The organism is Streptomyces sp. NPDC040622, assembly GCF_055593965.1.
The window spans coordinates 57,672-115,342 of record NZ_JBVIXD010000004.1; the positions used below are offsets into that span (position 1 = coordinate 57,672).

Annotated in this window: 45 protein-coding genes, 1 tRNA gene and 1 pseudogene (1 of these 47 only partly in view); 23 read left to right on the top strand and 24 right to left on the bottom strand. The window is 72.2% G+C overall.

Translation table 11 applies throughout. The features are described 5' to 3' along the window. Positions 1–296, bottom strand: partial view of a cytochrome P450 gene (locus tag ACZ592_RS12305; RefSeq protein WP_471581463.1) — the 5' portion only. It extends 790 nt beyond the left edge of the window; only the first 296 of its 1,086 coding nucleotides appear in the window; it begins with the start codon at positions 294–296; its stop codon lies off the left edge, out of view. 516 nt (positions 297–812) lie between these two features. On the opposite strand from ACZ592_RS12305, the gene ACZ592_RS12310 reads away from it, so the two are divergent. The 9 genes from ACZ592_RS12310 to ACZ592_RS12350 all read left to right on the top strand — a co-directional run bounded on the left by ACZ592_RS12310 (position 813) and on the right by ACZ592_RS12350 (position 20,153). Next, complete coding sequence (locus ACZ592_RS12310) at positions 813–2,081, top strand: cupin domain-containing protein (RefSeq protein ID WP_471581464.1); 1,269 nt, start codon at positions 813–815, stop codon at positions 2,079–2,081. 71 nt (positions 2,082–2,152) lie between these two features. Beyond that, the gene (locus ACZ592_RS12315) at positions 2,153–2,383 is read left to right on the top strand and encodes an MbtH family protein (RefSeq protein ID WP_471581465.1); all 231 of its coding nucleotides are present in this window, start codon (positions 2,153–2,155) and stop codon (positions 2,381–2,383) included. Further along, positions 2,380–5,517, top strand: a complete 3,138-nt coding sequence (locus ACZ592_RS12320) for a type I polyketide synthase (RefSeq protein ID WP_471581466.1) — start codon at positions 2,380–2,382, stop codon at positions 5,515–5,517. Before ACZ592_RS12315 ends, ACZ592_RS12320 begins: the two co-directional genes overlap by 4 nt. A gap of 74 nt (positions 5,518–5,591) precedes the next feature. After that, entirely contained in the window at positions 5,592–8,609 is a 3,018-nt protein-coding gene (locus ACZ592_RS12325; protein WP_471581467.1) for a thioester reductase domain-containing protein, read from the top strand. Continuing rightward, on the top strand, positions 8,606–14,404 hold the full coding sequence (locus ACZ592_RS12330) for an amino acid adenylation domain-containing protein (protein WP_471581468.1): 5,799 nt from the start codon (positions 8,606–8,608) through the stop codon (positions 14,402–14,404). Before ACZ592_RS12325 ends, ACZ592_RS12330 begins: the two co-directional genes overlap by 4 nt. Further along, on the top strand, positions 14,401–15,897 hold the full coding sequence (locus ACZ592_RS12335) for an amino acid adenylation domain-containing protein (RefSeq protein ID WP_471581469.1): 1,497 nt from the start codon (positions 14,401–14,403) through the stop codon (positions 15,895–15,897). Before ACZ592_RS12330 ends, ACZ592_RS12335 begins: the two co-directional genes overlap by 4 nt. 224 nt (positions 15,898–16,121) lie before the next feature. Further along, the gene (locus ACZ592_RS12340; protein ID WP_471581470.1) at positions 16,122–17,696 is read left to right on the top strand and encodes an MFS transporter; all 1,575 of its coding nucleotides are present in this window, start codon (positions 16,122–16,124) and stop codon (positions 17,694–17,696) included. A 101-nt stretch (positions 17,697–17,797) separates the two neighbouring features. Next, entirely contained in the window at positions 17,798–18,853 is a 1,056-nt protein-coding gene (locus ACZ592_RS12345) for an NAD-dependent epimerase/dehydratase family protein (RefSeq protein WP_471581471.1), read from the top strand. Positions 18,854–18,980: 127 nt separating this feature from the next. Next, entirely contained in the window at positions 18,981–20,153 is a 1,173-nt protein-coding gene (locus ACZ592_RS12350; protein WP_471581472.1) for an acyltransferase family protein, read from the top strand. Positions 20,154–20,235: 82 nt separating this feature from the next. Here ACZ592_RS12350 and ACZ592_RS12355 read toward each other — a convergent pair whose 3' ends face one another. From ACZ592_RS12355 to ACZ592_RS12415, 13 genes are all read right to left on the bottom strand, one after another. Further along, positions 20,236–21,171 carry a cation diffusion facilitator family transporter gene (locus ACZ592_RS12355; RefSeq protein ID WP_471581473.1) on the bottom strand — a complete coding sequence of 312 codons (936 nt, stop codon included), beginning with the start codon at positions 21,169–21,171 and terminating at the stop codon, positions 20,236–20,238. Between the two features lie 327 nt (positions 21,172–21,498). After that, entirely contained in the window at positions 21,499–22,185 is a 687-nt protein-coding gene (locus ACZ592_RS12360; protein WP_471581474.1) for an MOSC domain-containing protein, read from the bottom strand. A gap of 70 nt (positions 22,186–22,255) precedes the next feature. Then, a complete protein-coding gene (locus ACZ592_RS12365; RefSeq protein WP_471581475.1) occupies positions 22,256–22,771 on the bottom strand; it encodes a hypothetical protein in 516 nt (171 codons plus the stop codon). A 103-nt stretch (positions 22,772–22,874) separates the two neighbouring features. Beyond that, positions 22,875–23,696: a DUF1295 domain-containing protein gene (locus ACZ592_RS12370; protein WP_471581476.1), complete on the bottom strand. Its 822-nt coding sequence runs from the start codon at positions 23,694–23,696 to the stop codon at positions 22,875–22,877. Then, positions 23,693–24,976 carry a class I SAM-dependent methyltransferase gene (locus ACZ592_RS12375; RefSeq protein ID WP_471581477.1) on the bottom strand — a complete coding sequence of 428 codons (1,284 nt, stop codon included), beginning with the start codon at positions 24,974–24,976 and terminating at the stop codon, positions 23,693–23,695. The genes ACZ592_RS12370 and ACZ592_RS12375 overlap by 4 nt, the downstream gene beginning before the upstream one ends. Further along, entirely contained in the window at positions 24,973–26,274 is a 1,302-nt protein-coding gene (locus ACZ592_RS12380) for a class I SAM-dependent methyltransferase (RefSeq protein ID WP_471581478.1), read from the bottom strand. The genes ACZ592_RS12375 and ACZ592_RS12380 overlap by 4 nt, the downstream gene beginning before the upstream one ends. Further along, positions 26,271–27,026, bottom strand: a complete 756-nt coding sequence (locus ACZ592_RS12385; protein WP_471581479.1) for a DUF1365 domain-containing protein — start codon at positions 27,024–27,026, stop codon at positions 26,271–26,273. The genes ACZ592_RS12380 and ACZ592_RS12385 overlap by 4 nt, the downstream gene beginning before the upstream one ends. Continuing rightward, a complete protein-coding gene (locus ACZ592_RS12390) occupies positions 27,023–28,288 on the bottom strand; it encodes an NAD(P)/FAD-dependent oxidoreductase (protein WP_471581480.1) in 1,266 nt (421 codons plus the stop codon). The genes ACZ592_RS12385 and ACZ592_RS12390 overlap by 4 nt, the downstream gene beginning before the upstream one ends. Before the next feature lie 171 nt (positions 28,289–28,459). Then, positions 28,460–29,668 carry a metallophosphoesterase gene (locus ACZ592_RS12395; RefSeq protein WP_471581481.1) on the bottom strand — a complete coding sequence of 403 codons (1,209 nt, stop codon included), beginning with the start codon at positions 29,666–29,668 and terminating at the stop codon, positions 28,460–28,462. Between the two features lie 87 nt (positions 29,669–29,755). Beyond that, positions 29,756–31,648: an ABC transporter ATP-binding protein gene (locus ACZ592_RS12400; RefSeq protein ID WP_471581482.1), complete on the bottom strand. Its 1,893-nt coding sequence runs from the start codon at positions 31,646–31,648 to the stop codon at positions 29,756–29,758. Between the two features lie 139 nt (positions 31,649–31,787). Continuing rightward, a complete protein-coding gene (locus tag ACZ592_RS12405) occupies positions 31,788–32,645 on the bottom strand; it encodes a GNAT family N-acetyltransferase (protein WP_471581483.1) in 858 nt (285 codons plus the stop codon). Between the two features lie 75 nt (positions 32,646–32,720). Then, on the bottom strand, positions 32,721–33,992 hold the full coding sequence (locus ACZ592_RS12410) for a CynX/NimT family MFS transporter (protein WP_471581484.1): 1,272 nt from the start codon (positions 33,990–33,992) through the stop codon (positions 32,721–32,723). After that, positions 33,985–34,725: a FadR/GntR family transcriptional regulator gene (locus ACZ592_RS12415; protein WP_471581485.1), complete on the bottom strand. Its 741-nt coding sequence runs from the start codon at positions 34,723–34,725 to the stop codon at positions 33,985–33,987. The genes ACZ592_RS12410 and ACZ592_RS12415 overlap by 8 nt, the downstream gene beginning before the upstream one ends. Positions 34,726–34,898: 173 nt before the next feature. Here ACZ592_RS12415 and ACZ592_RS12420 point away from each other — a divergent pair, with 173 nt between their 5' ends. Together ACZ592_RS12420 and ACZ592_RS12425 are read left to right on the top strand one after the other, a co-directional pair. Next, positions 34,899–35,909 (top strand): LacI family DNA-binding transcriptional regulator, encoded by a 1,011-nt coding sequence (locus ACZ592_RS12420; RefSeq protein ID WP_471581486.1) that lies wholly within the window; start codon positions 34,899–34,901, stop codon positions 35,907–35,909. A gap of 268 nt (positions 35,910–36,177) precedes the next feature. Then, positions 36,178–37,068: a glycoside hydrolase family 19 protein gene (locus tag ACZ592_RS12425; RefSeq protein WP_471581487.1), complete on the top strand. Its 891-nt coding sequence runs from the start codon at positions 36,178–36,180 to the stop codon at positions 37,066–37,068. Positions 37,069–37,147: 79 nt separating this feature from the next. Here ACZ592_RS12425 and ACZ592_RS12430 read toward each other — a convergent pair whose 3' ends face one another. Continuing rightward, positions 37,148–37,585: a nitroreductase/quinone reductase family protein gene (locus ACZ592_RS12430; protein ID WP_471581488.1), complete on the bottom strand. Its 438-nt coding sequence runs from the start codon at positions 37,583–37,585 to the stop codon at positions 37,148–37,150. Positions 37,586–37,637: 52 nt separating this feature from the next. Then, positions 37,638–38,198 (bottom strand): TetR/AcrR family transcriptional regulator, encoded by a 561-nt coding sequence (locus ACZ592_RS12435; RefSeq protein WP_471581489.1) that lies wholly within the window; start codon positions 38,196–38,198, stop codon positions 37,638–37,640. A 225-nt stretch (positions 38,199–38,423) separates the two neighbouring features. Here ACZ592_RS12435 and ACZ592_RS12440 point away from each other — a divergent pair, with 225 nt between their 5' ends. The 3 genes from ACZ592_RS12440 to ACZ592_RS12450 all read left to right on the top strand — a co-directional run bounded on the left by ACZ592_RS12440 (position 38,424) and on the right by ACZ592_RS12450 (position 40,788). Then, the gene (locus tag ACZ592_RS12440) at positions 38,424–38,897 is read left to right on the top strand and encodes a nuclear transport factor 2 family protein (RefSeq protein WP_471581490.1); all 474 of its coding nucleotides are present in this window, start codon (positions 38,424–38,426) and stop codon (positions 38,895–38,897) included. 229 nt (positions 38,898–39,126) lie between these two features. Then, positions 39,127–39,315, top strand: a complete 189-nt coding sequence (locus tag ACZ592_RS12445) for a DUF6479 family protein (RefSeq protein ID WP_471581491.1) — start codon at positions 39,127–39,129, stop codon at positions 39,313–39,315. A 75-nt stretch (positions 39,316–39,390) separates the two neighbouring features. After that, on the top strand, positions 39,391–40,788 hold the full coding sequence (locus tag ACZ592_RS12450; protein ID WP_471581492.1) for an NADP-dependent succinic semialdehyde dehydrogenase: 1,398 nt from the start codon (positions 39,391–39,393) through the stop codon (positions 40,786–40,788). A 116-nt stretch (positions 40,789–40,904) separates the two neighbouring features. Here ACZ592_RS12450 and ACZ592_RS12455 read toward each other — a convergent pair whose 3' ends face one another. Continuing rightward, positions 40,905–41,132 (bottom strand): DUF5133 domain-containing protein, encoded by a 228-nt coding sequence (locus ACZ592_RS12455; protein WP_471581493.1) that lies wholly within the window; start codon positions 41,130–41,132, stop codon positions 40,905–40,907. Positions 41,133–41,281: 149 nt separating this feature from the next. Between ACZ592_RS12455 and ACZ592_RS12460 the strand changes: the two genes are divergently transcribed. Further along, positions 41,282–41,803, top strand: coding sequence for a DUF6328 family protein (locus ACZ592_RS12460; RefSeq protein WP_471581494.1), 522 nt, complete (start codon positions 41,282–41,284; stop codon positions 41,801–41,803). A gap of 102 nt (positions 41,804–41,905) precedes the next feature. Here the strand turns inward: ACZ592_RS12460 and ACZ592_RS12465 are convergent, their stop codons facing one another. Next, entirely contained in the window at positions 41,906–42,325 is a 420-nt protein-coding gene (locus ACZ592_RS12465) for a hypothetical protein (protein ID WP_471581495.1), read from the bottom strand. A 97-nt stretch (positions 42,326–42,422) separates the two neighbouring features. After that, the gene (locus tag ACZ592_RS12470) at positions 42,423–43,388 is read right to left on the bottom strand and encodes an LLM class F420-dependent oxidoreductase (RefSeq protein WP_471581496.1); all 966 of its coding nucleotides are present in this window, start codon (positions 43,386–43,388) and stop codon (positions 42,423–42,425) included. A 124-nt stretch (positions 43,389–43,512) separates the two neighbouring features. Between ACZ592_RS12470 and ACZ592_RS12475 the strand changes: the two genes are divergently transcribed. From ACZ592_RS12475 to ACZ592_RS12485, 3 genes are all read left to right on the top strand, one after another. Then, entirely contained in the window at positions 43,513–44,649 is a 1,137-nt protein-coding gene (locus ACZ592_RS12475) for a glutamate--cysteine ligase 2 (protein ID WP_471581497.1), read from the top strand. A gap of 315 nt (positions 44,650–44,964) precedes the next feature. Then, on the top strand, positions 44,965–46,488 hold the full coding sequence (locus tag ACZ592_RS12480; RefSeq protein ID WP_471581498.1) for a glycosyl hydrolase family 18 protein: 1,524 nt from the start codon (positions 44,965–44,967) through the stop codon (positions 46,486–46,488). 537 nt (positions 46,489–47,025) lie between these two features. Further along, positions 47,026–47,271: a helix-turn-helix domain-containing protein gene (locus ACZ592_RS12485; protein ID WP_471581499.1), complete on the top strand. Its 246-nt coding sequence runs from the start codon at positions 47,026–47,028 to the stop codon at positions 47,269–47,271. On the opposite strand, the gene ACZ592_RS12490 is transcribed toward ACZ592_RS12485, so the two are convergent. After that, positions 47,235–48,155, bottom strand: coding sequence for an NAD-dependent epimerase/dehydratase family protein (locus ACZ592_RS12490; RefSeq protein WP_471581500.1), 921 nt, complete (start codon positions 48,153–48,155; stop codon positions 47,235–47,237). The two genes, ACZ592_RS12485 and ACZ592_RS12490, sit on opposite strands and share 37 nt — an antisense overlap. A gap of 399 nt (positions 48,156–48,554) precedes the next feature. Here ACZ592_RS12490 and ACZ592_RS12495 point away from each other — a divergent pair, with 399 nt between their 5' ends. Both ACZ592_RS12495 and ACZ592_RS12500 read left to right on the top strand, forming a co-directional pair. Continuing rightward, complete coding sequence (locus ACZ592_RS12495) at positions 48,555–49,133, top strand: TetR/AcrR family transcriptional regulator (protein WP_471581501.1); 579 nt, start codon at positions 48,555–48,557, stop codon at positions 49,131–49,133. 333 nt (positions 49,134–49,466) lie between these two features. Further along, positions 49,467–50,177 carry a type 1 glutamine amidotransferase domain-containing protein gene (locus ACZ592_RS12500; protein WP_471581502.1) on the top strand — a complete coding sequence of 237 codons (711 nt, stop codon included), beginning with the start codon at positions 49,467–49,469 and terminating at the stop codon, positions 50,175–50,177. Positions 50,178–50,298: 121 nt separating this feature from the next. Here the strand turns inward: ACZ592_RS12500 and ACZ592_RS12505 are convergent. Then, a tRNA-Pro gene (locus tag ACZ592_RS12505) sits at positions 50,299–50,372 on the bottom strand. 108 nt (positions 50,373–50,480) lie between these two features. Between ACZ592_RS12505 and ACZ592_RS12510 the strand changes: the two genes are divergently transcribed. Beyond that, the gene (locus ACZ592_RS12510; protein ID WP_471581503.1) at positions 50,481–51,020 is read left to right on the top strand and encodes a DUF309 domain-containing protein; all 540 of its coding nucleotides are present in this window, start codon (positions 50,481–50,483) and stop codon (positions 51,018–51,020) included. Between the two features lie 119 nt (positions 51,021–51,139). Further along, positions 51,140–53,221 (top strand): MDR family MFS transporter, encoded by a 2,082-nt coding sequence (locus ACZ592_RS12515; RefSeq protein WP_471581504.1) that lies wholly within the window; start codon positions 51,140–51,142, stop codon positions 53,219–53,221. Positions 53,222–53,275: 54 nt separating this feature from the next. Here ACZ592_RS12515 and ACZ592_RS12520 read toward each other — a convergent pair whose 3' ends face one another. The 3 genes from ACZ592_RS12520 to ACZ592_RS12530 form a co-directional block, all read right to left on the bottom strand. Further along, on the bottom strand, positions 53,276–54,067 hold the full coding sequence (locus ACZ592_RS12520; protein WP_471581505.1) for a sulfite exporter TauE/SafE family protein: 792 nt from the start codon (positions 54,065–54,067) through the stop codon (positions 53,276–53,278). 8 nt (positions 54,068–54,075) lie between these two features. After that, the gene (locus tag ACZ592_RS12525; protein WP_471581506.1) at positions 54,076–55,593 is read right to left on the bottom strand and encodes a long-chain-fatty-acid--CoA ligase; all 1,518 of its coding nucleotides are present in this window, start codon (positions 55,591–55,593) and stop codon (positions 54,076–54,078) included. Positions 55,594–55,726: 133 nt separating this feature from the next. Next, entirely contained in the window at positions 55,727–56,914 is a 1,188-nt protein-coding gene (locus tag ACZ592_RS12530; protein WP_471581507.1) for a thiolase family protein, read from the bottom strand. 536 nt (positions 56,915–57,450) lie between these two features. On the opposite strand from ACZ592_RS12530, the pseudogene ACZ592_RS12535 reads away from it, so the two are divergent. After that, positions 57,451–57,576, top strand: a pseudogene (locus ACZ592_RS12535) (type I glyceraldehyde-3-phosphate dehydrogenase); the annotation flags it as partial. Positions 57,577–57,671 lie beyond the last annotated feature (95 nt).

Here is a 57,671-nt window from a genome sequence, read left to right on the forward strand (position 1 = left end):
GGCAGCGGGTTGAAGAACCCGGTCACCATGTCCACCTCGGCCCGGCCCGCCATGGCGTCGAGGAGCCCCGCGGTGATCTCGGTGATCTTGCTCTCGAGTGCGAGGACGGCCCGCGGGGTGAGTGCCTGGCCGACCAGCTTGCGCAGCTTGCCGTGGCGCGGAGGGTCGGTGACGCTCAGGTGCCCTTCCAGGAGATTCGGGACCGGGCGGCCCTCGGGTGTGGTCTCCCCCGTTCCCCCGCCGGCCGGGGCCAGTCTGCCGAAGTCCGATGAGAACGTCCGCGGGTCCTTCAGCATCTGCTGGGTCTCCGCGAAACCGAATACCTGACAGGAGCGAGTCGCCTCGTCCCAGAGCACTCGGTTCTCCCGACGGTTTCGGGCCAGCCACTCACGCAATACGCGCCCGCCTTCCTCACTTCCGGGCGGAGGGCCGGTCACGGTCTCGGTCATCGTTCCACTCCCCATTCGCGGCCGTGGTCGGGTACACAGATCGGCCCGCCCCGCCACCATAACCACGGGGGCGGCCGCTTGCCCAGGTTCCTCAACTGAGGGTCGTAGACAGGGTTTCCACCCCTGGTTGGACGACTCCCTTCACCACCCGTTGTTAGCTTCATATCCGCTCGAGGCCGCGTGCGAACAGTGCGCCACCATCGGCGCCGAAGAAAGGGAAAGAAACTCATGTCCCCTGTTTCGCGTATCAAGAGCGCCCCGGACGATCCCAATGGAATCGTCCGGCGATACGCAGCGAATTCACCTTTCCGCAGTGCGACGGCGGAAGAACTGGTCAACGACGACAATCCGTTCAGGCGTCCCGTGCGCCCGCACGACCTGGGTTTCCTCGACTACGGGACACCGCTGACCGCCGACCGGGCGCTGCGGCTGAGCGCCCTCCTCGGTCACCGGATGCTGCGCACGGTGCACGACGCCGACCTGCTCTTCGTGCCGGCCGGCGGTGCCGGTCACCCGAGCGCCGACGACGCCGAGGCGTTCCGCTCGGTGGACAACCGCGTCCTGGCGCTGCAGGCCGGTCAGGTCCTCGAGAACCACCTGTTCCACTGGCTGGGCGAGGAGCACACACCGCTGGAGGGCGGCCCCGATGCCCTCACCCGTCATGTGCAGGGCGTCCTGGAGGAGCGGCGGGCCCGCCCGGGCCGGGCTCTGGAGGTGGCACGGTCCTGCCGTGACCGCGCCGAGGCGGCGACGTACGCCCTGGTGCAGCTGACGGCGGCGCGCCCCGCGGCCCAGAGCGCCGTGAGCCGTGGCCTCCTCGGCGACTACGGCACCGCGCACCCGGCGCTGCGCGGGCTGCTCCTGGACGACCTCCGCGACCGCGCGGACCGCACGCCGCACTTCTCCGCGCTGCTGGCCGGTGCGGGTCTTTCCGCCGAGCCGTACGCCTACTGGCAGTTCCTGCTCGGCTCGTCGCTCGCCGGCGCCAACCACCTGCACTCGGTGGCGCGCGACCACGCGCGTCTCGGCGAGTTCCTGGGCGCCTGGGTCCACCACCGCCTCGACGAGGCCGTCACGGCGGCCGCGTACGGCGAGGTGTTCCAGGAGGCGTTCGGCGACGAAGGCGCCGGGTACTTCGGCGGTGCGCCCGAGCTGACCGGCGAGGGCCTGGCCGACCTGACCGGCTCACTCGTCGGCCCGCTCGTCGAGCGGTTCGGCGCCGACGCGGCGCTCTCCTTCCACCGGGGCTTCGAGGATGCGCGGCGGCTCGCCGCGGTGTCCGACGAGGACCTCGCCGTGCAACTGGACTGGGGCGACCGGCTCGACGAGTACAAGGTCAAGGCGGAGAAGCTCGACGCGCTGATCTCGGAGAGCGGCATCGAGGTCGACCTGGAGACGTTCGTGGAGTCCCATGAGGAGACCTCCACCACCCACGTGCACGACGACCACCGGCTGGTCGTCGTGGAGATCGGGCAGATGCACTTCTGGAACAACGTGGGCCGGATGATCCCCATGGAAGAGGGCGACAAGCTGCTCATCCCCGCCGAGCGGCTGCACGGCTCGATGGTCCGGTCGGGCACCTGCACCTACCACCAGCCCGTCATCTCCGAGGAACTGCTCGGCCAGGTCTGAGCCGGCCGCATCCGCCCCGCCCAGCACGCCGCTCCCAGGGCTGCCGCCCGGTACTTCACGAAGGACTCCCGGTGACACTTCCGGCAACAGACGAGCAGGACGGCAGCGCGTACCGCGTCGTCGTCAACGACGAGGAGCAGTACGCGCTGTGGCCCGCCGACCGGGCCGACCCGCCCGGCTGGAGCCACGAAGGCACCACGGGGTCCCGCGTGCGGTGCCTGCGCCGCATCGAAGAGGTGTGGACGGACATGCGCCCCGCCTCGCTGCGGCGCCTGATGGACGGGCGGGGGACGGCGCGGTGACCGCGGACACGAACCACGGCCCCCGGGAGCACGAAGGACAGGGCGTGCCCGCCGACGACCGGATCGCGGTCGTCGGCTTCTCCGGCCGCTACCCGGGAGCGTCCTCGCCCCAGGAGTTCTGGCGGCTGCTGCGCGACGGCAAGGAGGCGCACACCGAGTTCACCGAGGAGCAGCTGCGCGCGTCCGGGGTGCCGGACGCGCTCCTGGACGACCCCCGTCTGGTGCGCCGCCGCCCGGTCCTGGACGGCGTGGAGTACTTCGACGCCGCGTTCTTCGGCTGCACTCCGCGCGAGGCCGAGCTGATGGATCCCCAGCAGCGGCTGTTCCTGGAGTGCTCCTTCGAGGCGCTCCAGGGGGCCGGGTACGATCCGGCGGCCTTCGAGGGGTCCATCGGGGTGTTCGGCGGCGGCGGACCGACCTCGTACTGGCAGCGTCATCTGTCGGCGGACCCGGCCTATCTGCGGGATGTCGGCGAGTTCCAGGCGCTGCTGGGCAACGAGAAGGACTTCCTCGCCCCACGGGTCTCCTACCGTCTCGACCTGCGCGGACCGAGCATGAGCGTCCTCACGGGCTGTTCGTCGTCCCTGGTGGCGGTGCACCTGGCGGTGCAGAGCCTGCTGGGCGGCGAGAGCGACCTGGCCCTCGCGGGCGGCGTGACCGTGTACTTCCCGCAACGGGCCGGGTACGTGCACAACGAAGGCGGCGTCAACTCGCCCGACGGGCGCTGCCGGGCGTTCGCCGCCGACGCGAACGGCACCGTGCCGGGTGACGGCGCCGGCGTGGTGGCCCTCAAGCGCCTCACGGACGCGGTGGCGGACGGCGACCAGATCCTCGGTGTGCTCCTCGGCACGGCCGTCAACAACGACGGCGCGCACAAGGTGGGCTTCACGGCGCCGAGCGTCGGCGGTCAGGCCGAGGTCATCGCCGAGGCCCTGGCCGTCGCAGGCGCCGAGGCCGAGTCGATCTCCTACGTGGAGGCCCACGGCACGGGGACACCGCTGGGCGACCGGGTCGAGGTCGCCGCGCTGACCGAGGCGTTCGGCACGGAGAAGCTCGGCTACTGCACCCTCGGCTCCCTGAAGCCGAACATCGGCCACACGGACACCGCGGCCGGCGTGCTCGGCCTGATCAAGGTGCTGCTCGCGCTGCGTCACGAGGAGATCCCGCCGGTCGTCAACTGTGCGGTGCCGCACCCCGACATCGACTTCCCGAACACGCCCTTCCGCGTCAGCTCCCTGCCCACTCCGTGGCCCCGGGGCTCCGAGGCGCGCCGGGCGGGCATCAGTTCCTTCAGCGTGGGCGGCACCAACGCCCACATCGTCGTGGAGGAACCGCCGCTCCCGCTCACCTCCTCCGTCGAGTCCCGCCCCCGGCTGCTGGCGCTCTCCGCCCTCGGCGACGCTCCGCTGCAGCGTTCCGGTGCGGCGCTCGCGGACGCCCTGCGTGCCGGGGCGGCACCGGAGCTGGCCGACGTCGCGCACACCCTGCGGGTCGGCCGGCAGGACTTCCCCCACCGGATGGCGCTGGTGTGCCGGGACCGTGCGGAGGCGGTGGCCGCCCTGGACGGCACGGGCATCACCCCCGTCGCCGTCGGGCGCACCGACCCGTCGGGGCCCGCCCCCGACGTGGCGTTCCTCTTCCCCGGTCAGGGCAGCCAGCGTCTCGCCATGGGCCGCGGGCTCTACGAGACGCAGCCCGCCTACCGCGCCGTCGTCGACGAGTGCGCCGAGCTGCTCGCCCCCGACCTCGGCGAGGACCTGCGCGCGGCGCTGTTCCCCGCCCCCGGCGACGGCGACGCCCGCGACCTGGCGACCCGGCGTCTGACCGAGACGCGGCTCGCCCAGCCCGCCCTCTTCACGACGCAGTACGCCCTGGCCGAGCTGCTCGGCACCTGGGGCGTGCGCCCCGCGGCCCTGCTCGGGCACAGCATCGGCGAGTTCACCGCGGCCTGTCTGTCGGGAGTCCTCACGCTGCCCGACGCGCTGCGCATGGTCGCCCTGCGCGGCCGGCTGCTCCAGGACTGCCCGCCGGGCGCGATGGCCTCCCTGCCGCTGGCCGCCGAGCGGGTGCGTGTCCTGCTCGGCGACACGGACGAGGTGTCCGTCGCGGCGGTCAACGGTCCCGAGCAGACCGTCGTGTCGGGCCCCGTCGCGGCCGTCGACGAACTGACCGGGCGGCTCAGGGCCGACGGGCACACCGTCACCGCCCTGCGGACCTCGCACGCCTTCCACTCGGCCCTGACGTCCTCCGCCGTGGAACCGTTCACCGCGGCCCTGGCCGGAGTGCGGCTGAGCCCGCCGGACGTCCCGTACGTGTCGAACGTGACCGGCACCTGGATCACGCCGGAGCAGGCCACCGACCCCGCTTACTGGGGGCGGCAGTTGCGTGAGCCCGTGCTGTTCGGGGACGGGCTGCGCACCGTACGGGACGCACCCGGGCGCACGCTCCTCGAGGTCGGCGCGGGCAACACGCTGCGGGCCCTCGCCGGGCGCGGCCCCGGCAGTGTCCCGGTGGTCGCCACCCTCGGCACCGACCCGGACGCGCCCGACGCCACGCCCCTGTTCGAGGCGGTCGCCCAGCTCTGGGTGCGCGGCGTGCCGGTGGACCTCGGCGCGCTCGACGAGGACGGTCCCCGGCGCCGGGTGGCGCTGCCGACCTACCCCTTCGAGCGGCAGCGCTACTTCGTCGACGTCCCCGCCGGCGACTCGCCCGCCCCGGCCCCCCGCGCCGCCGCCCCCGCCGATCCCGTCGTGGACGAGGCGGACGAGGCTGCCGGACCCACCGTGGCGCCGCAGGAATCACGACTGACCCGGTACGAGCGGCCCGACCTGCCCAGCGTCTACACCGCGCCCCGTACTGCGCTGGAGGAGACGGTCGCGGAGGTCTGGCAGGACGTCATGGGCGTCACACCGGTCGGCGCGCACGACAACTTCTTCGACCTGGGCGGGCATTCGCTGCTCGCCGCACAGGTGGTCACGCGGCTCCAGGGCCTGCTGCCGGTCACCCTCACCGTGACCGACCTGCTCTCGCAGGCCCAGACCGTCGCCCAGATGGCCGAGGCCGTGGAGCGGCGCCTGCACGAGAAGCTGCTCGGCATGTCCGACGAGGACGCCGCACGGCTGCTCGGCGAGTGACGTCCGCACCGACCGGCCGCACCTCAGAACATCCCAGCGCCCGCCACCGGGCACGAGCGAAGGTTGACGCCCCCATGGTTCCACCCAGTCCCCTCGCGGGCGGCGCAGAGCTGTCCGCGACGAAGCAGCGGCTGATGGAGAAGTGGCTGACCGGCGGCGCGGGCCCGCAAGCGCCCCGGATCCCCCGCCGGGGCCTGCGCACGGCCGACCTCTCCTTCGCGCAGGAGCGCCTGTGGTTCCTCGCCCAGCTGCACCCGGAGAGCTCCTACCACCACATGGTGGAGGCGATCCGCGTGCGCGGCGCTCTCGACGTGGACGCCCTGAAGTACGCCCTGGAACAGGTCGTCCGGCGTCACGAGGCACTGCGCACCGTCTTCCACGTGCACGCGGGCGAGCCCCGTCAGGTCGTCCTCGCCGAGCAGTCCGTCGCCTTCGACGTGGACCCGCGGGTGCGGGGCGAGGAGGAGGCGGTCGAGCGGCTGCGTCAGGACTCCGACCGGCCCTTCGACCTCGCGCGGGGCCCGCTCATCCGGTTCCTCCTGACCCCGCTGGGCCCCGACGACCACGTCCTGATGGTGACCATGCACCACCTCGTCGGCGACGGCATGTCGATGGGCATCCTCTTCCGGGAGCTGTTCGCCTTCTACGCGGCCCGCACCGGGGAGACCGAGGCGCCCGCACTCCCCGAACTCCCGCTGAGCTACCCGGACTTCGCCCAGTGGCAGCGCGACCTGCTGCGCGGCCCCGAACTGGAGCGGCGTCTCGCCCACTGGAGCAGGGCGCTGCGCGAACCGCTGCCCACCCTGGACCGCCTCACCGACCGGCCCCGCCGCGGCCGCACCAGCCTGCGCGCCGTCAGCCGGGCCTTCACTCTCTCCGAGCCGGTGGCCACGCGGCTGCGCGCGCTGGCTCGCGAGCACCAGGCGACCCTGTTCATGACGCTGCTCGCCGGCTTCAACACCCTGGTGCACCTGCGCTCGGGCGACGAGGACATCGTCACCGGATCGGTGGTGCACGGCCGCGACCAGCCAGAGGTGGAGAACCTCATCGGCTTCTTCGCCAACACCCTGGCGCTGCGCTTCGACCTCCCCGCCGGGCTCACCTTCGCCCAAGTCCTCGCACGGGTGCGGGAGACCTGCCTGGAGGCGTACGCCCATCGCGACACCCCGATCGAGGTGGTCGCCGCCGAGCTGCGCCCGGGACGCAACGGAGGCGACAACCCGCTGTTCCAGGCGGCCGTGGTCGGCGAGAATCCCGCCGGGGCCGCGCGCATGGGCGATCTGGAGGTGGCTGCCTTCGACTTCGGGCTCGACACCTCCGAGTTCGACCTGGTGCTGCACTACTGGGAGACCGACGGGCGCGTCGAGGGCGGGGTGCGCGGCAGCGTCGACCTCTTCGACCCGGAGTCCGTGCACCGGTTCACCGCCGACCTGGAGCGGCTGTTCGCCGCCGTGCTCGACGCACCCGACCTGCCGGTGGCCGAACTCGGCTTCCTCGACGTGCCGTCGGAGCGGGCACCCGCGCCGTCCCCGACGGTGCGGGCCGACGTCCCGGCCGAGGCCTCGGTCCCGGCCGTGGAAGGCGACGCGGCGCTCACCCCCACCGAGCGGGAGGTCGCGGCCGTCTGGCGCGAGGTGCTCGGCCTGCGCGAGGTGGACCCGGACGAGGACTTCTTCGATGCGGGCGGGCATTCGCTGCGGGCCGTTCGCGTGCTGCTGCGGCTGCGTGAACGGCTCGGCGTGGACCTGCCCGTCCAGGTCTTCTTCGAAGCCCCCACGGTGACCGCGCTGGCCGCCGTGTTCGACAAGGCGCGCGCCGCCGGGGACACCGCCGCCCAGGAGGAGACCACGGCCGGCACGGAGGCGGCCGTCCTGCGCGCCGACGCCGTCCTTGCCGAGGACATCGTCTGCGCCGGCACACCCGTGGACCCGGAGCGCGTCGCCGCGCCGGAGCACCTGCTCCTCACCGGGGCCACCAGTTTCCTGGGCGCCCATCTGCTGGCCAGGCTGCTGCACGTGACGGGCGCACGCCTGCACGTCCTGGTGGACGCCGAGGGCCTCGGCGAGGCCGAGCGGTCCCTCGCCCGCGCCCTCGACCGCTTCGGTCTCGAGGTGCCGATGGAGCGGGTGACCGTCCTGGCCGGCAGCCTGCGCGAGCCACGGCTCGGCCTGTCACCGATGGCGTTCGCGCGTCTCGCGGGCACCGTCGACGCCATCCACCACGTCGGCTGCGAGGCCAACCTGGCTCAGCCGTACGGGCAGTTGAAGGCGGCCAACGCGGGTGGCACCACCGAGGTGCTGCGGCTCGCGGCGCGGGGCAGGACCAAGCCCGTGCACTACGTCTCGTCGCCCGGCGTGCTCTTCGCCCGCGACACCGAGCCGGGGATCCTGCGCCCGGACGGCAGGGTGCCCGCCGAAGCGGTGCTGCCCTCCGGGTACGTACGCAGCCGCTGGGTGGCCGAGGAGCTGGCCGACGAGGCCAGGCGGCGCGGCGTGCCGGTCTCCGTGTACCGGCCGGGGCGCCTCGGCGGCGACTCGGTCAGCGGCGGCGGGGACCCCGAATCGGCGTTCTGGCGGTTCATCGGCGCCTGCGTCCGGCTGGGCGCGGTGCCCGACTTCGGCGCGGACGCCGATTTCGACCTCGTACCCGTCGACTTCGCGACCGCCGCGCTCGCCGAACTCTCTCTGAACAAGGGGGCGTTGGGTGGTACCTACCACCTCGCCAACCCGGCGCGCACCCGGCTCGACGCCGTGGTGGCGCGGCTGCGCGCAGGCGGCTACCCGCTCGTGGAGACCGACCCGGACAGCTGGGCCCGGCTGGTGTCCAAGGACGTCCTGGACGCGGGCGGCGACGAGGGTTCCGTGCCGGTGGCCGCCCTCGGGGCCGCCTCGCACGGCATGCCCGGCTTCGGCAGCCTGCGGCTGGACGTCACCGGCACCCTCGACGCGCTCACCGGGACCGGGGTGAGCTGCCCGGTCGTGGACGGCCCGCTCCTGGACCGTTACGTGCACCACCTCATCGGCGCGGGACTGCTGCCGCCCGCGCCCACCGACCGCCCCACCCCGGACTCCCGATCGGAGAACACCGAATGAGCACCAGCCTCGCCCGTGACACCGGCGGTACGGTGCCGCGCGGTCCCCGACTTCCGCTGCTGCCGCAGCCGTTCGACCTCGCACGCGCCCACCACCCGGTGACCCTGAACCCCGGGCGGTGGCGCGGGATCACCCAGGGAGCGCGGGCCACGGGGCTCGACGCGACCGCCGTGCTGCGCACCGCCTTCACCGAGGCCGTCGGCCTGTGGTCACGGGAACCCCGGTTCGCGGTGCGGGAACGCTCGGCGGACGGCTGCCGGATCCTGGTGGCGGACACACTCGCGGACGGCACGTTCGCCGACCGCGCCGCCGCGCAGTCCCCGGCGGTCACCTGCTCGACGGGCGCCCAGGACCCGGCGGCCGGGATCACCGAGGCGGACCTCGATCCGCTGGTCGAGTTCGTCGACGCCGTGGACGGTGAACCGGTACCGGCACCCTCGGGCCCGGTCCCGGTCCTGACCCTGCGGGTGACGGCCGCGGACGGCGGCATCGACGCGGTCTGGGAGTACACGGCCGGCGCGCTGCCCGAGGACGTGGTGGCCGGCCTGGCCGAGTCCTGGCTCGGGCTGCTCGGCTCGCTGGCCGGGGGCCCCGCGGCCTGGACGGCGCCGGTCCCACCGGTGCGGCTGCCCGCGGCGCAGGAGAGGCAGCGCGAGGAGATCAACGCGACCGCGGCGCCCCTGCCCGAGGGGCTGCTGCAGCAGGCCGTGGCCCGGGCCGCCGAGCCCCGCCCCGGCCACATCGCGATCGTCTCGGGTGAACACCGGCTCACGTACGGTGAGTTGATGAGCCGGTCCCGGCGCATCGGACGGCGGCTCAGGGAACTGGGTGCCCGGCCCGGCGACCCGGTCGCGGTGTGCATGGAGCGGGGCTGGGAGCAGCCCGTCGGCCTGCTCGGCGCGCTGGAGTCCGGGGCCGCGTGGTTCCCCCTGGATCCCGGGCTGCCCGCGGAACGCCGGGAACAGCTGCTCGATGCGACCGGCGTACGCCTCGTCCTGACGCAGCGGAAGGTGGCCGGGCGGTGGCAGTGGCCGCAGGGCGTCACCGAGCTGGTGGTGGACGACGACACGCAGTGGGCGGACGTCGACGACGGCCCGCTGACGGCCGCGCAGGGCCCCGAGGACCCGGCGTATCTGCTGTTCACCTCGGGTTCCACCGGCACTCCCAAGGGCGTGGCGGTCCCGCACCGGGGCGCGCTGAACACGCTGATCCACGTGATCGAGCGGTACGGCGTGACGGAGCGGGACCGGGCCATCGGCCTGTCGGCGATGAGCTTCGACCTGTCGATCTGGGACATGCTCGGCACGCTGTGCGCCGGGGCCACGCTGGTCCTGCCGGACGCGGGCACCGACCGGGACCCCGGGCACTGGCTCGATCTGGTGCGCCGGGAGGGCGTCACCACCTGGGTGGGCGCCCCGGCCCTGTTCGAGCTGTTCTGCGAGCAGGTGGAGCGGGACCCCGAGCCGTGGGTCGACTCGCTGCGGCTGCTGATCATGGGCGGCGACTGGATCCCGCTGTCCCTGCCCGAGCGCGCCAGGGACATCGCGCCGGACGTCCGGTTCGTCGGACTCGGCGGCAACACCGAGGCGTCGATCCTCTCCAGTACGTACGACGTGGACGAGGTCGACCCGGCGTGGGCCAGCATCCCGTACGGCACTCCCCTGCCCAACCAGACCCTGCACGTGCTCGATGCGGCGCTGCGGTCCAGGCCCGTGGGCGTGCCCGGTGACCTGTACATCGGCGGGGCAGGGCTCGCGCTGGGCTACTGGCGGGACCCCGCGCGCACGGCCCGGTCGTTCCTCAGCCATCCGGTGACCGGTGAGCGGCTGTACCGCACCGGCGACGTGGCACGGTTCCTGGCGGACGGCAACGTGGAGCTCCTCGGCCGGGAGGACTTCCAGGTGAAGCTGGGCGGCTACCGGATCGAGCTGGGCGAGATCGAGACGGTGCTGCGCTCCCACCCGTCGGTCGGCACGGCGGCGGTCGTCGCACTGGCGCGCCAGGACGGCGAGTTGGGCAACCAGGCGCTCGCCGGGTACGTGTCCCCGTCCGCCGGGACACGTCCCTCGGCGGCGGAGCTGCGCGAGTACATCGCCGGGCGCCTGCCGCACTACATGGTGCCCGCGCACCTCCTCGTCATGGACGCGCTCCCGCTGTCCGCGCACGGGAAGGTGGACCGCGCGGCGCTGCCCCGGCCGGGCGCCGACAGCGCCGCCGGCTCCGGCGAGGACTCCGCGAGCGCGCCGCTCACCGAGCTGGAGGAGCTGGTGGCCGGCCTGTGGTCGGAGCTCCTGGGTGTGGACCGGGTGAGGGCGGACGACACCTTCTTCGAGCTGGGCGGCAACTCGCTGCTCGGGATCCGGGTGATGAACCGGCTGCGTGAGCGGCTCGGCATGGACCTGGACCCGCACAGCGTGTTCCGCCACCGCACGGTGGCCGAGCTGAGCCGGGCGATCGAGCGGGAACGGGACGGGGCCGGCGACGGCCCGGACGGCGCGGCGCTGCCGCCCGTGCTGCCCGACCCGGCCTCCGCGCACGAGCCGTTCCGGCTCACCGACCAGCAGCAGGCGTACTGCGTGGGCCGCACCGGGTCGCTGTCCTCCGGGAACGTCTCCGCGCACATGTACCTGGAGTTCGAGGGCGAGCACCTGGACGTGCCGCGGTTCTCGGCCGCCTGGCAGCGGGTGGTGGACCGGCATCCGATGCTGCGCGCGGTGGCGCTCCCGGAGACGATGACCCAGCAGGTCCTCGCGTCGGTCCCGCCGTACGAGATGCCGGTCGTCGATCTGCGGGACGCGGACGAGGACAAGGTGAGCCGGGGGCTCCAGGAGATCTACGAGCGTTACTCGCACGAGGTGCGCCCCGTGGACGTCTGGCCGCTCTTCGAGGTGGTGGTGGCCGAGCTGCCCGACGACCGGTTCCGGGTGCACTTCTCCATCGACGCGCTCTGCGCCGACTTCGCCAGCATCCGCGTCCTGTGGGACGACCTGACGCTGTTCTACGCGGATCCGGACGCGGACCCGGCACCGCCCGCCATGGCGTACCGGGACTACGTCCTGGCGACGTCGGACCTCTCCGGCACGGAGGCGCACCGACGCTCGGCGGAGTACTGGGAGCAGCGGCTGCCCGGCCTCGCGCCCGCGCCCCGGCTGCCCATGGTGCGCGCCCCGGAGTCGGTGGAGCACCCGCGGTTCGTCCGGCGGTCGGTGCGGCTGACGGCCGACCGCTGGCGGCGGGCCACCGACCGGGCCGCGGAGGCGGATCTGACCCCGGCCGGCCTGCTGCTCGCGGTGTACGCGGAGGCGCTGGCCCCTTGGGCGCAGGCGCCCCGGTTCACGCTCAACGTCACCAACCTCAACCGGCTGGGCGCGCACCCCGACGTCGACGCCACCGTCGGCGAGTTCGCCTCGTTCGCCCTGGTCGAGGTGGACGCCGCCGCGCCCGGCGACTTCACGGACCGGGCTCGGCGGGTGCAGGAGCAGTTGTGGAGCGACCTGAGCCATTCGTACGTCAGCGGAGTCCATCTGCTGCGCGAACTGATGCGGCTGCGGGGCGGGTTCGACGGGGCGCTGATGCCGATGGTGTTCACCAGCGCAGTACCGCTGAGCGGCGGCAAGAGCACGCTCCTGGACGGCCTGCTGCGGCAGACGGGCGGCATCACGCAGACCCCGCAGGTCTGGATGGACCTCCTGACCGAGGTGCAGGACGGCGACCTGGTGGTCAACTGGGACGTGAACGAGGCCCTGTTCGACCCGGAGATGGTGGACGCCGTGTTCGCCGGGCTGCGCTCGCTCCTGGAGCGGCTGGCCGACGACCCCGCCGCCTGGTCGGCGCCCGACCCCTTCGACCCGCCCGTACAACTGAGCCCCAATGGCCGGGCGTTCGGTGACGGCGGCCGTCGTACGCTGCCGCAGCGGCTCGTGCAGGACGCCTTCCTCGACCAGGTGGCCGAGCGCCCCGACCAGGTGGCGGTGGTCGCCGACGGCCGGACCCTGACCTACGCGGAACTGCACCGCGAGGCGTGCCGGGTGGCCGCGTGGCTCCGAGCCAACGGCGCCTCCAGGGACAGGCCCGTCGGCGTCGTACTGGACAAGGGGTGGGAGCAAGTCACTGCCGTGTACGGCGTGTTGTATGCGGGAGCGCCCTACCTGCCCGTCGACGCGGAGGCCTCGGCCGCACGCGTGACGGGCCTGCTCGACCAGGGTGGCGCGGACCTCGTGGTCACCCGGCGCGACCTCGCCCCCCTCGCGGGCGAACGGCGCACCCTGTGCCTGGACGCACTGCCGGAGGAGCTGCGGGCGGCGGACCCGGAGATGCCCGCGGCGTCGACCGCACCCTCCGATCTGGCCTACGTGCTGTTCACCTCCGGCTCGTCCGGGCGGCCCAAGGGCGTGATGGTCGAACACCGGGGCGTCGTCAACGCCCTGCGCGAGACCGTCGAGACCTTCGCGATCGGCCCGGACGACCGCGCCCTCGCGCTGACCGCGCTGCACCACGACATGTCCGTGTTCGACCTCTTCGGCGTGCTCGGCGCGGGCGGCACACTGGTGGTGCCTCGGGCTTCGGAGCGGCGCGAGGCGGCGCACTGGGAGCGGCTCATGGGCCGGCACGGCGTGACCGTCTGGAACTCGGTGCCCGCGATGATGGAGATGCTGGTGGAGCATCTCGGGCCGCGGAACGGCCCGTTGGACACGGTGCGGCTCGCGTTCATGGGCGGCGACTGGCTGAACGTGGCCACGGTGCGCCGGCTCTCCGAGCAGGCGGGCGTGCGGGTGGTGAGCGTGGGCGGGCCCACCGAGACCACACTGTGGAACATCTGGCACCCCGTGGACGGAATTGACCCCGAGCGGCGGAGCATCCCGTACGGCACGCCCATCGCCAACACCCGCTACCGCATCCTCGACGAACGCATGCGGGACCGCCCGGTGTGGGCGACCGGCGAGATGTACTGCTCCGGGGCCGGCGTGGCGCGCGGCTACTGGAACGATCCGGAGCGGACCGCGGCCTCATTCGTGACGCACCCGCGGACCGGCGAACGTCTCTACCGAACCGGCGACTTGGGACGCTTCCTGCCCGACGGGAGCATCGAGTTCGTCGGACGGGCGGACTTCCAGATCAAGGTGAACGGGCACCGGATCGAGCCGGGCGAGGTGGAGGCGGCCCTGCTGACGCACCCCGGTGTCGTCGCGGCCGTGGTGATGGGACAGCGGCGCACGGAACGGGCCGGCCACCGGGGCCTGACCGGATACGTCGTGCCGGGCACCGGGACCACCGCCGTCACGGACGCCGCCCTGCGGGAACACCTGCGGGCCGCGCTCCCCGAGCACATGATTCCTTCGGTGTTCGTGACGCTGGACGCGCTGCCGCTGAACGCCAACGGCAAGGTGGACCGGCCGGCGCTCCCCGAACCCCGCCCGGAGCTCTCGGGGGCCACCGGGGACGCCCCTCGGTCGGCCGTCGCCGAGGTGTGCGCACAGGTGTGGGCACAGGTGCTCGACGTGGAGACGGTCGGCGAGCGGGACAACTTCTTCGCCCTCGGCGGAGACTCCGTCCTCGCCACCCGGATCGTGACCCGGCTGCGCCAGGTGTTCGCCTCGGACGCGGTGTCGCTGCGTACCGTGTTCCTGTCGCCGACGGTGGCCGGCCTGGCGGACGGCGTGATCGCCCTGGAGGAGACGCCGGGGCAGGCCGAGGCCATGGCCGGCGTACACCTGCGGGTCGCGCGGATGTCGCCGGAGGAGGTCGCGCGTGAGCTGTCGGCCCGCCGTGCCGCGGCCGGACAGGGCGCGGCGTGAGCGCGGGTACGGCGCGCCGCCCGCGCCTGCACGAACTGGTGGCCCGCCAGGCCGCGTTGACGCCGGACGCCGAGGCCGTCGTGAGCGGCAGGGAGCGTCTGACCTACCAGGAGCTGGAGGAGGCGGCGCAGCTCCTCGCCGGACACCTGCGTGAGCTGGGCGCGGGTCCGGAGAGCCTGGTCGGCATCTGCCTGGGCCGTTCGCCGTGGATGGTGGTGGCGATGCTCGCGGTCCTGAAGGCGGAGGCCGCCTACGTGCCCATCGACCCCGCGTTCCCCCTGGAGCGGCGGGAGTTCATCCTGCGGGACAGCGGCGCGGAGCTGATCGTCACCGAGGAGGCACTGCGGGACAAGTGGCCCGGCCCGCCGGGCACGATGGTCTCGCTCGACCGCGACTGGGACCGCATCGCCGCGGCCCCGCCGTGCGACGGGGCGGGCACGGGCGGGGACGGGCAACTGGCGTACGTGCTCTACACCTCGGGTTCCACCGGGCGCCCCAAGGGCGTCGCGGTGGAGCACCGCAGCGCGGCGGCGTTCCTGGACTGGGCGCTCGAGTGCTTCTCCGCGGACGAGCTGCGGTACACCCTGGCGTCCACGTCGATGTGTTTCGACCTGTCGGTCTTCGAGTTCTTCGCGCCGCTGGCCGCAGGCGGCACGGTGGTTCTCGCGGAGACGGTGTTCCACCTTCCGGCGGCCGCCGCGGACCGTCCGGTGACACTGGTGAACACCGTGCCCAGCCTGCTCCTGGACCTGCTGCCCTCCGGCCCCCTGCCCGCGTCGGTGGTGACGGTCAATCTGGCCGGCGAGGCGCTGCCCGCCTCGCTGGTACGCCAGTTGTACGCGACGGGCACGGTAGCGCGCGTCTACAACCTGTACGGCCCCTCCGAGGACACCACGTACTCGACCTGGAGCCTGGTCGGGCGGGACACGGAGAAGCCCTTGATCGGCCGTCCCGTCACGGGCACCACCGCGTACGTCCTCGACCCCCGGGGCCGGCCGGTGGCGGACGGTGAGGCCGGGGAGCTGCATCTGGGCGGCGACGGCCTGGCGCGGGGGTACTTGGGGCGGCCCGCCCTGACGGCGGAGCGATTCGTCCCGGACCCGTTCTCCGGCCGCCCCGGCGCGCGGCTCTACCGGACGGGCGACCTCGCGCGGCGGCTGCCGGACGGCGAGCTCGACTATCTGGGACGCGCCGACCAGCAGGTGAAGGTGCGGGGCCTGCGCATCGAACCCGGTGAGATCGAGGGGGTGTTGATGGAGCACCCCGGCATCCGGCGCGCCGCGGTGCTCGCCAGGCCGGGCAGCGCGGACGAGACAGGCCTCGTCGCGTACGTGGTGGGCGGGGACGGCACCGACTTCACCTCGGTGCGGCAGTTCCTGCGGGACCGGCTGCCGCCCTACATGGTGCCCGGGCAGTTCGTGCCCGTGGAGTCCATCCCGCTGACGGTGACGGGGAAGGTCGACGCCGGGGCCCTGCCCGCGGCTGCCCCGTGACCGCGCGACGGCCTTCACAATTCCGACGCACCCCTGCGACCCAATTCCCTTCGGGGCACCCTTTATTGCCGCGGAAATCGAGTGCTACACTCACGCAACCATGCGCGGTAAGGCAAGCCTTACCCAGAATGGCGGCGCCGCTCCGGAATTGAGTCGGAAACGATTTTCAATGCACCGCGCACGGCCGGACGGCCCGCCGCACCACGTCATCGGAAGAGGAATTCGTGAGCGCCACGGATACCACGACGAGTCGCGAGGCTCGAATCGTCCTGATTATCACCGTCGTAGCGTCGGCGCTATTGGTTATCGATATCACCATCGTTTCCGTAGCGTTACCCGAGATCCAGTCGGACCTCGGCGGCTCCCTGGCCGCCCTGCAGTGGATCATCATCGGCTACACGGTCACCTTCGGCGCCTTCCAACAGGCGGCGGGCTCGCTGTCGGACCGGCTCGGACGGCGGTCCATGTTCATGGGCGGCATCGCCCTGTTCACCCTCTCCTCGCTGGCCTGCGGGCTCGCGCCGAACGCCATCGCGCTCGACGTCGCACGCTGTGTGCAGGGCATGGGCGCCGCCTTCGTGCTCGCCAACGCGATGCCGCTGATCGCCCAGGTCTACGACGGACAGAGCCGCAACATGGCCATTGCCGTCTGGGGCACCACGCTCGGTGCCTGCGGTGCCGTCGCCCCGGTCATCGGCGGTCTCCTCGTCGACCTCACCGAGTGGCGCTACCTCTTCCTGATCAACGTGCCGATCGGCGCGGTCGCGCTCTTCCTGTGCCGCACCCGGCTGCCCGTCGACCCGCCGCGCAGCTCGCTCGCCGGCATCGACTGGACCGGCGCGGGACTGCTCGTGCTCACCCTCGGCCTGGTCAACTTCGCGCTCACCCGCGGTGAGGACCAGGGCTGGGCCTCCGCCGCCACCCTCGTCCAGCTCGGCGTCTCCGCCGTACTCCTCGTCGGCTTCCTGCTCCTGGAGCGCCGGGTCCCCACACCGACCCTGGACCTGACGCTGTTCAAGGTGCCGACGTTCGTGGCGGCCACCCTGATCGCCTTCTTCTCCCGCTTCGCCACCATCGGCGGTTCCGTCTACTACATCCTGTACTTCCAGAGCGCCCGCGGGCTCAGCCCGTTGGAGACCGGCCTGATGATGATGGCCATCTTCGCCCCGCAGCTCGGCATGGGCCTGGTCGCGGGCAAGCTCCAGGCCAAGTACTCCCCCTCGCACATCATCGGCGCCGGCTTCGGCATCCTGGCGCTCGGCGGACTCTCCATGTCCTGGGCCTTCGACCAGGGCCACACCATCTGGGCGGCCCTGCCCGGCCTGCTCCTGTGGGGTGTGGGAGGCGGTCTCGCGGGCAGCCCGTCCATGTCGCTCGCCGTCAACGTGGTACCCAAGGAACGCGCGGGCATGGCGTCCGGCGCGATCAACAGCCTGTTCATGTTCGGCGCGGGCATCGGCGCCGCGCTCTTCGGTGTCCTGTTCCGCAGCAGGATCGAGGACCAGGTCGGCGGCGGCCTCCGTACGGGCTCGGCCGACCATGACTCCGTGGTCTCCGCCGCCGCCCAGGGCGACATCTCCCGGGCCCTGGAGCACGTGCCCGACGACCTCGTCTCCCCGGCGCGTCGCACCCTGGAGTCCGCCATCGCCGACGGCGCCTCCTTCGTGATGCTGTGGGCCGCGGTGGTCTGTGTCGGCACGGCTGCCGTCGCCCTCACCCTGGTCCGCAAGAAGGACCTGCTCACCGGCGCCCCCGAACCCGCCAAGGAGGAGGACAAGGCGGCGCCGGAACCGGCCTGACGATCCGGGGCGGCCCTCTTCGGGGGCCGCCCCGTTCCACGTCTCCCCCCTCGTGGAACACCCATCACCCCCCCATGACACCCGCACGCCAGGAGCCCGCGATGTCCCCGCATTCCACCGCCGGTCCACTGCGCCTGCTGGTCCTCGGCGGCACCGGATTCGTCTCCGGCGCCGTGGCCGCGGAGGCCGTCGCCCGCGGCCACGACGTCACCTGTGTCGCCCGCGGCACCAACGGCGTGGCGCCCCCCGAAGGAGCCCGGCTGCTGCACGCCGACCGGAACGCGCCGGACGGCCTCGCCCCGCTGCGCGGCACCCGCTTCGACGCGGTCGTGGAGAGCGCGACGCTCGCCCTCCCCTGGGTGCACCGGGCCCTGCGCGACGTGAGCGCCGGCCACTGGACGTTCATCTCCTCGATCAGCGTGTACGCCGACACCTACACCCGGGGCCAGACGGCCCGCACCGCACCGCTGCGCCCCGCACTGGCCGACATCGACGCCTACGACCCCGGGCAGGACCCCGAGCCCTCCCAGGCCACGTACGGAGGGGTGAAGCTCGCCTGTGAGCGGGCCGTTCGGGAGGCCACCGCCGACGCGGCCCTCATCGTCCGCCCGGGCCTGATCGTGGGACCGGGCGACGACGTCGGGCCCTTCGGCTACTGGCCGCTGCGGATGGCGCGCGGCCGGGCCACCGCCGTGCCGGCGGCGAACGGTGCCGACGGCCTCGCCCTGCCCGCGCAGTGCGTGGACGTGCGGGACCTCGCCGCCTGGATCCTCGACGGTGCGACCGCGCGCACGGCCGGGGTGTACGACGCGGCCGGCCCCCCGGTGCCCCTGGACTCCCTGCTCCGCGAGGTCGCCGACGCCGTGGGGCACGACAGCCTCGAGCTCGTGCCGGTGCCGGAGGACGTGCTGCGCGACGCCGGGGTACGGGCGTGGACGGGCCGCCCTTCCATGCCCCTGTGGCCGCCCCGGGAGCTGCACGGCGCGCTCGCCCGTGACGTCACGTCGTCCTTCGACGCGGGGCTGCGCGTCAGGCCGGTCGCCGAGACGGCACGGGCGGTGCTGCGCGACCGCCTCGGACGCGGTGCGGGCATCCCCCCTGTGGCGGGCCTGACGCCCGTCGAGGAGGCCTCACTGCTGCGCCTCGCGGGCGCCTGAGAGGTCCGCGCCATGCCCCCCGAGTACCCGTTGTGCAACCGGAGTTGGACGCCACGGTGCCATCTCCGGGTGGCATACATTCGGCCACTTCCATTGATACGTTCGGCGCGTTTTTGACGCTTCGAACATGTCAGGAGACGCCGTGGCCACGGCCGTGCCGCCCCTTCCCTCCGCCGCGAGACTGCCCTCGTTGACCGGCCTCCGCTTCGTCGCCGCGTTCGCCGTCTTCGCCTCGCACGCCTATCTGGCGATCTGGTTCGACGGCGTGTGGGAGAACAACACCCCCGCCATGGTCGCGCTGATCACGGCGCGTTCCGGGGTCGGATTCTTCTTCCTGCTCAGCGGATTCGTGCTGGCCTGGTCGGCGCGGCCAGGCGACCGGGCGGTGTCCTTCTGGCGCCGGCGCGCGGCCAAGATCTATCCGGTGCACGCGGTGACGTGGTTCGCCGCGCTCGTCCTGATCAACTGGACGGGCGGTCAGGTCGCCGCCCGCCAGGCCGTGCCCAACCTGCTCCTCGTGCAGTCCTGGTCCCCCACGTTCGACGTCTACGACAGCGTGAACGGCGTGTCCTGGTCGCTGTCCTGCGAGGCCTTCTTCTACCTGGCCTTCCCGCTGCTCATCCACCTCGTCCGCCGCATCCCGGCCCGCCGGCTGTGGGCCTGCGCCGCCGCCGCGGCCCTCGCGGTGATCGCGATGCCCCTGGTCGCCACGGCCGCCCTCTCCTCCGAACCGAAGTTCTTCGCGTTCCCCGTGACGCTGCACCAGTACTGGTTCATCTATACCTTCCCCCTCACCCGGCTGCTGGAGTTCGTGCTCGGCATCCTCCTCGCCAGGGCCGTCCTGGAGGGGACGCGGGTGACCGTCCGCTTCCGGCACGCCCTGCCCGCACTCGCGATCGGCTATCCCCTCGCGCTCCAGGTGCCGTTCCTGTACGCGATATCCGCGGTCCTCGTCATACCGATGGCGCTGCTCGTGCTCGCGGGCGCGGGTGCCGACATCCGCGGCTCGCGCTCGCCGGTGCGCGGGCGGCCGATGGTGTGGCTGGGCGACGTCTCGTTCGCCTTCTACATGGTCCACATGCTCGTGCTGACGCACGTGTACCGCCTGATCGACGAAGAGCACACGGCTTCCGGCGCCGTCAGGGCCGGTTCCGCCGTGCTCGTCCTCGCGCTCTCCCTGCTGGCGGCGTGGGCGGTGAACGCCCTGGTGGAACGGCCGTTGACGCGGCGCTGGGGATCGGGGCGGACCACACGCCCCAAGGCCGGGGCACCGCTCGACGAAAAACCTGTGGCCCCCTGAGCCGTGCGGACACGGCTCAGAGGGCCAGCGGGCGGGCCGCCCCGTCGGGGGAATGCCGGGGCGGACCGGTTTCGGGCAGGAGTCAGTGGACGGGTGACTCCTTGCGCAGCACCGTGCCGTGCGGCTCCTCGCAGTGCCGGCCGGCCTCGGCCGCGCCGGCTCCGGCGAGCCGCTCGGGGGCGTGGTCCACCTCCAGCGTGGCGTGCGTGATGCCGTGCTCCTCGCGCAAGCGGGCCTGGATGCCCTTGCGCACCGCGTGGCAGTCGCCGCCGGGCTCCACCAGCACATGGGCCGAGAGCACCGGCTGGCCGGAGGTGATCTCCCAGATGTGCAGGTCGTGGACCTCGACCACGCCGTCCTGGTCCACCATGCCGCCGCCCACGTCGCCGGGGTCGATGTCGATGGGCGCGGCCTCCAGGAAGATCCTCCCCGAGGCACGGACCAGCGAGAAGCCCGACCGGACCATGAGCACCACCACGATCATGGAGGCGATGCTGTCGGCCCTGGCGAAGCCGGTCGTCATCACGACCGCGCCGGACACGGCCGTCGCGATGAAGCCGTAGAGGTCGGTGAGGATGTGCTGGAAGGCGCCCTCGACGTTGAGCGAGGACCGGTTGGCCTTCGACATGCACCACGCGGCGGCGATGTTCACCGCCACGCCCGCGAGGGCCGTCACCAGGACCAGGGCCCCGCCGACCTTCGGCGGATCCAGGAGCCGCTCGATGTTCTCGTACGTCAGCCAGGCGGAGAGGAGCAGCAGGGTGAGCCCGTTCGCCTGGGCCGAGAGGATCTCCGCGCGCTTGAAGCCGTAGGTGAAGCGGCCGCGCACCGGCCGGCTCGCCAGCTTCATCGCCCACAGGGCGAGTGCGATCGCCCCCGCGTCCGAGAGCATGTGCGCCGCGTCCGCGAGCAGAGCCATCGACTGGGCGGCGAACGCGACGACGACTTCCACCGCCATGTAACTGACGATCAGGCCGAGCGAGATGGATAACCAGCGGCGGTCCGCGTCCTCGGCCACCGCGTGAGAGTGCCCCGCATGGCCGTGCCCGTGCCCGCCGTGGCCGTGTGCGTGCCCCTTGTCGCCGTGAGGGTGCGCATGAGCGTGTTCGTCGGCATGCTTATGCCCGTGATTCATCGAATTCCCATCGCTCCGCGGGGGCTTGGACAGGGAAAGTGAAGCGCATCAATCTCGCGATTTCAAAGGCTGCAATGAAGACGGTTATCAATTACCGAAGCCTATTGCGGCGAATATCGAAATCCGTCCAGGTGTCACCTAGGTGCGACGGCCACGCATGGCCGGAAACCAGTCCGAGAAAGGCAAGAAACCGGCGTTCCGCCCGGGTCTCTAAGCCTCGGAGCACCCGTGGTTCCCGTACTTCGCCACGTACGCACGAGCGATCTCCAGCTGCTCCCGCTCCATCCACTCGGCGGCCACCAGCACACCGGGCAGCGCCGCACGCTCCGTCGTCAGGGCGCGGAACAGCCGGGAGACGGTCACGTCGTGAGCGGGGCGGTGCACCACCTCGATCGCGTCGCCGCCCCGGATCTCGCCGGGCTCGATCACCCGCAACATCGCCCCGGAGGAAGCGGCTCGGGTGAAGCGCCGGAGCCAGCGGTGTTCCCCGAGCCAGGCGGCGAAGGTGCGGCACGGCAGGCGTCCGCCGGTCACTTCGAGGACGACGTCGCGGCCGAGCCGCCACCGCTCACCGACCAGGGCGCCCCGCAGGTCGATGCCGACGGTGGTGAGGTTCTCGCCGAACGCGCCGGGCGCGAATCGCCGGCCCAACTCCCGCTCCCAGCCGTCCAGATCCTCCCGCGCGAACGCGTAGACGGCGCGGTCGTCGCCGCCGTGGAAGCGCAGGTCGCACACCGCGTCGCCGCGCAGCCCGCTCCCGCCGGTGCCCGGCGCTCCGGGGCGCTCGACCCGGACCGGGCCGTCGGCCGGCCGCTTGTCGATGCCCGTGGTCCCGGACGGGGCGTCGGTGTAGTCGACCGCCGTGGCCGCCCCGACGTTCACGCTCAAGATCTTCATGCCGCCGCATGGTACGTCCGCCACGAGAGGGGCAGGGACGCGCCCCGGCCGGCATCGGGACGCTCCGGTCTCAGGCGATCAGGGTGGCGATGCCTCCGGTGAGCAGGCCCACGACGAGGATCAGCGGGCTGCCCTTGAGGGCGGCGCCGGCGTGGAACCGGAGGTCGCGGTACTCGGGCATGCCTTCGGTGCCGGGCAGGGCGAGGAGGCGGGGGCGCAGCCCGGCGAAGACGATCCAGTCGAGGACGACCAGGTCCCAGACGGTCAGCGTGGCGAAGACGAGGGCCGCGCAGAGGGCCGCGGGCAGGAACGTCAGGCCGTCGGGGAGCGCCCCGTCGAGGCCGACCATCGCCCCGGTCAACAGGGGCAGGCCGCAGCCGGCCCAGACGAACACGCCGAACAGCACCGCCACCCGGCGGCCTCGGGCGCTCTTGGGTCTGCCGTACCGGCGCCGGATCGCGGGCGGATAGTCGTCCAGCAGGAAGTCCCTGCTGAGGGCGGCGCCGCCGAACACCCCCGCGGTGAACAGCACGCTGAGCACGAGACCGTAGCCCAGGCCGTATCCGAGAACCGCGGACCACTCCATGCCGACCTCCCGAAGCATCCTCGAATCCTCTCAAGCGGAAGGAGCGATTCGATGGAACGCCCCGGGTGATTCCGGGTCGGCCGTACATTCGGGTCCTGCCCCCTCACCGCACGCCGGCGCCCCGGTCCTCGCGGGGCGGGAGCGGGAAGAAGCCGCTGGTGCGCCGGCGGTAGGCGGCGTAGCCGGGGCGGTCCGCCATGTGGCGTTCCAGGAGCGCCTTGCCGCTTCCGCGGGTCAGCAGCAGGCTCATGACGAGTGGTCCGACGACAGTGGCCGCCGCGGCGGCCGGGGCGTCGCACACGATCAGGAAGAGGCCCCACCAGACGCAGAAGTCTCCGAAGTAGTTGGGGTGCCTGGTCCACGACCACAGGCCGCGGTCCATGATCCGGCCACGGTTGTCCGGATCGGCCTTGAAGCGGGCCAGTTGCGCGTCGCCGACGCTTTCGAAGACGATCCCCACCAGCCAGAGCGCCGTGCCGACGGCGGCGACGGCGGACATCGGGCCGCTGAGGCAGCCGGCCGCCTGCACGGGCAGGGACACCAGCCACACCAGGGCGCCCTGGAGGAGGTAGACCTTGCGGAAGGCGTACGCGGCCGGGCTGCCCGGCGCCTTGGCGAGCATCTGTTCGTACCGCGGATCCTCCCCGTGGCCGCGCCCGCGCCGGGCGATGTGCACGGCGAGCCGCAGCCCCCAGGCACAGGTCAGCACGGTGATGAGCAGCCGGCGTCCGGTGTCGCCGTGCCCGGCGGACAGGAGGAGGCTCGCGAGGGCGACGGCGGTGAAGGCCAGCCCCCAGGCGACGTCGACGATCCGGTGCATCCGCATGCGCAGCGCCACGGCGAAGGTGACGAGCATGACCGCCAGGGCCACGCCCGCCGTGACCGCGAGCTGGACGCCGAAGGCTCCCCAGTCGAATCCGCTCATGTGCCGTCGCCTCCTTCACGCCGGTACCAGCCGGCGGGGGTGGGCGGCAGTCCGGAGCCGCCCCGCAGGTCGGGCCGGACCGCCAGGATCTGGTCGACGCCCATGCGCCGGGCCTCGAACGCGAGGCCGCCGCCGACGAGGTAGAGCCGCCACACCCGGGCCGTCTCCTCGCCGACCAGCGAGACGAAGACGTCCCAGCGGTCTTCCAGCGTCCGGCGCCAGGCCTCGACGGTACGGACGTAGTGCTCGCGCAGCGACTGTACCGAGCCGACCTCCAGGCCCGCGTCCTCAAGGAGCGAGACGGTCTGCCCCAGCGGACGCATGTGCATGTCGGGGGCGATGTAGGACTCGATGAAGGCGCCGCCGCCGGGGGCGGTCGCGCCGCGGGACATCTGCTGCACGAGGACGCGGCCGCGGGGCCGGAGCATGCGGTACAGCTGTGCGGCGAAGGCGGTGTACTCGCTGTCGCCGACGTGCTCCCCCATCTCGATCGTCGACACCGCCTCGTAGGCCCCGCCGTCGATGTCGCGGTAGTGCCGCAGCTGTACGTCCACCAGGTGCTCCAGGCCGCGTTCGCGGACCCGGGCGCGCACGAAGTCGCGCTGTTCGTGGGCGAGGGTCACCGCGGTGACCTGGACCTTGTACTCCTCGGCCGCGTACAGGGTGAGGGCGCCCCAGCCGCAGCCAATGTCCAGGAGCCGCGTGCCGGGCCGCAGGTCCAGCTTGCGGCAGACGAGTTCGAGTTTGTCGCGCTGGGCGTCGGCCACCGCGTAGTCGGGGTCCTCACTGGTCCAGTACCCGCAGGAGTACGCCATCGACGGGTCGAGGAGCTCTTCGTAGAAGGCGTTGGAGAGGTCGTAGTGGTGGCTGATCGCCGCACGGTCGCGGGAACGGGTGTGCCGCGCCCCGCGCAGCTCGGCGCGGGACGAGGGCGGCGCGGGGCGCGGGCCGAGGGCGCCGAGCCGGGCCGCGGTGACGGCCGCCCTCAGGAGCGGGCCCGCCGTGGGCCGAGGCCGTTCCACCGGGCTGTCCCACAGGGCGCGCAGGCCGTCCGCCAGGTCGCCCTCGATGTCCAGGTCGCCGCTGATGTAGGCCTCGGCCAGGCCGAGTTCACCGCGCTGCCACAGCAGTCTGCGCAGCGCGCGGCGGGAGCGCAGGATCACCACCGGAGCATCGGGCGGGCCGCTCTCGCTGCCGTCCCAGGACCGCAGCCGCACCGGCGGCGGGCCACCGAGGACGCCTTCCAGAAGCGTGGTCAGGCGCCGGGCCGTGGTGGTCATGAGCGGGCTCCGTTCCCCGCCGCGCCGTGACGGGCCCCGGCGGTGTCGGTGTCGGTGGGGCGAGTGAGCAGGAACTGGTGGACGTCGAGGTACCGCGCGCGAAATCCCGCCTCGGAGTAGGCGAGGTAGAAGGTCCACATGCGGCGGAACGTGGCGTCGAAGCCCAGCCGCTCCACCTCGTCGGCGCGTTCGTCGAAGCGTTCGCGCCACAGGCGCAGGGTCTGCGCGTAGTCCGTCCCGTACGCGTCGCACGCGGTGACGCGCAGTCCGGTGTGGGCGGTGGCGGTGTCCCGGACGGCCCGGACGGAGGGGATGAGGCCGCCGGGGAAGATGTACTTGTGGATCCAGGTGTGGGTGGACGCGGAGGCGACCATGCGGTCGTGCGGCATGGTGATCGCCTGCAGGGCGATCCGGCCGCCGGGCGCCGACAGGGCGTCGAGGGTGCGGAAGTAGGCGGGCCAGTACTCGGCGCCGACCGCCTCGATCATCTCCACGCTGACGATCGCGTCGTAACTGCCGGTGAGCTCCCGGTAGTCGCGGAGTTCGATGTCGACCCGGTCCTGGAGCCCCGCCGCCCGCACCCGCTCCCGGGCCAGCGCCTGCTGCTCGGCGGAGAGGGTCACCGAACGCACCGTCGCGCCGCGCGCGGCGGCCCGTACGGCCAACTCGCCCCAGCCGGTGCCGATTTCCAGCAGCCGGGTGCCGGGGCCCACCTGCGCCAGGTCGAGCAGCCGGTCGATCTTGCGGTGCTGGGCCGCGGGCAGCCGGTCCCAGGTGGCGGGCAGGCCGTCGAAGAGGGCGGCGGAGTAGGTGAGTGTCTCGTCCAGGAAGAGGGTGAAGAGGTCGTTCGACAGGTCGTAGTGCCGCTGGATGTTGTCGCGCGCTCCGGTGAGCGTGTTGCGCTGGGCGTCCGGCCTGCGCGGCGCCCACAGGCCGCGCAGCCGTTGCAGCGGTCCCGGCACGAGCGTCGCCGCGTGCTCGGCGAGCACGGTCAGGACGCCGACCATGTCGTCGGCGTCCCACTCGCGGGCCATGTAGGACTCGCCGAAACCGATCAGACCGTGCGCGGCGATGCGCCGCACGAAGGCGTCGGGCTCCCGTACGCGCAGCAACGGCCCGCCCGCGCCCAGGCGTTCACCGCCGGCGAGCGCCACGCTCACCGGCAGCCGCTGGAACGCCCGCCGGAGAATCGTCCGGGCCACGGCCCGGCGGGCGGCGGATACGGGCGGCACCGTCACCACGTCGGGCCAGCGCGCGGCGTCCGGCTCGCCGTGGGAGGCGGAGAGGGAGGTGGTCACTGCATTCCTTTCTGTCCGGGGCAGCCCGGTCTGGGCACGACGCGCAGTCCTCGCAGCCACAGCCGGACGCCGTGCCGGCGGATGCCGAGGCTCACGGCGAGGGTCGGGAAGGGGTGGCGGGCGACGGTCCGCAGCAGGGACCGGGCGGTGGCGGCCCGCCGCTCACCGCGCACGGTCGCGGTGAAGGGGCGCGCTCCGGCCTGGTCCAGGTGCACGGTGACGCTGAGGTGGTGGTCCGGCCGTGGCAGCCGCATCCGGTACTCGCCCGCGACCTCGAAGAACGGCGAGACGTAGAACTCCTTGCCGGTGCCGGCGCGTCCGGCCGCGTCGGGGCGCAGGAGATAGCAGTGCCGCTCGCCGTAGGTGTTGTGGACCTCGGCCACCACGCAGCGCAGCACACCGTCCGGGCCGTGGCACCAGAACAGCGTCAGCGGGTTGAAGACGTGCCCGAGCACGCGGGCGTGGGCGAGCATCAGGACCTGTCCGCCGTCCAGTTCCACGTCGTGGGCCCGCAGGTAGCGCTCCAGGCCGGTCCGGATGCCGGCGTCCCGTCCCGCGAAGTGGTCGCGCCCCAGGAACCGGGCAAGGGGGCGCAGCGGTCCCGGCAGCACCGGGAGCCGGTCCAGGTCGACGAGCCACAGGTAGGTGCGGTGCGTGAGCGTGTAGCGGCGCGGGCGGGTCCGGACGTGGGTGATCACGCTCGGATACAGGGCGGGGCCGTCGCCGTACCGGACGGCCGCTCCGGCCCTCACCACGACACCCCCAGGGCCGCGGCCGCCTCGACCCCCGAGCGGCAGCCGTCCTCGTGGAACCCCCAGCCGTGGTACGCCCCCGCGTAGGCGGTGACCGAGGTGCGGAGCGCGGGCAGGCGGCGCTGCGCGGCCACCGATTCCGGCGTGTAGACGGGGTGTTCGTAGCGCATGCGGGCCAGGACGCGCTCCTGGGACACGCGGTCGTCCCCGCCCAGCGTGACCACGTAGGTCTCGGGCGCGTCGAGGTGCTGGAGCCGGTTCATGTCGTAGCTGACCTGCACGCGGTCCGCGGTGGTGCGGCAGGACGGCAGCAGGTAGTTCCAGGACGCCCGCGCGCCCGCGCTGCGCGGCAGCAGGGTGCCATCGGTGTGCAGCAGGGTGGGGTTGCTGGAGTAGCGGAACGCCCCGAGCGTGCGCGTCTCGTCCTCGGTGGGGTCGGCCAGCAGGCGCAGGGCCTGGTCGGGGTGGGTAGCGATCACGACGCTGTCGTACGGGGTGACCGCGCCGTCCTGCGTGGTGATCTCCGCGTGGTCCGGGCCGCGGCGCAGCGACCGCACCGGCGTGGAGGTGTGGACGGCGCCGAGCTCCTTCTCGATCCGTGTGACGTACTCACGGGAGCCGCCGACGACCGTGCGCCAGGTCGGCGAGCCGCTCACGGCGAGCATGCCGTGGTGGTCCAGGAACCGGAACAGGTACTGGGCGGGATACCGCAGGGCGGTGCCCGGCGGGCAGGACCAGACGGCCGATACCACGGGGATCGCGAAGTGCCGCACGAAGTACGCGGAGAACCGGTGGTGGACGAGGAAGTCGTCGAGCGTGCACGTGCTGTCCTCGGGCGCGGCCAGCAGCCGCCGGGCCGCGCGGTGGAAGCGGGGCACTTCGCCGAGCATGCGCAGATACGCGGGGCGCAGGGCGTTGCGCGGCCTGGCGAGGAGGCCGCGTGGGCCGCGGGCGCCCGCGTACTCCAGGCCGCAGCCCTCGCACCGCACCGACATGCTCATCTCGGTGGGCCGGGTGGCCACGCCGAGCTCCGCGAACAGCCGCAGCAGGCGGGGGTAGGTCCGTTCGTTGTGCACGATGAAACCGGAGTCGACCTGCCGCACCCGGCCGTCGGACGACAGGACGTCGTGCGTGTGGGCGTGGCCGCCCGTCCTCGCGTCGGATTCGTACAGCGTGACCTCGTGGCGCCGTCGCAGGACGTGGGCCGCCGTGAGGCCCGCGATGCCGCCGCCGATCACCGCTGTGCGCGGTCGTCGCGCCATGCCGCTCCTCTCCCCTGTGTTCCGGGGCATGGGTGCCCCCTCATCAAGGGATTCGGAGCCGAGGCGGGTGCGGTTTGGTGCGAACTCCGCGACCTGCGGGAACGGGAAGTGATCCCGGTGCCGGCCGGTGGTCGTGGCGACCGGCCGGGAACACGTCCCGTCCCGGCTCCGTCAGGCCGCGTGCAGCGGCGCGGCCGTGCGCGTGCGGTGCGCGAGGCGGGCGGTGCGCGTGGCCACGTCGACCGTGTACGCCTCGACGGTCATGGCGCGCGCGGAGACCTTCAGGACCATGAATCCGTGGTCGGAGAAGTTCTGCCAGGACGCCGGGTGGTCGAAGTGCGCCTTGCCGTCGCCGGACTTGGCGGCGGCGCCGCACACGATCTGCCGGGTGCCGCCGGTGCGTGCCGTGGGGTCCAGGATCTGCAGGGTGTGGTCGTGTCCGGACAGGATCAGGTCGGCGCGCCCGCACACCACCTCCTCGTACAGCTCCTTGAGGTGGATGCCGCTGGTGTAGTGGCCGATCACGAAGCCGTCGTACGAACCGGCGCTGCCGTGCTGTCCGTTGTTCAGGTACGGGTGGTGGCCGAGCACGATCTTCCAGCGGGCCCGCGACGTCCTGAGCGCGTCGTCCAGCCAGGCGCGCTGCTCGCGCATGTAGGGGCCGTTCCACCGGTAGCGCGGGTCGAGCTGGGTGACGTAGGAGGAGACGGGGTTGGTGTCGAGGGCGAAGAACTCCACCAGCGGGTCGCTGCCGGGGGCGGCCGTGGCGGGCAGCGGGACGTTGTAGTAGCGGCTCGGCATGTACCAGCGGGGGGAGTTCTGCGCGTAGGCGACCTCGCGGTCGCCGCGCGAGGGGTCGCCGCCGCTGCCGGGGATCAGGCCGGAGCAGTCGTGGTTGCCGAGGACCATCAGCCACGGGATGTCGACGCCGGAGTTGGGGTCCTCGAACTTGGTGCGGAACTCCGAGTCGTCGGCGGACTCGGGGCCGTTCTCGTAGATGTTGTCGCCGAGGCCGACGGCGAGGCCGACGCCCTCGGCGCGGCACACCTCGCGGGCCGCCGCGGCCACCGCGTGCTGGGCCTCCTCGCCGGTGCCCGCGTCGCCGGTGAGGAGCACCGCGTACTCGCCCGAGCGGTTCGGGGCGGCCGGCAGGGGGAACTTGCCGGTGCGGGCGGTCGCCGCCGCGGGGGTCTGCGTGCCGCCCAGGGCGGTCAGCGCCGCCGCGCCCGCCACCACGCCGCCCAGCACGGTCCGCCTGCGCGGCGCCCGCATCTCCCGGACCCGCTCCCCCACCGGGCCCTCGGCGAGCGCCGGGGCGGCCCGCAGCCACTGGTCCTCCGTCAGGTCCGCGCTCGGCGGTATCAACTCGTCATCGCACATGGAGGGTTTCTCTCACGGGAGCGCGGGTGGATGGTGGGGAACCGATGAACTCCTGGTGGACGAATGGACACGGCTCGTGGGCCGGCCTCAGGCGGCTTCCACCACGTCCACCGGCTCCGTGCCCTTGGCGAACTGGGTCCGGTACAGCTCCGCGTACCGCCCGTCCAGGTCGAGGAGCTCGTCGTGCGTGCCGCGTTCCACGATCTGCCCGGCCTCGACGACGAGGATCTGGTCGGCGGAGCGCACCGTGGAGAGGCGGTGGGCGATCACCACGGCGGTGCGGCCTTCCAGCGCCTCGGCCAGCGCTTCCTGGACCGCGGCCTCGGAGGTGTTGTCGAGGTGCGCCGTCGCCTCGTCGAGGATGACGACCCGCTGCCCGGCCAGGAGCAGCCGTGCGATGGTCATGCGCTGCCGTTCGCCGCCGGAGAGGCGGTAGCCGCGCTCGCCGACCACGGTGTCGAGGCCGTCGGGCAGGGAGCGTACGAGGTCTTCGAGGCGGGCGCGCCGCAGCACGTCCCACAGGTCGTCCTCGGTGGCTCCGGGCCGGGCGAGGAGCAGGTTGTCGCGGACGGATTCGTGGAAGAGGTGGCCGTCCTGCGTGACCATGCCCAGGGTGGCCCGCATGGAATCGGCGGACAGGTCGCGCACGTCGACGCCGCCGATCCGCACGGCGCCTTCGTCGGTGTCGTACAGCCGGGGCAGGAGCTGCGCGATCGTCGACTTGCCCGCCCCGGAGGAGCCGACGAGCGCCACGGTCTGGCCCGGCTCGGCGCGGAAGGACAGGCCGTGCAGGACCTCGTCGCCGCCCCGGGTGTCGAGCGAGGCGACCTCTTCGAGGGAGGCGAGGGAGACCTTGTCGGCGGAGGGGTAGCCGAACCGCACGTTGTCGAACTCGATGGCGACGGGTCCTTCGGGGACCGGCACCGCCTCGTCCTTCTCCTCGATGAGCGGCTTCAGGTCAAGCACCTCGAAGACCCGCTCGAAGCTGACGAGGGCACTCATGACCTCGACCCGGGCGCCGGCCAGCGAGGTCAGCGGTGCGTAGAGCCGGGTGAGCAGCAGCGCGAGGGAGACGACGGCGCCCGCCTCCAGCGTCCCCTCCAGCGCGAAGTAGCCGCCGAGGCCGTAGACGAGGGCCAGCGCGAGGGCCGAGACGAGGGTGAGCGCGGTGATGAACGCGGACTGCGCCATGGCGGTGCGGACGCCGATGTCCCGCACCCGGTGGGCGCGGGCGGCGAACTCGGCGGACTCGGCGCCCGGCCGGCCGAAGAGCTTGATGAGGGTGGCGCCGGGTGCCGAGAAGCGTTCGGTCATCCGCGTGCCCATGGCGGCGTTGTGGTGTGCCGCCTCGCGCTGGAGGCGGGCCATCCGGGTGCCCATCCGGCGGGCGGGCACGACGAAGAGCGGCAGCAGCACCAGGGCGAGCAGCGTGATCTGCCAGGAGAGCGCCATCATGACGACGAGGGTGAGCAGCAGGGTGACGACGTTGCCGACGACACCGGACAGGGTGTTGCTGAACGCGCGCTGCGCGCCGACCACGTCGTTGTTGAGGCGGCTGACCAGGGCGCCCGTGCGGGTGCGGGTGAAGAAGGCGACGGGCATGCGCTGGACGTGGTCGAAGACGGCGGTCCGCAGGTCGAGGATGAGTCCTTCGCCGAGGTTCGCCGACAGCCAGCGGCTCAGCAGCCCGAGGCCGGCCTCGGCCACCGCGATGGCGGCGATGAGCAGGGCGTAGCGCACGACCGTCCCGGAGTCGTCGCCCGATACGATGGCGCTGACGACGTGCCCCGCGAGCACGGGGGTCGCCACGGCAAGCAGTGCGGTCAGGACGCTCAGGAGCACGAACTGCCAGATGCGTCGGCGGTGGGGCCGCGCGAAGGCGCCGATGCGGCGCAGCGTCGCGCGGGCGAAGGGGCGTCGGTCTTGTTGCGCATGCATGACGCTGTACATCTGCGTCCACGCGGTCGTTTCCATGCTCATACGGGAAACGTTAGAACCTCAACTAAACTTGAGGTCAAGGCTTCCGCCCCCTTTCACCCGCCCGTGCGCCGGCGGAGCGCGCAACCCCCGTCTCGGGAATCAGGGGTCGCGGCGCCCGCGGGCCGAAGCCGGGCCGGGCCTAGCCGAGTTCGAGCGAGGTGACGCCGAAGACCCGGTGCCCGGCGTAGTCCCTGATGGGTCCCGTGTACATGCGGGCCGTGTCGAACGTGGGCTTCATGCCGCGTGCCTCGGCGAGCGCCACGGCCTCCTGGTTCGTCTCGGGGACGTCCATCGCGATGGGCGCCCCGTCCGCCTCGGCGGCCAGCGCGTCCAGGAGCGCCTCGGCGTCGGCGCGGGTGTCGGCGAAGAGCGGGCCGATGCGCCGGGCGTCGCGGCCCGGCCTGATCACGCCGTACCCGGTGAGCCTGCCGTCGACGATGCGGGCGAGGGCGCGGTGGCCCGGTGCGGCGAGCCAGGACTCCAGAAAGCGCGGCCGGTCGGCGGGCAGGCACGCGCTGTCGTACGCCATGAGGGCGCGCAGGCCCGCGGCCTCGACGGGGCGCACGTGCCGGTCGGGCACGTCGATCACCGGCAGCGGGCCGATGTAGCGCAGGGTTCCGTGCCGCCACGCGAAGCCGGAGCGGCGGTAGTTGCCCTGCTGGGCGGGAACGCCGTCCAGGCCGACGATGCGGCCCTCGGCGTGCGCGAGTCCCGCCTGCCAGGTGGCGAGGCCGAGGCCCTGGCCGCGCCGGTCGGGGCGGACGAGGTAGAAGCCCAGGAAGGCGTAGGCGTCCCCGTAGGTGACCACGGAGATCGCGGAGACCGGCTCTCCGTCGACGCGCCCCATGAAGAACCCGTCGGGGTCCTGCGCGAAGAACGAGGGGGCGTCACCGAGGCCGGGGTTCCAGCCCTCGTCCGCCGCCCACCCCGTCACCACTCGCCAGTCGTCGAGCGTCGCCCGTGAGATCTCGAGCCGCCCGGGGGCCGAATCCGTCATCGATGATGCACCCTTCTCGATCCGACACGGTGCGCCGTGAAGAACCGCACCGGGTGCATCCTGCCCGAGGCGATGTCAGCCGATGCCCGCCACGTGCCGCTCCCGCGCGGCACCGAGTCCGGCCACGACCTGGGGCACCAGCAGGACGAGCAGGAGTACGAGCGGCACCGTCCAGCTGTGCGAGACGTCGTGGACGGCGCCCAGGAGGGTGGGCCCGGTGGCGGCGAGGATGTAGCCGAAGCACTGGGACATGCTGGACAGCTGCGCCGCGTGCCGGGCGTCGGGGGCCCGCTGCACGATGAACAGCAGCGCCAGGCTGATGGCCGCGCCCTGCCCGAGGCCGAGCAGCGTCATCCACACGTAGGCACCGCCGACCGGCGCGGCGAGCAGCCCGGCGAAGCCGAGGGCGCAGAGCACGGCGCCGAGCGCGGCCAGCGTGCCCGACCGCAGCCTGCGGCCGACGATCACCGGGGCGAGGAAGGATCCCGCGATGCCGAGCAGCGAGGAGAAGGAGAGCATCCAGCCCGCGTCGCCGGCGCCCGTCCCCGCGTCCTGGAAGACGGTGGGCAGCCAGGCGGCGGCCGCGTAGTAGTTCAGGGACTGCAGGCCCATGTACGCGGTGACCTGCCAGGCCAGCGGGGAGCGCCACAGTCCGCGTACGGGATGGGCGGCCTGCCGCGCGGCCGCGGCGCTCACCCGCGTGCGCGAGCGGGTCTGCGGCAGCCAGACGAGCAGCGCGACGACCGCGAGGGCGCCCCAACAGGCCAGCGTGGTGCGCCAGTTCATGCCGCTGGCCTGCTGCACGGGCAGGGTGACGCCGGCCGCGAGCGCCGCGCCGCCGAACAGCGACATCGAGTACAGGCCGGTCATCAGTCCGGCCCTCGCGGGGAAGTCCCGCTTGATGAGACCGGGCAGCAGGACGTTGGCGACGGCTATGCCCGCGCCGATGACGACGGTGCCCGCGAACAGCGCGACGACCGAGTCGAGCAGGCGCAGGGCCGTGCCCGCGCAGATCAGCACCATGGTGCCGAGCAGCGAACGCTCCATGCCGAAGCGGCGGCCGAGCCGGGGCGCGACGGGCGCGAGCAGGCCGAAGCAGAGCAGCGGGAGCGCGGTGAGCAGGCTGGTGGCGGCGGCCGACATGCCGCTGTCGTCGCGGATGGTGTCGGCGAGCGGGGAGACGGCGACGAGGGCGGGGCGCAGGTTCAGGGCGAGGAGTACGACGCCGAGGGCGAGGTACAGCGCGCGGCGGCCGGTGGTCGAGGGGGTGGTCGGCACCGGGTTCGCCGGTGCCGTCGCGGTAGTGTCGTGCGGGGCCTCGGCGGCGGCCGGTGCTGCCTCACTCATGTGCTGCTCCTGAAGCGTGGTGGTGCGTGTCGGGGCCGTCCAGCGGCTGCTCGCGCAGCGCGGCCATGCCCTCGGTGAGATGGGCGAGCACCGCGGCCTCGGCGGCCTCGGCGTCGCGGGCGGCGATGGCGTCGACGATCGCCGCATGCCCTTCGAGCTGGTGGCGGACGGAGTCCGGTACGGGGGCGCCGATGACGGACTGCACGGTGCTGCGCAGGGCGTCGCTGAGGTGTCCGTACAGCTCGGCGAGGACGCTGTTGTGCGCCGCGTCGGCGACCGTGCGGTGGAAGGCCATGTCGGCGTCGACGAAGGCGGCCGTGTTCCCGCTCTCCCAGGCCAGGTTGCGCTCGGCGAGCGCGGCCCGCAGCGTCGCGAGGTCCTCCTCCGTGCGGCGCTCGGCGGCGTAGCGCGCGGCGTCCCGCTCCAGGGAGGCACGGACCTCGTACGCCTCGAGGACTCCCGCCCTGCGCAGCCTGCGCTGCACGGCCGCGCCGAAGTCGCTGCTGGCCCGCACGTAGGTGCCGTCGCCCTGGCGGGGCTCCAGCATGCCGGTGTGCACCAGGGCGCGGACGGCCTCCCGCACGGTGTTGCGGCCCACGGCGAGCTGCTCCACGAGCAGCGGTTCGGCCGGGATCTTCTCACCGACCCGCCACTCCCCGTCGGCGATGAGGCTCTCCATCTGGGCGATGACGAGGTCGACGAGGTTGGTCCGGGCGGCACTGTGCAACGGCATCGGTCGGCACCCTCTTCTCTCGGGGGCGCCCTCCCGAGCGCCATACATGGGAACATCCCATGTATCGTCAAGCATGGGAACATCCCATGTTTCCGACTGTCAAACGATCAAGGAACGACAGGGATTCGACGACAGCGCAAACCATTCGCAAGAGTTGCCCTAATCTTGCGCTCATGACGCGACGACTTGCTCAGGTGGCACAGAAGGTCGGGGTCAGCGAGGCCACGGTCAGCCGGGTACTCAACAACAAACCCGGCGTCTCCGAAGCGACCCGCCAGTCCGTGCTCTCCGCCCTCGACGTGCTGGGGTACGAACGCCCGACACAATTGCGCGGCGAACGGGCCCGCCTGGTCGGCCTGGTCCTGCCCGAACTGCAGAACCCGATCTTCCCCGCCTTCGCCGAGGTCATCGGCGGAGCCCTCGCCCAGCAGGGCCTGACACCCGTCCTGTGCACCCAGACCAAGGGCGGCGTCTCCGAGGCCGACTACGTGGAGCTGCTGCTCCAACAGCAGGTCTCCGGCGTGGTGTTCGCCGGTGGCCTGTACGCGCAGGCGGACGCGGAGCACGAGCACTACAAGCTCCTGGCCGCGCGCAAGATCCCGGTGGTGCTCATCAACGCGACCATCGGACGGCTCGGCTTCCCCGCCGTGTCCTGCGACGACGCGGTCGCGGCCGAACAGGCCTGGCGCCACCTCTCCTCGCTCGGCCACCGCCGCATCGGCCTGGTGCTCGGCCCCGCCGACCACATGCCCTCGCAGCGCAAGCTCACGGCCGCCCGCGCCCTGGTGGAACAGTCCGGCGGCACACTGCCCGACGCCCACGTGGCGCGGGCGATGTTCTCCCTCGAAGGCGGCCAGGCCGCGGCCGCCCGGCTGCTCGACGAGGGCGTCACCGGCATCGTCTGCGCCAGCGACCCGCTCGCCCTCGGCGCGGTGCGGGCCGCGCGCCGCCGCGGCCTCGCCGTCCCGTCCGCCGTGTCGGTGGTCGGCTACGACGACTCGGCGTTCATGAACTGCACCGCGCCACCACTGACCACCGTGCGCCAGCCGATCGAGGCCATGGGCCGGGCCACCGTCGAGCTGCTCACGCTGCAGATCGCGGGCGGCGCGGTACCCGCCGATGAGCTGCTGTTCGAGCCGGAGCTGGTGGTACGCGGCTCGACGGGCCAGGCCCCGCGGGACTGACCACCCCCCGCCCCCCCCAGCACTCGCTCCAGCCACCCCGCCGGCACGGCTACCGGATGTCGCCGTATTGCACTCCACGCGCGACATATTGCGGACTGCGAGGCGGTTGGGTGCACCCCGGACACCCGTCCACATGGTGGACGATTGCAGGTTTTACTCGCCGAACTTGGTCTAGACCTTGACAGGTTCAGACCACTTTCGCTTGAGTCGCGACACCCCCATGGCGACGCGGCCCCCTCGAACCGCGCCGCCTTTAAGGAGAGTTGGCATGATCAGACGCGTCACCAGCTTCGCCGCCGCGCTCGCCGCCCTCGGGGCGATGATCGTCCTCGGCCCGGCGGCCACCTCGGCGTCCGCCGCCGAGTGCGCCGCGCCGTGGAACTCCTCGTCCGTCTACACGGGCGGCAAGGCCGCCTCGTACAACGGCCACAACTGGACCGCCAAGTGGTGGACCCAGAACGAGACCCCGGGCCGCTCCGACGTCTGGGCGGACCAGGGCACCTGCGGCGGCGGCACGGACCCCGGCAACCCCGACCCGTCCGGCTTCGTCGTCAGCGAGACGCAGTTCAACCAGATGTTCCCGAGCCGGAACTCGTTCTACACGTACAAGGGCCTGACCGACGCCCTCAAGTCCTACCCGGCCTTCGCGAACACCGGCAGCGACACCGTCAAGCGCCAGGAGGCGGCGGCGTTCCTCGCCAACGTCAGCCACGAGACCGGTGGTCTGGTGCACGTCGTCGAGCAGAACCAGGCCAACTACCCGCACTACTGCGACAAGACCCAGCCCTACGGCTGCCCGGCAGGACAGGCCGCCTACTACGGCCGCGGCCCGATCCAACTGAGCTGGAACTTCAACTACAAGGCCGCGGGCGACGCGCTCGGCATCGACCTGCTCAACAACCCGTACCTGGTCGAGCAGAACCCGGCCATCGCCTGGCAGACCGGCCTCTGGTACTGGAACACCCAGAACGGCCCCGGCACCATGACCCCGCACAACGCCATGGTCAACGGCGCCGGCTTCGGTGAGACCATCCGCGCCATCAACGGCACCCTGGAGTGCAACGGCGGCAACCCCGCCCAGGTCCAGAGCCGCATCGACCGCTACAAGTCGTTCACCCAGATCCTGGGCACCACCCCGGGCTCGAACCTGAGCTGTTGACGCCTCGGCCGCGCGGCCTTCCCCGCGCGGCCCGCCCCGCCGGGCGGACCCCCACCACGGGTCCGCCCGGCCCTTCGTCTCACGCCGGAGGCACGAGGCGGAACACCGGATGCCGCACCGCCTCCGCGGCGAACTCCTCGTCGGACGACGCACCGGTGACGTCGAAGTAGGCCCGGGTGACGGGCACTTCGCGCCAGTACTGACGGAGCACCGGCACACTCTCCGCCGGCCCGAGCTCGACCACCCGCACGGTCTCCGTCCGGCCGCCCCGGCTGAGACCGATCTCCCCGGCGGCCCGCGCGTTGCGCACCCAGTCACTCACCCCGTAGACGGCGACGACCCAGCGCTCACCGCCGGCCGACATCACGTCGACCGGGGTGGAGTACACCCGCCCGGACTTCCTGCCGCGCACGCTCAGGTTGTGCCGGTACCCCTTGCCGATCCCGCGCCGGGTCATCGCGTGGAACACCCCGTTGATCATGCGGGTGCCGGAACCCCTGCGGTACGTCTTGGCCATCGCCCCTCCTGGTGTCGCCCGGTCGGAGCCTATGCCGTGCCGCGCCCGCGGCCTACGAAGCGGCCAGCAGGCGGGCGGCGCCGGACCGCGCCTGACGCGCGGGTTCGGGCGAGCCGGAGATCGCGGCGGCGGTCATGGCCCCTTCCGCGAGCAGGACCAGTGGTCCGACGACATCCTCGGGAGCCCCCGCCGTCGCGACCAACGCGGCCACGTAGTCATGGAAGGCGCTCTTGTGCGCCCGGACGGTGGCGGCCACCGCGGGGTCGACCGCACCGAGCTCGCCGAAGGAGTTGACGAAGGCGCAGCCCCGGAAGTCCGGCTCGGTGAACCACTCGTACAGCCAGTCGTAGACCGCCAGGACCCGCCCCTCGGCTCCTTCCCCTGCGTCCACACCCTCCACGTAGCCGGCGAGCCGCTCCCGCCAGCGGCGGTCACGGCGCTCCAGGCAGGCGCGGACCAGCTCCGACTTCGAGGGAAAGACCTGGTATAGCCGCTTGAGCGAGACGCCCGACGCGGTGCGGACCTGGTCCATGCCGACGGCCTGGATGCCGCGCTCGTAGAAGAGCGCCTCGGCGGCGTCGAGGAGCCTGCCCTCGGCCTCGGCGTGCTCCATGAGACTCCTGTCCGATGTGTCCGCTGCATCCGCTGCATCCGCTGTTATCCGATGTCAGAGAACGTACGTTCTCTGACTCTACTACACCCCGCCCCGGGCCCCACCCCGCACCGTTGCGCGAGAACGACCGTTCTCCTATGGTGGCGACGAGCAGTCACGAGAACGCCCGTTCTCCGTGCTGCGTCCACCCGCACCTCCCCCGAACAACCCACCCCGGAGCGCCTCATGACGGCCACCGCCCGCCCACCCGTCCCGCCCTTCACCCGGGAGACCGCGACCGAGAAGGTCCGCCTGGCCGAGGACGGCTGGAACAGTCGTGAGCCGGAAAAGGTCGCCCTCGCCTACAGCGAGGACTCCCGCTGGCGCAATCGCGCGGAGTTCGTCACCGGGCGCGAGGCCATCATCGGCTTCCTGTCCCGCAAGTGGACCCGCGAGCTCGACTACCGGCTCATCAAGGAGCTCTGGGCCCACGACGGCGACCGCATCTCGGTGCGCTTCGCCTACGAATGGCACGACGACTCCGGCCACTGGTACCGCTCGTACGGCAACGAGAACTGGGAGTTCGACGAGAGCGGCCTGATGCGCGCCCGCCACGCCTGCATCAACGACCTCCCCATCCGGGAGTCCGACCGCCTCTACCACTGGCCGCTCGGCCGCCGCCCCGACGACCACCCCGGCCTCGCCGACCTCGGCCTCTGAACGGCAGGGAGCCGCAGGAGCTCCGAAGCCGCCACCGGAACGGAGGTGTTTCCTCCGCGCCCACGGGGCACCCGGTCGGCGACAGCGGCCGGGCCACCGGACGGACGACTGCCACAGGTGAGCGCGGGCAGCTCCCCGCATGCCCCCTCGGGCAGGTCGGCCTACGGTGGACATCCCGGGGACACCATGCGCGGAGCACACCGCTCCGCGCCCGAACCGGAGGCTTCACATGGTCCTTGCCGCAAGCGGAACCTCGTCACTGCTGCTGATCGTCGGCGTGGTGATCGTCGTCGTGCTCCTGTTCCTCTTCTGGTTCGGGCGGCGACAGGTCGCCCGACGCCCGCCCCCGCCTCAGGAACCTCAGCCCCGCGCGGGCTCCTGGGAGGACCCCGACCACCACCCTCCCGAGTCCCGCTAGGCACCGGAACCCAAGCCTCAGGCACCAGGCACCCCCAGCAGGCACCAGGCACCAGGCACCCCGAGGAGGATGCGCATGCCCATCGCCACGGTCGATCCGGCCACCGGTGAGACCCTCGAAACGTTCGAGCCGCTCCCGGCCGCCGAGATCGAGCGACGCCTCGCGACGGCCCAGGCCGCGCACGCCCGCTACCGCACCAGCGGCTTCGCCGAGCGTGCCCGGCTCCTCAACCGCGCCGCCGACCTCCTGGAAGAGGACACCGCGGACATCGCCCGCACCATGACGACGGAGATGGGCAAGCCCGTGAAGGCGGCCAGGGCCGAGGCCGCGAAGTGCGTCAAGGCCATGCGCTGGTACGCGGAGCGCGCCGAGGGACTGCTCGCCGACGAGCACCCCGACGCCGACGACGTGGCCGACTCGGGCGCCTCACGGGCCGTGGTCCGCTACCGCCCGCTCGGCGTCGTGCTGGCCGTGATGCCGTGGAACTTCCCGCTGTGGCAGGTCGTGCGGTTCGCCGCCCCCGCCCTGATGGCGGGCAACGTCGCTCTCCTGAAGCACGCGTCGAACGTCCCCCGGACGGCCCGCTACCTCCAGGACCTCTTCGACCGCGCGGGCTTCCCGGAGGGCTGCTTCCAGACGCTGCTGATCGGCTCCGACGCCGTCGAGGACGTTCTGCGCGACCGGCGGGTGGCCGCGGCGACCCTCACCGGCAGCGAGCCGGCGGGGCGTTCGGTGGCGTCCGTCGCGGGCGACGAGATCAAGAAGACCGTCCTGGAACTGGGCGGCAGCGACCCCTACCTCGTCCTGCCGAGCGCCGATGTCGAGGCCGCCGCCGACACCGCGGTGACCGCCCGGGTGCAGAACAACGGCCAGTCCTGCATCGCCGCCAAGCGCTTCATCGTGCACGCCGACGTCTACGACGCGTTCCGTGACCGGTTCGTCGCCGGTATGCGGGAGTTGACGGTCGGCGATCCGATGGACGAGGACACCGACGTGGGCCCCCTCTCGACCGAGCAGGGCCGCGCCGACCTCGAAGAGCTCGTCGAGGACGCGCTGGGCCACGGCGCCACCGCCCTCTGCGGCGGGCAGCGGCCCGAGGGGCGGCAACGGGGCTGGTACTACGCGCCGACCGTGCTCGCGGACATCACCCCGAAGATGCGGATCCACCGCGAGGAGGCGTTCGGTCCAGTGGCCACGCTCTACCGCGTCGCGGATCTCGACGAGGCCCTGGCGCTGGCCAACGACACGCCGTTCGGGCTGAGTTCGAACGTGTGGACCCGTGACGAGGCGGACATCGAGCGGTGCGTACGGGACCTCCAGGCGGGCGGCGTCTTCTTCAACGGGATGACCGCCTCGCATCCCGGCCTGCCCTTCGGCGGCGTCAAGCGCTCCGGCTACGGGCGGGAGCTCTCGGGTCACGGCATCCGCGAGTTCTGCAACGCGACGACGGTCTGGCACGGCGCGGCGAAGTAGGCACGAGAAAGCAGCCACGAGCCGGAGAGCCACGACGAGAAGGAAGCACGACGAGGGGCCGGCCCCAGGGCCGGCCCCTCGTCGTCAGAACCCCGGGCTTGACGCCACGAGCACGCTCACACCGAGAGCAGCGAGTCGTCCGTCGTTCTGGCGCCGGGCAGCCGCAGCCCCGCCGCGATGACGGCGGCGTCGACGTCACTGGTGCCGGTGGCCAGGCACAGGCTGTAGGCGACGTCGTCGTACGCCTGGCGGCTCTCGGCACCCCCTTGGTCGGCACGGAGTACGGCCAGCGTCTTGAAGCGTTCGAGCAGGTCTTCCAGTACGACAGGGTGCGCCAGCAGCACGGGGGCCTCCCTCGGGTTCGGTTGCGACGGTCGCTCAGCGTCCCGTCTGCCCGCCCGCGCCGGACCGAATCACTTGAGCGGCGGGTTATCTCCCGACGCCAGGGCCACTTCCATTTGTCGGGCCGATGCTTCGTGGGCAGACTTGTGAGGTGGACACGTCGAGCAGCAGGTCCGACGGCGGGCCCGCGACGGACGCGCGCGACAACGGCCGCCGCGAGACCGGTACCGAGCGCGCCGACCGCCGCTGGAACGAGCTCATCCAGGAAGTCAGGGTGGCCCAGACCGGCGTGCAGATCCTGTTCGGCTTCCTCCTGACGGTCGTCTTCGCGCCGCGGTTCACCGACCTGGGCGACGCCGACCGGACGATCTACGTCGTGACGGTGGTCCTCGGCTCGACGGCGACGGGCGCCCTCATCGCGCCGGTCTCGTTCCACCGCGTCGTCGCGGGACGCAGGCTGAAGCCGCAAGCCGTCGTGTGGGCGTCCCGGCTGACTCTCGTGGGTCTGGTCCTCCTCCTCGGCACCCTGACGTCCGCGCTCCTCCTCGTCCTGCGGGTCGCCACCGACGACACCGTGGTGCCGTGGCTGGTGACCGGCGTCGTCGCCTGGTACCTGCTGTGCTGGTTCGTGCTGCCCGCGTGGGCGCGGCACCGGCACACGACGGCGGACTGATCGGCGCACGGACGGCGAGCCGTCGGGTGTCGGCGTTCTTGCCACAAGGGACGCGATGATCTGACCCGGTGCGGGCACGTTCTGACGTCCCTCGGACGCCCCTCAGGCGTCCAGCGGTGGTGCTCCGTGCTCTGCCCCGGTCAGCCGGAGCTGTACGTCCACCTCCTGATCCCCCGACGCGGTCCCGGCGCTCGACACGACGAAGGCCGATTCGAGGGTCTCGCGCAGACGGGCCACCGCGACCGGACCGCCCTGCAGGTCGGCGGTGACCGAACCCGCGAGCAGGACGCCGGGGACCGTGTCCGGGCTGTGGGCGGCGAGGAAGCCACCGGTCCAGACGGCGGGCCGCGGCTGCCCGGTCTGACGGGGCGCGTCGACCCCTCGGTCGGACGGGAAGTGGGCGCGCAGGACGTCGAAGACGGTGTCCGCGTCGGCCGCCGAGCACTCGCCGAGGACCACGTGCACGAGGTCCGGGGACGGCGGGTGCGGGGCGTGGGCGGGCGGGTCGGATACGTCGTTCACGCTCTCTCCTCTCGGTGGGGCGCGCCTTGGTGGGGCGCACCGCGGTGGGACGTGCCTTTGCGGGACGTGCCTCGGTGGGGTGCCCGTACCCGGCCCTTCACAGCTCACGCAGCGCGGGCAGCAGCTTCTTCTCGGCCCACTCGATGAAGGGACGCTGCTGGTCACCGCCCACCTGGACGAGGGCGATCTCGGTGAAGCCCGCCTCGGCGTACGGGCGCACGGCTTCGACGAAGTCCTCCACGTCGTCGCCGCACGGGATCTGCCGGGCGATGTCCTGCGGGGTGACGTACTGCGTGGCACCGGCAAACGCGGCGGGGCCCGGCAGCTCGGCGTTGACCGGCCAGCCGCCGACGGACCAGCGGAACTGGTCGTGGGCGCGGGCGATCGCCGCGTCCTTGTCCGTGTCGTAGCAGACGGGCAGCTGGCCGACGCGCGGCTTGCCGCGGCCTCCGTGCCGCTCGAAGGACTCGATCAGCCCGGCCTTGGGCTCGGTCGCGATGACCAGGTCGGCGAGGCGTCCCGCCACACCGCAGGACCGCTCGCCGGAGACGGCGATGCCGATGGGCGGCAGCACGTCGGGCAGGTCCCACAGCCGGGCGTTCGCCACGTCGAAGTGGGTACCTTCGTGGTTGACGTTGTCGCCGCCGAAGAGCGCGCGGATGATGCCGACCGCTTCTTCCAGCATGTCGACGCGGACCCGCGCGGAGGGCCAGCCGGCGCCGACGACGTGCTCGTTGAGGTTCTCGCCCGAGCCGAGCCCCAGCCGGAAGCGGCCCTCGGAGAGCAGCTGCATCGTCGCGGCCTTCTGCGCCACCACGGCCGGGTGGTAGCGGGTCGTCGGGCACGTCACGTACGTCATGAGCGGGATCCGCGAGGTGGCCTGCGCCGCCGCCCCGAGGACACTCCACGCGTACGGGGAGTGCCCCTGCGAGTCGAGCCACGGAAAATAGTGGTCGGAGGTGACGGAGAAGTCGAACCCTGCCCGCTCCGCCGCGACGAGGTCGTCGACGAGGGCGCGCGGCCCGGCCTGCTCGGTCATCATCGTGTAGCCGATTTGCACCATAAATGATCGGTTTGCCGAACTGCTCCCGCTGAAACATCCTGCGATCCACCGGGCCCCGGACGGCTGCGGACCCCGGCAGGGGGCATGCGGGAAAGACCGTGACGGACGGAGAGGCGGCTCCCTTTTGCGCACCGTAGGAGTGGAGGAGGAACTTCTCCTCATCGACCGTGAGAGCGGTGAGCCGCGGGCGCTCTCCGCGGCGGTCCTGGCCCGAGCGGCCATGGACACCGCGGAGAACCACGGCACCGCGACGCACGCCGACGACTACCGCGAGCCGGAGGACGAGGTGTTCGAGAAGGAACTCCACGGCCAGCAGCTCGAATTCGCCACCCAGCCCCGGAAGAGCATGGACGACCTCGCGGAGGAGATCGCGCGGTGGCGCTCGGACGCGGCACGGCACGCCGGTGACGTGGGCGCCGCCGTCGCCGCCCTCGCCACCTCTCCCCTGCCCGTCAGCCCCTCGGTCAGCACGGGCCCGCGCTACCAGTGGATGGAGGAGCAGTTCGGCCTGACCACCCAGGAACAGCTGACCTGCGGCTGCCACGTCCATGTCTCGGTCGACTCCCCGGAGGAGGGCGTCGCCGTACTTGACCGCCTGCGGCCCTGGCTGCCCGTCCTGGTCGCCCTGAGCGCCAACTCGCCGTTCTGGCAGGGCAACGACAGCCGCTACAGCAGCTATCGCAGCAGAGTGTGGGGGCGCTGGCCGATGGCGGGGCCCACCGAGATCTTCGGCTCCGCCGCACGGTACGAGGAACAGGTCAGCGACATGGTGGACACCGGCGTGATCCGCGACCGGGGGATGGTCTACTTCGACGCCCGGCTCTCCCACCGCTACCCCACCGTCGAGGTCCGGGTCGCGGACGTCTGCCTGGAGGCCGCGTCGACCGTCCTGGTGGCCGCGCTCGTGCGGGGTCTCGTCGAGACGGCGGCCCGCGAGTGGCGGGCGGGTCTGGCGCCGCCTCAGCCCGGCATCGGCCTGCTGCGACTCGCGGCGTGGCGCGCCGCGCGCTCCGGCCTGGAGGACCGCCTGCTGCACCCCACGACCATGCGGCCCGAGCCGAGCCACGAGGTGCTGCGGGCGCTGCTCGACCACGTGCGGGACGCCCTGGACGACAGCGGCGACCTCGTCCTGGTGCAGCGGACCATGACGGACCTGATCAACCACGGCAACGGCGCGCACTTCCAGCGGGACCTGCTGCGGCGGACGGGCAGCCTGCGCTCGGTCGTCGCGGAGTGCGTGCGCCGCACGCAGGCCGGGTGAGCCGGGGTCTCCGGCCGCTCCCCCGACGGCGCCCCCATGGGCGACGGACCCGCGAGCAGGGTTTTGACTTCGAAAAGTGGTACGAGAACCCGCTTCAACCAGGCCGAACGGGGCCGGAGTTCGGAGCGCCCGCCTGACCAGCACCCCCATGCCGCGCGGCTCCGTACGGCGCCGCCCGAGGCGGGGAGAGCTTCCCTGATTGGTCTAGTCCTTGTTTGGTTCAGACCATTGACATGCATCTGACCACAGGACTATTCCGGATGCATCTCCCGTGCGTCACAGCTGAAGTGACGCCACCTCACCTCTTGGATGGCCATGAGACGTATGCGCTCCCTCCGTGCCACTCTCACTGCGGTGGCCACCGCAGTGGCCGCTCTCGGCCTCACCGCCGTCTCGGGCGCCCCCGCCCAGGCGGCGACCCCGCTCCCCGCCCACGTCTTCGCCCCCTACTTCGAGTCGTGGACGGGTGAGAGCCCCGCCGAGCTCAGCGCCCGGTCCGGGGCCAAACACCTGACGATGGCATTCCTCCAGACGGCGACGAAGGGCTCCTGCACCGCCTACTGGAACGGCGACACCTCGCTGCCCATCGCCCCGGCCTCCTTCGGCGCCGACATCAAGACGATCCAGGGGCGCGGCGGGGACGTCATCCCGTCCTTCGGCGGCTACACGGCGGACACCACAGGAACCGAGATCGCCGACAGCTGCACGGACGTCGACCAGATCGCCGCCGTCTACCAGAAGGTCATCACGACCTACGACATCCCCCGGCTCGACATGGACATCGAGGTCGACGCCCTGGACAACGCGGCGGGCATCGACCGGCGCAACAAGGCGATCAAGAAGGTCCAGGACTGGGCCGCCGCCAACGGGCGCAAGCTGGAGATCTCGTACACCCTGCCGACGACGACCCGCGGCCCGGCGTCCAGCGGTCTCGCGGTGCTCAAGAACGCGGTGGCCAACGGCGCGCGCGTGGACGTCGTCAACCTCATGACGTTCGACTACTACGACAACGCCTCCCACGACATGGCGCAGGACACCAAGACTGCCGCCCAGGGCCTGTACGACCAGCTCGCCAAGCTCTACCCCGGCAAGAGCGCGGCCCAGCTCTGGGGCATGATCGGCGTCACCGAGATGCCCGGCGTCGACGACTTCGGACCGGCCGAGACGTTCACGCTCGCCAATGCCAGAGAGGTGTACGACTGGGCGAACTCCAAGGGGATCAACATGATCTCCATCTGGGCGCTCCAGCGCGACAACGGCGGCTGCCCCGGCGGCGCCGCCGCGGACAACTGCTCCGGCATCGAGCAGAACACCTGGGACTTCTCCCGCATCTTCGCGCCGTTCACCAGCGGCGGCACCGCGCCGAGCGACGACTTCTCGCTGACGACGGCCCCGGAGTCCGGGACGGTCAAGGCCGGTTCCTCCGCCACCGCCACCGTGCGGACCTCGGTGACCGCGGGCAGTGCGCAGACCGTGAAGCTCACCGTCAGCGGCGCGCCCGCCGGCGTCACCGCTTCCCTCAGCCCCGCCTCGGTGACGGCCGGCGGAACCTCGACGCTCACCGTCGCCACGACCTCGGCGGCCGTCAACGGCACGTACAAGCTGGTGGTCAGCGGCGCGAGCCCGGCCGCCGCGCACTCGGCGACGTACTCCCTGACCATCACCGGCGGCAGCGGCAACCAGTGCACGGCGGCGCCCTGGTCCTCGGGCACGGTCTACACGGGCAGCCAGCAGGTGTCGCACAAGGGCCACACCTGGAAGGCCAAGTGGTGGACGACCGGCGAAGAGCCCGGGACCACCGGCGAGTGGGGCGTCTGGCAGGACCTCGGCGCCTGCTGAGCCTCCCCGCCGTCACCGACCATGACCGAAGGGCCGTATCGGATTTCTCCGATACGGCCCTTCGGTCCACGACTCTTCCAAGTCGGGACGACAGGATGTGAATCTGCGCCCCTTGACTCCCAGGCCAGGACGCAGAATGTGCGTCCCCGCGCGCGCTGCTCAGGTGCGCGCGCACCGTGGGGTCCCCAACTGGCCCCCGAGGCAATGACGCACACCAGAGGGATCAGCCCCTCGGGGAGGATCCCCGTCCCAGTTGACCTGTGATGGCGTGGAGCCGGGCCGACAAGCTCCGTGAGGCCCGCGTCGAGGTGACGGCCGTCCGCGCGGGGTCGTGGGTGAGGTCGGGCCGCTGGAGTTCGAAGACTGCCAGGTATCGGCGATGCATGGCCTTCGGGACATCTTCCGTGCCGCCGGCGAGTACGCCGTGGAGTCGGCCGGCCCTCCGAGCGTGCTCCGGGTCAGCACCTGGGCGGTGTCCGCCATCGACGACGGGCCGGTCATGGTGTGCACCTCGGGCACTCATTCGGTCCCAGCGTCATGCCGCAAACGGCGCGCATCGCGAAGGCACGTGAGTCGCTTGAGCCGACCGACGAGCCAGTCGCCCAGATCTCCCGCAGCGTCGGCCATCTGCGCATGTCGAACTTCCGTCGGCTCTTCCAGCGCGCCACGGGCGTTACGCCGCCGGAGTACCGGAGCCGCTTCGGCATCGCGGCACGAGCCGGCCGGCAGGAGGAGCTGTCGACGGGTCAGCCGGCGAGGATCCGCTCCACTCCCTCCCGATAACTCGTGACCTTGAATTCGGGAAAGCGGGCCGCGAACTTCGAGCTGTCGAAGATGTTGTCGTCCCGGTAGCGGACGAGCAGCTCGAACATCTCGTCGAGCGGCTTGACGAAGCGGCGCCCGAGGCCAAAGGCGAGCATCGGCAGCACCGTGTAACCGATCTTTCGACCGGTGACCTCGCCGGCGATCTCGATGAGCTGGGCGTAGGACCGCCGGTCCGGGTCGACGGGCAGGTGCCACGTCTGGCCGTAGGCATCCGGCGTGTTGCCGAGCAGGGCGAGAGCGCGGCTCGCGTCGGGGGTCCAGATCAGGGAACGCTCGGCATGGGCGTCGACCGGGACGAACGGCCGCTTGTTCGCCTTGATCCGGTCGAACACCAACGAGTTCGTGTAGCTCTTCGTCCGGCCGGGACCGTAGAACTCGGGCGCCCGTCCGATCAGCGCTTCGACCCGTCCGGCCCGCACGGCCTCCAGCAGCATGGTGGCGAGCTCTGCGCGGACCCGTCCCTTGCGTCCGCCCGGCGCGAATGCCGTCGACTCCGTCTGGGGCGCCGACGATCCCGGATACATGTAGGTGTTGTCGAAGAAGACGAGCTTCGTGCCGTGTTCGGCGCAGGCGTCGATGACGTTGCGCATCATGACGGGGAACTCTCGCTCCCACAGCTCCGAGTCCAGGGGCAGGCCGACGGTGAGGTAGGCGATGTCGCTGCCCGCGACGGCACGGCTGGTGGCGTCGGCGTCGGTGAGGTCTGCGGCCACCAGTTCATCGGTCTCATTCACCCTCGACGGCTTGCGGCTGACGAGGCGAATGCCCTTGGTGTGGTTGCGGTGGAGCTCGTTCACGAGCTCGTCGGCGATCGGTCCGCCGGCACCGAGAACGGTCTGCATGGGGTCTCCTTGAGGTGGATGGTGCGGGTGGCGACGGCAGCCCGGCTGCGAGCGGCGTCGTGCCACCACGGATGCGATCGACCACTGCGGCCGGGGTGCGGACCCAGCCGATGCGGTCGCAGGCCGAGCCTTCGGGCACCTGGTCGCTGGTGTGGTGCCACCGTGTCACCGAGGTGGACGAGAAGAGGCGATGAGCGAGGTGTCGTCGACTGCCCCGACCGGCGACAACGTGCGTCGCCCAGGCCGTGATGACGAGGGCCGGTGTGGTGATCGGCTGATCGACCGCGCCCGCCGGCCAGCGGGCGAGCACCGTGCGGGGCCCATTCCCACAGGCCTCGGCACCTTCGGACGTACACTATGTTTACAGCGCTAACACAGCATAGAAGGGCGAAGTAAGCAATGTCAACATCAGAGAAGAGCGGCTACCACCACGGCGACCTGCGAGCGGCGCTGCTGTCGACCGCGATGGAGATGCTGGAGGAGGGCGGCGAGCCCTTCTCGCTGCGCGCCGTCGCACGCCGGGCCGGCGTGTCGCCGACCGCGCCGTACCGCCACTTCAAGGACCGCGACGCTCTGGAGTCCGCGCTGGCCGTCGAGGGTTTCCGGGACCTGCTGGCCGACCTGGGTGGCGGGCGCGACCTGCCCGCATCGCTCCCGGACCTGGCCGAGTTCGCCGTCACCTACGTCGCCTTCGCGCTCCGGCGCCCGGCCCTGTTCCGCGTGATGTTCGGCAAGCCGTGCGACGACGTCGACGACGGACGGGTCAAGGCCGCGGACGCCCTGCACGAGCTGCTGGCCGACGCGCTCGCTCGCGTCTCCCCCGAAGCCGACGCATCGGCTCTGGCCACGGCCGGCTGGGGGCTCGCCCACGGGTTGGCCTGCCTCCATCTCGACGGCAAGCTGCAGGCCGCGTCGGACCAGGAGATCGCCGACCGGGTGCGCAGCGCCTTCCTTGCCATCACAGCGGTCGGCCCCTGACGCGTGCCGCCCGTCGCGCGCCCCGCACCCTCCGTTGTTGACGGCGCCCACATCCCGTGTGATCCTCGGTGTTAGCGGCGCTCACATTGGAGGACGGTCCATGATACCGACCGGCAAGCCGACCACTCACGTACACCGAAGCCCAGACCGTCGCCCACCAGCACCCCCCAAGGCTTCACCCCGCCCGGCGGGATCGAGCACGGGCAGTGGGCGCGGATCCTGACCCGGGCATTCAAGACGCTGCGCGCCCTGGGCATCCGCTGACAGTCCACCGGCTCCGGATACGACGGCCCGTCACCTCGCCGTCCCGGTCCGCATGAAGGAAGATCAGCCATGACCAAGCGCGTCCTCAACGTCGTCACGAACGTCGGCCACTACGACGACCCTTCCCACACCACTGGCCTGTGGCTCTCCGAGCTCACGCATGCCTGGCACGTCTTCGAGGAGCACGGCTACGAGCAGACGCTCGTCAGCCCAGCCGGCGGCGCGGTGCCTCTCGAGCCGCGTGCGCTGAAGTTCCCGAATTACGACAAGACCGCCAAGGCGTGGCGCGCCGACCCCGGGAAGACGGCGCTGCTCGAGAACACGGCGAGCCCGGACCGGATCGACGCATCCGAGTACGATGCGATCTACTTCACCGGCGGTCACGCGGTGATGTACGACTTCCCCGACAGCGAGGGCCTGCAGCGCATCACCCGCGAGATCTACGAGCGCGGTGGCGTCGTCTCCTCGGTCTGCCATGGCTACTGCGGCCTGCTCAACACCCGGCTCTCCGACGACTCCTATCTCATCGCCGGCCGCAGGATCACGGGATTCGCCTGGACCGAGGAGGTCCTCGCCCGCGTCGACAAGCTGGTCCCCTACAACGCCGAGGAGCAGGCCAAAGAGCGCGGCGCGCTCTACGAAAAGGCGACACTGCCGTTCGTCTCCTACGTCGTGACCGACGGCAACCTCGTCACCGGTCAGAACCCGGGCTCGGCCAAGGCCACGGCGAAGCAGGTCGTCGAAGCCGTCGAGGGCAGCGCGTCGAAGAGGCGAGGCTGAGTCGAGACGCAGCGCTACCTGCACCAGGCCAAGGAACGTCGGCCCCCAAGTGGTCCGCGAAAACGATCGAGGGCCGGTTTCGGATTGCTCCAAAACCGGCCCTGACCTCGACTCTCTCAAGTCGGGACGACAGGATTTGAACCTGCGACCCCTTGACCCCCAGTCAAGTGCGCTACCAAGCTGCGCCACGTCCCGATGTGTTCGGCGCGGTGTTCCCGCGTGATCACAGGTAGAACTCTACCCCACTGCGGAGGGTGCTCCGTTCAACGGTGACCGCCGTCAGACAGGCGCGACAATCGGCTTATGAGCACTGCACCCGGACCGTACGACAGTGGCCGTGAGCGCGATCGCGACGAGGAGGGGCGGGCCCGCAATCAGCGGCCCCGCGACGGCCTCGGGCGGCCGCTCCCCTATGGCACCGACGGGGTGCCCCGGCAGCCGGAGGGGGTCGTGCGCGCGCCCGAGGAGTCCGTCGCCGAGGCGCAGGAGCTGCTCGATGCGGGGCGCCCCTTCCACGCCCACGAGGTCTTCGAGGACGCGTGGAAGTCGGGGCCCGAGGCCGAGCGGGGCCTGTGGAAGGGGCTGGCGCAGCTCGCCGTCGGGCTCACGCACTCGGCCCGCGGCAACACCACGGGAGGCGCGCGACTGCTGCTGCGCGGGGCCGGTGCCGTATCCGCCTGGAGCGCGCAGACCGGGCAGGTCAGGCCCTACGGGATCGGAGTCGCCGAACTGGTCGACTGGGCGGAGGCATTGGCTGAGCTCCTCGGGCGCGAGGGCGCCGCGGTGGACGCGGCGGCCCACGCGCCGCGGTTGCGCGGCGGAACGCCGGGCCGGACGGGCTAGCCCCGGGCGCGGCAGGCCGCCGCCGCGGGCGACGCCCGTTCCTTCACCGTCACCGTCTCCGTCACCGAACCGGCCTCGCCCCGCATGCACGGGCCCGGCCCCGGTGTGAGGGTGGCCGTGTGACCACCACCGACCAGCCGGCCCCGCCGGCCTTCGCCGAGCCGCAGGCGCCGCCCGTCCTCGACCGGCGGCGCCGCAACGTCGTCTTCGTGACGATCATGCTGGGCATGCTGCTCGCGGCACTCGACCAGACCATCGTCGGCACCGCGCTGCCGACGATCGTGTCGGATCTGGGCGGGGCGGAGCACATGTCGTGGGTCGTCACGTCCTACCTGCTCGCGGAGACCGTCGCCACGGTCCTCGTCGGCAAGTTCGGTGACCTGTTCGGGCGAAAGGTCGTCTTCCAGGTCTCGGCGGTCATCTTCATCACCGGCTCCTTCCTGTGCGGCCTGTCGACGAACATGACGCTGCTCATCTCCTGGCGGGCGATGCAGGGCATCGGCGCGGGCGGCCTGATGGTCACGTCCATGGCGTTGATCGCCGATGTCATCCCGCTGCGCGAGCGCGGCAAGTACCAGGGGGCGATCGGCGCCGTCTTCGGGGTGTCCACCGTGATCGGGCCGCTGCTCGGCGGGCTCTTCACGGACCATCTGACCTGGCGCTGGGCGTTCTACGTCAACGTGCCCATCGCGATCGTCGTGGTCCTCGCGGCCGCCCGCACGATCCCCGTCGTCAAGTCGGCGGTGCGGCCCGTCATCGACTACCTCGGCATCGCGCTCGTCGCGGTCGGGGCGAGCGCGCTGATCCTGGCGACGAGTTGGGGCGGCAACCAGTACGCGTGGGGATCGCCGACCATCATCGGCCTGTTCGCCGGTGGTCTGGTCGCACTCGCGCTGTTCTGCGTCGTCGAGACGCGGGCCGCCGAACCGATGCTGCCGATGCGGCTGTTCGCCAATCCGGTCTTCACGGTCTGCTCGATCCTCAGCTTCATCGTGGGCTTCGCGATGCTCGGCGCGATGACGTTCCTGCCCACCTACCTGCAGTACGTCGACGGGGACTCGGCGACGATCTCGGGCGTGCGGACGCTGCCCATGGTGATCGGGCTGCTCATCGCGTCCATCTTCAGCGGCAACGTGGTCAGCAAGACCGGCACGTACCGCATCTTCCCGATCGTCGGCGCGCTGGTGATGGCGCTCGGGCTCTATCTGCTGTCGCTGATGGGGAGCGAGACGAGCACGTGGCTGGAGTCGCTGTACATGTTCGTGCTCGGCACCGGCATCGGCCTGTGCATGCAGGTCCTGACGATCGCCGTGCAGAACACCGTCGCGTACGCGGATCTGGGCACCGCCACGTCCGGCGTCACCTTCTTCCGCACGCTGGGCAGCTCGTTCGGCACGGCCGTGTTCGGCACCATCTACGCCAACACGCTCACGCCGAACCTCAAGGACGGCGTCGCGGCGGCGGCACGGGCCGGCGGGGATCCCGCCACGGTCGGCAAGGCGGCACAGAGCCCGGAGGGGCTGCACGACCTGCCCGCGGGCGTCGCCGCGCCGATCGTCAAGGCGTACGCGGATTCGCTGCACACCGTCTTCCTGTGGACCGTCCCGGTCGCGCTCCTGGGCTTCCTGGTGGCGCTCTTCCTCAAGCAGGTCGAGTTGCGCGACAGCGCCCGGATGGGCGCTCCGGACATGGGTGAGGGCTTCGCCCAGCCGAGCAGCGGCGACTCCGGGCACCTCCTGGAGCGGGGCGTCGCCCACATCATCCGCAATGTCGGCATGACCACCGCGCGCGGCATCATCCGGGACTCGGACACCCGTCTCGACATCGCGGGCGCCTGGGCGGTCATGCAGGTCTCGCTGTTCACCCGGATGGTGGGCCATGCGAGCCTGGGTCTGATCGCGGCCCGGCGCAGGATTCCGCCGGAGGTCCTGGTGCCCGTCTTCGACCGCATGGTCGACGAGGGCTACCTGACCCGCACGGGCTCGTACTTCTCGCACACGCCGGCCGGGGAGCGCGAGGCGGAGGTCATCTCCAAGGCGTGGGGGGCCTGGCTGGGCCAGGAGGTCGAGAAGGACCTCGGCCGTGCGCCGGACAAGGAGCTCGCGGCGGCGGTCGACTCGATCGCCAAGCGGCTCTTGGTGGAGGACCTGGAGCACGGGCTCTCCCCCGAGACGGTGGGCGCCTCGGTCACCCCGCGCTGAGCACCGCCTGCGCACTGCCTGAACCCTGTCTGAGCGCTGCCGGGCGTCTGCTCGTCAGCGCAGCAGCAGTTGCAGGCCGCCGAGCACGGTGGCAGCGATGACGAGCCGCTCGAAGAGTCGCTGGTTGATGCGGTGCACCGTGTACTTGCCGAGGATCGCACCCGGTACCACGAAGAGCACCAGGGCCGCGTCCAGGAGCAGCGAGCGGGCGTCGATCAGTCCGAGGCCCACACTGAACGGCACCTTGGAGGTGTTGACGATCAGGAAGAACCACGCGGACGTCCCCAGGAAGCCCAGCTTCCGGAAGCCCGCGGAGAGCAGGTACATCGACATCACCGGTCCGCCCGCGTTGGCGACCATGGTGGTGAAGCCGCCGAGGACGCCGTAGGAGGGTGCCTTGAGGCGGCTGCCCGGCCTGCCGTTCGCGCCGATCTCGGCGTCCTCGCGCTCCTCCCCGCCCCCCGCCGGCGCCGCGCGCGCCGCTCTGCGGCGGGCGATCGTGACGCCCGCCATGAGCAGCAGGATCGCCCCGATGGACGTCCGTACGACGGCGTCGTCGGCCCACATCAGGAAGGCCGTGCCGATGACCACTCCCCCGGCGACTGCGGGGAACAGCCGCCACAGGGTGGGCCAGTGGGCGTGCCTGCGGTAGGTGAGCACGGCCAGGACGTCGCCCGCGATCAGGACGGGGAGCAGGACGCCGGTGGAGGCGCGGGCGGGCAGCACGGCGGCGAAGACCGCGAGGCTGATGGTGTTGGCCCCGCTGACGGCGGTCTTCGAGAAGCCGACCAGCAGGGCCGCCGCGGCCAGCGCGACGAACTGCCAGGCCGAGAGGTCCCACCCCATCGGACTCCCTACGCGCTGTAGTGGGCGCGCAGTTCCCGCTTGAGCACCTTCATGCTCGGGCCGAGCGGGAGTTCGTCGCTGAACTCCACGAGGCGCGGGTACTTGTGGCGGCCCAGGTGCTGCTTGGACCACTCGATGATCGCATCGGCCGCCTCGGGCGTGGCGTCGGCCGCCGGGACGACGACCGCGCAGATCTCCTCGCCGTGCACGGGGCTCGGCAGGCCGATGACGGCGGCCTGGGCGATTGCCGGGTGGCGCATCAGGACCTCTTCGACCTCGCGCGGGTAGACGTTGAAGCCGCCGCGGATGATGACGTCCTTCTTGCGGTCGACGATGCTCAGGTATCCGTCGGCGTCCTTGGTGCCGAGGTCGCCGCTGCGGAACCAGCCGTCGACCAGGGCCTCGGCGGTCGCCTCGGGGCGCCCGAGGTAGCCGGAGAAGACGTTGTGGCCGCGGATGACGACCTCGCCGAGCTCGCCGGTGGGCAGCAGCTCGACGCGGTCGTCGACGTCGGCACGGGCTATCTCCACGTCGACGCCCCACACCGGGTGTCCGACGGTGCCGGGCTTCGCACCGTAGTCGGGCTGGTTGACGGAGGCGGTCGGGGAGGTCTCGGAGAGCCCGTAGCCCTCGTACACGGGGGTGCCGAAGGCCTTCTCGAAGCGTTCGAGGACGGCGACCGGCAGCGAGGCGCCGCCCGATATGCAGATCCGCAGCCGGGGAAGTTCCGCGGCCGCCTCGGCGGCGGCCACCAGGCCCACGTACATCGTGGGGACGCCGTGGAAGGTGTTGACGCCCTCGGCGACCATCAGCTCGACGGCCCGCGCCGCGTCGAAGCGGGGCAGCAGGACGAGGGTGGCGCCCGCCCGCCAGGTGGAGTTCATGGAGACGGTCTGGCCGAAGGCGTGGAAGAGCGGCAGCGCGCCGAGGGCGACGTCGTCGGGGCGGACGTCATTGGCGTCGAAGGCGTTGACCGTCGCGTTCATCACCAGGCTGAAGTGGCTGAGGACGGCGCCCTTGGGGACGCCCGTGGTGCCGCTGGTGTAGAAGATGACGGCCGGGTCGTCCGCCTCGCGCGTGGCATAGGTGGCGAGGGGCTCGGCGGCGCGGGCCAGGGTCTCCAACTCACCGTCGCCGCCCAGCTCCAGCATGCGTACGCCGGTGCCCTCGGCGGCCGCCGCGCCCGTGCGCGCCTGCGCGGGATGGCACAGGAGCAGGGTCGCGCCGCTGTCCCGCAAAACGTGCTCGACCTCCTCGGCGGCGAGCAGCAGATGGACGGGTACGACGACCGCGCCGGCGGCGAGGACGGCGTAGTAGGCCTTCGGGAACTCCGCGGTGTTGGGCGCCATCAGGGCCACCCGGTCCCCCGGCCGCACGCCGAGCTCCGTGAGGGCGGCGCCCTGTGCGCGTGCCTCGCGCCACAACTCCTTGAAGGTGAGCCTCAGTTCGCCCTCGACCAGGGCGGTGCGGTCGGGGTGGCGGCGGGCGGGCTCGGCGAGAATCGCGGCGAGGGAGAGCGTTGCCATGCGGGAGGGTGCTCCGTTTCCGTGGGGCCTGCGGTGGTTCGTACTGCTGCGTGACACGGCGGCGCGCGGCGCCCGCCCCGCCCCGGGAGGGCGGGAACACGGCGCGGACTAGCGACTGCGCGCCTGCCCGCCGTCAGCCGCGCTCGACCAGGAGCGCGCTGCCCTGCCCCACGCCCACGCACATGGTCGCGAGGCCGCGCGCCGCGCCGGTGCGGCGCATCCGGTGCAGCAGCGTGGTGAGGATGCGGGCGCCCGAGCAGCCGAGCGGGTGGCCCAGCGCGATGGCCCCGCCGGAGGCGTTGACCAGGTCCGGGTCGATGCCGAGGGCGTCGACGCAGGCGAGCGCCTGGGCGGCGAACGCCTCGTTGAACTCCGCCTCCTGAAGGTCGCCGATGCGCCAGCCGACGCGGTCGAGCACCTTGCGCGTGGCGGGTACGGGTCCGATGCCCATGACATCGGGGTGGACACCCGCCGAGCCTCCTGCGGCGTACCGGCCGAGGGATGCGAGACCGAGGTCGTTCAGGGCCTCCTCGCTGACGAGGAGCAGCCCGGCGGCGCCGTCGTTCATCGGCGACGCGTTGCCCGCGGTCACGGTGCCGTCCTTGCGGAAGACGGGCCGCAGAGCGCTGAGCTTCTCGTACGAGGTGTCCTCGCGCACGCATTCGTCGGCGTCGACGACGACGCCGTCCGGCCGGGTGACGGGGAGGATCTCGTCGTCGAAGTGGCCGTTCTTGCGCGCGGCGGCCGCGCGCTGGTGGCTGCGGAGGGCGAAGGCGTCCTGGCGCTCGCGCGAGACGCCGTGGCGCCCGGCGACCTCCTCCGCCGTCTCGCCCATGGCGAGGACGCCGTGCAGGTCCTTCATCCTCGGGTTGGTCAGGCGCCAGCCGAGCCGTGTGTCGGCGGTCTCCATACGGTGCGGCAGCGCCTCGTCGGGGCGGGGCAGTACGAAGGGGGCTCGGCTCATCGACTCGGAGCCGCCCGCGAGGACGATGTCGGCCTCACCGGCGGCGATGGTGCGCGCGGCGGTCGTGACGGCTTCGAGGCCCGAGGCGCAGAGCCGGTTCACGGTCGCGCCGGGCACGGACTCCGGGAGCCCTGCGAGGAGGGCGGCCATGCGCGCGACGTTGCGGTTGTCCTCGCCCGCCTGGTTGGCGGCGCCCCAGTAGATGTCGTCGATCCGGGCGGGGTCCAGCTGGGGCAGGTCGGCGAGGAGTCCCCGTACGACGCCCGCGGCGAGGTCGTCGGGGCGGACTGAGGAGAGGGCGCCGCGGAGCTTGCCGATGGGGGTGCGGCGGGCGGCTGCGAAGTGGACGGTGCGCACGATACGGCTCCGGATCGTTCTGCGGGGTCTCGCTGCTTCGGTCGGTGCGGGTCTCGCGGGTGTTGCGGTGTGGCCGGGCGCGGCGCCAGGGGGGCCTTGCCCGCTGCCGCGTGGCTCACGACCCCGTAAATTAGCGCTGCTAGTTTTGGAGTCTATGCGGGAGGCGGGGCCCGTGGGAAGGGGCCCCCGGAGCGTACGGGAGTGGCATCCGCCACCGGCCCCGGCCTCCCGCCCCCTTCCCCTCTGCGACTCACCCCTCCCCAGCTCCGCGAGGCGGGCCAGGGCGGGCAGCGCACCCGCGGGGGCCGTGCGCCGCGCCGGGGTCAGTCGCTCGACGAGCGGCACGAGGTGGCGCGTGCGGTGCTCGTGGCGCGAACGGCCGGCCCGTCGCCCCTCCTCGGCGAGGTGGACGAGGACCGCGCGCCCGTCGGTGGGGTCGCGGCGGCGCTCCACCAGGCCGTCGCGCTCCAGGCGGGTGATGAGCCGGGTGAGGCCGGGAGATCGTCGCCGTCAACGACCTGGGGGACGTGCCGACCATGGCGCACCTGCTGGCCCAAGACTCGACCCTCGGCCGCTTCCCCGGCGAGGTCGCCGCGGGACCGGGGACGATCCGCGTCGGGGACAGGACGATCGAGGTGCTCGCCGAGCGCGATCCGGCGGACCTGCCGTGGGGGGACCTCGGCGTGGACGTCGTCATCGAGTCGACCGGCGTCTTCACCGACGCGGCGCGCGCCCGCGCACGCGTCGAGGGAGACGC

Bases quoted from the DNA above. Each gene is read 5' to 3' on its own strand.
- ACZ592_RS12365 (WP_471581475.1), bottom strand. From the start codon at position 22,771: ATGGAGTGGTCCGCGGTTCTCGGATACGGCCTGGGCTACGGTCTCGTG.
- ACZ592_RS12345 (WP_471581471.1), top strand. From the start codon at position 17,798: ATGTCCCCGCATTCCACCGCCGGTCCACTGCGCCTGCTGGTCCTCGGC.
- ACZ592_RS12500 (WP_471581502.1), top strand. From the start codon at position 49,467: ATGACCAAGCGCGTCCTCAACGTCGTCACGAACGTCGGCCACTACGAC.
- ACZ592_RS12520 (WP_471581505.1), bottom strand. From the start codon at position 54,067: ATGGGGTGGGACCTCTCGGCCTGGCAGTTCGTCGCGCTGGCCGCGGCG.
- ACZ592_RS12495 (WP_471581501.1), top strand. From the start codon at position 48,555: ATGTCAACATCAGAGAAGAGCGGCTACCACCACGGCGACCTGCGAGCG.
- ACZ592_RS12400 (WP_471581482.1), bottom strand. From the start codon at position 31,648: ATGAGCATGGAAACGACCGCGTGGACGCAGATGTACAGCGTCATGCAT.
- ACZ592_RS12450 (WP_471581492.1), top strand. From the start codon at position 39,391: ATGCCCATCGCCACGGTCGATCCGGCCACCGGTGAGACCCTCGAAACG.
- ACZ592_RS12395 (WP_471581481.1), bottom strand. From the start codon at position 29,668: ATGTGCGATGACGAGTTGATACCGCCGAGCGCGGACCTGACGGAGGAC.
- ACZ592_RS12375 (WP_471581477.1), bottom strand. From the start codon at position 24,976: ATGACCACCACGGCCCGGCGCCTGACCACGCTTCTGGAAGGCGTCCTC.
- ACZ592_RS12410 (WP_471581484.1), bottom strand. From the start codon at position 33,992: ATGAGTGAGGCAGCACCGGCCGCCGCCGAGGCCCCGCACGACACTACC.
- ACZ592_RS12325 (WP_471581467.1), top strand. From the start codon at position 5,592: ATGGTTCCACCCAGTCCCCTCGCGGGCGGCGCAGAGCTGTCCGCGACG.
- ACZ592_RS12370 (WP_471581476.1), bottom strand. From the start codon at position 23,696: ATGAGCGGATTCGACTGGGGAGCCTTCGGCGTCCAGCTCGCGGTCACG.
- ACZ592_RS12525 (WP_471581506.1), bottom strand. From the start codon at position 55,593: ATGGCAACGCTCTCCCTCGCCGCGATTCTCGCCGAGCCCGCCCGCCGC.
- ACZ592_RS12330 (WP_471581468.1), top strand. From the start codon at position 8,606: ATGAGCACCAGCCTCGCCCGTGACACCGGCGGTACGGTGCCGCGCGGT.
- ACZ592_RS12470 (WP_471581496.1), bottom strand. From the start codon at position 43,388: ATGGTGCAAATCGGCTACACGATGATGACCGAGCAGGCCGGGCCGCGC.
- ACZ592_RS12405 (WP_471581483.1), bottom strand. From the start codon at position 32,645: ATGACGGATTCGGCCCCCGGGCGGCTCGAGATCTCACGGGCGACGCTC.
- ACZ592_RS12425 (WP_471581487.1), top strand. From the start codon at position 36,178: ATGATCAGACGCGTCACCAGCTTCGCCGCCGCGCTCGCCGCCCTCGGG.
- ACZ592_RS12490 (WP_471581500.1), bottom strand. From the start codon at position 48,155: ATGCAGACCGTTCTCGGTGCCGGCGGACCGATCGCCGACGAGCTCGTG.
- ACZ592_RS12350 (WP_471581472.1), top strand. From the start codon at position 18,981: ATGTCAGGAGACGCCGTGGCCACGGCCGTGCCGCCCCTTCCCTCCGCC.
- ACZ592_RS12415 (WP_471581485.1), bottom strand. From the start codon at position 34,725: ATGCCGTTGCACAGTGCCGCCCGGACCAACCTCGTCGACCTCGTCATC.
- ACZ592_RS12445 (WP_471581491.1), top strand. From the start codon at position 39,127: ATGGTCCTTGCCGCAAGCGGAACCTCGTCACTGCTGCTGATCGTCGGC.
- ACZ592_RS12430 (WP_471581488.1), bottom strand. From the start codon at position 37,585: ATGGCCAAGACGTACCGCAGGGGTTCCGGCACCCGCATGATCAACGGG.
- ACZ592_RS12480 (WP_471581498.1), top strand. From the start codon at position 44,965: ATGAGACGTATGCGCTCCCTCCGTGCCACTCTCACTGCGGTGGCCACC.
- ACZ592_RS12435 (WP_471581489.1), bottom strand. From the start codon at position 38,198: ATGGAGCACGCCGAGGCCGAGGGCAGGCTCCTCGACGCCGCCGAGGCG.
- ACZ592_RS12510 (WP_471581503.1), top strand. From the start codon at position 50,481: ATGAGCACTGCACCCGGACCGTACGACAGTGGCCGTGAGCGCGATCGC.
- ACZ592_RS12390 (WP_471581480.1), bottom strand. From the start codon at position 28,288: ATGGCGCGACGACCGCGCACAGCGGTGATCGGCGGCGGCATCGCGGGC.
- ACZ592_RS12420 (WP_471581486.1), top strand. From the start codon at position 34,899: ATGACGCGACGACTTGCTCAGGTGGCACAGAAGGTCGGGGTCAGCGAG.
- ACZ592_RS12485 (WP_471581499.1), top strand. From the start codon at position 47,026: ATGCCGCAAACGGCGCGCATCGCGAAGGCACGTGAGTCGCTTGAGCCG.
- ACZ592_RS12440 (WP_471581490.1), top strand. From the start codon at position 38,424: ATGACGGCCACCGCCCGCCCACCCGTCCCGCCCTTCACCCGGGAGACC.
- ACZ592_RS12360 (WP_471581474.1), bottom strand. From the start codon at position 22,185: ATGAAGATCTTGAGCGTGAACGTCGGGGCGGCCACGGCGGTCGACTAC.